General features: G+C 38.8%; 52 protein-coding genes (1 of these 52 running past the window's edge). 17 read left to right on the top strand and 35 right to left on the bottom strand.

Going from position 1 to position 57,671, the window contains the following annotated elements:
- The 3 genes in view from B4Z47_RS20810 to B4Z47_RS20800 are tightly spaced (at most 13 nt apart) and all read right to left on the bottom strand, a layout consistent with a single transcriptional unit that may run on beyond the window.
- Positions 1-277, bottom strand: the start of a protein-coding gene (locus B4Z47_RS20810) for a RagB/SusD family nutrient uptake outer membrane protein (RefSeq protein WP_115049389.1). It extends 1,259 nt beyond the left edge of the window; 277 of the gene's 1,536 nt are visible here — the first part of the coding sequence; its start codon is at positions 275-277; the stop codon falls past the left edge of the window.
- 13 nt (positions 278-290) lie between these two features.
- Positions 291-2,969 carry a SusC/RagA family TonB-linked outer membrane protein gene (locus B4Z47_RS20805; protein ID WP_286727842.1) on the bottom strand — a complete coding sequence of 893 codons (2,679 nt, stop codon included), beginning with the start codon at positions 2,967-2,969 and terminating at the stop codon, positions 291-293.
- Positions 2,970-2,981: 12 nt separating this feature from the next.
- Positions 2,982-3,320 carry a carboxypeptidase-like regulatory domain-containing protein gene (locus tag B4Z47_RS20800; RefSeq protein ID WP_254667621.1) on the bottom strand — a complete coding sequence of 113 codons (339 nt, stop codon included), beginning with the start codon at positions 3,318-3,320 and terminating at the stop codon, positions 2,982-2,984.
- 525 nt (positions 3,321-3,845) lie between these two features.
- Here B4Z47_RS20800 and B4Z47_RS20795 point away from each other — a divergent pair.
- A complete protein-coding gene (locus tag B4Z47_RS20795) occupies positions 3,846-4,325 on the top strand; it encodes a cation:proton antiporter regulatory subunit (protein WP_046672804.1) in 480 nt (159 codons plus the stop codon).
- A 3-nt stretch (positions 4,326-4,328) separates the two neighbouring features.
- Positions 4,329-5,570, top strand: a complete 1,242-nt coding sequence (locus tag B4Z47_RS20790) for a cation:proton antiporter (RefSeq protein WP_046672803.1) — start codon at positions 4,329-4,331, stop codon at positions 5,568-5,570.
- 119 nt (positions 5,571-5,689) lie between these two features.
- Here B4Z47_RS20790 and B4Z47_RS20785 read toward each other — a convergent pair whose 3' ends face one another.
- Positions 5,690-6,019, bottom strand: a complete 330-nt coding sequence (locus B4Z47_RS20785) for a metal-sulfur cluster assembly factor (protein WP_070560743.1) — start codon at positions 6,017-6,019, stop codon at positions 5,690-5,692.
- On the bottom strand, positions 6,016-7,185 hold the full coding sequence (locus B4Z47_RS20780; RefSeq protein WP_070560742.1) for a glycosyltransferase family 4 protein: 1,170 nt from the start codon (positions 7,183-7,185) through the stop codon (positions 6,016-6,018). The genes B4Z47_RS20785 and B4Z47_RS20780 overlap by 4 nt, the downstream gene beginning before the upstream one ends.
- 111 nt (positions 7,186-7,296) lie before the next feature.
- On the opposite strand from B4Z47_RS20780, the gene B4Z47_RS20775 reads away from it, so the two are divergent.
- From B4Z47_RS20775 to B4Z47_RS20765, 3 genes are all read left to right on the top strand, one after another.
- Positions 7,297-8,265 (top strand): polyprenyl synthetase family protein, encoded by a 969-nt coding sequence (locus B4Z47_RS20775; protein ID WP_112374896.1) that lies wholly within the window; start codon positions 7,297-7,299, stop codon positions 8,263-8,265.
- A gap of 84 nt (positions 8,266-8,349) precedes the next feature.
- A complete protein-coding gene (locus B4Z47_RS20770; protein WP_070560737.1) occupies positions 8,350-9,126 on the top strand; it encodes an amidohydrolase in 777 nt (258 codons plus the stop codon).
- A gap of 352 nt (positions 9,127-9,478) precedes the next feature.
- On the top strand, positions 9,479-9,922 hold the full coding sequence (locus tag B4Z47_RS20765) for a MarR family winged helix-turn-helix transcriptional regulator (protein WP_070560735.1): 444 nt from the start codon (positions 9,479-9,481) through the stop codon (positions 9,920-9,922).
- Positions 9,923-10,025: 103 nt separating this feature from the next.
- On the opposite strand, the gene B4Z47_RS20760 is transcribed toward B4Z47_RS20765, so the two are convergent.
- From B4Z47_RS20760 to B4Z47_RS20745, 4 genes are all read right to left on the bottom strand, one after another.
- Positions 10,026-11,582, bottom strand: coding sequence for an FMN-binding glutamate synthase family protein (locus B4Z47_RS20760; protein ID WP_286727841.1), 1,557 nt, complete (start codon positions 11,580-11,582; stop codon positions 10,026-10,028).
- A 186-nt stretch (positions 11,583-11,768) separates the two neighbouring features.
- The gene (locus tag B4Z47_RS20755; protein WP_286727840.1) at positions 11,769-12,530 is read right to left on the bottom strand and encodes a Rossmann-like and DUF2520 domain-containing protein; all 762 of its coding nucleotides are present in this window, start codon (positions 12,528-12,530) and stop codon (positions 11,769-11,771) included.
- Entirely contained in the window at positions 12,530-14,989 is a 2,460-nt protein-coding gene (locus B4Z47_RS20750) for a heme lyase CcmF/NrfE family subunit (RefSeq protein ID WP_286727839.1), read from the bottom strand. The genes B4Z47_RS20755 and B4Z47_RS20750 overlap by 1 nt, the downstream gene beginning before the upstream one ends.
- 19 nt (positions 14,990-15,008) lie before the next feature.
- Positions 15,009-15,416, bottom strand: coding sequence for a cytochrome c maturation protein CcmE (locus B4Z47_RS20745; protein WP_046672794.1), 408 nt, complete (start codon positions 15,414-15,416; stop codon positions 15,009-15,011).
- A gap of 382 nt (positions 15,417-15,798) precedes the next feature.
- On the opposite strand from B4Z47_RS20745, the gene B4Z47_RS20740 reads away from it, so the two are divergent.
- Positions 15,799-16,758: a lipid A deacylase LpxR family protein gene (locus B4Z47_RS20740; RefSeq protein ID WP_286727838.1), complete on the top strand. Its 960-nt coding sequence runs from the start codon at positions 15,799-15,801 to the stop codon at positions 16,756-16,758.
- Between the two features lie 159 nt (positions 16,759-16,917).
- Here the strand turns inward: B4Z47_RS20740 and B4Z47_RS20735 are convergent, their stop codons facing one another.
- Positions 16,918-18,168: a dicarboxylate/amino acid:cation symporter gene (locus tag B4Z47_RS20735; protein WP_286727837.1), complete on the bottom strand. Its 1,251-nt coding sequence runs from the start codon at positions 18,166-18,168 to the stop codon at positions 16,918-16,920.
- 574 nt (positions 18,169-18,742) lie between these two features.
- Between B4Z47_RS20735 and mnmD the strand changes: the two genes are divergently transcribed.
- The gene (mnmD, locus tag B4Z47_RS20730) at positions 18,743-19,408 is read left to right on the top strand and encodes a tRNA (5-methylaminomethyl-2-thiouridine)(34)-methyltransferase MnmD (RefSeq protein ID WP_070560722.1); all 666 of its coding nucleotides are present in this window, start codon (positions 18,743-18,745) and stop codon (positions 19,406-19,408) included.
- 309 nt (positions 19,409-19,717) lie between these two features.
- On the opposite strand, the gene B4Z47_RS20725 is transcribed toward mnmD, so the two are convergent.
- From B4Z47_RS20725 to B4Z47_RS20710, 4 genes are all read right to left on the bottom strand, one after another.
- Positions 19,718-20,269 carry a hypothetical protein gene (locus tag B4Z47_RS20725; protein ID WP_201640101.1) on the bottom strand — a complete coding sequence of 184 codons (552 nt, stop codon included), beginning with the start codon at positions 20,267-20,269 and terminating at the stop codon, positions 19,718-19,720.
- Between the two features lie 710 nt (positions 20,270-20,979).
- Positions 20,980-21,669, bottom strand: a complete 690-nt coding sequence (locus B4Z47_RS20720) for an SMUG2 DNA glycosylase family protein (RefSeq protein WP_070560718.1) — start codon at positions 21,667-21,669, stop codon at positions 20,980-20,982.
- Between the two features lie 102 nt (positions 21,670-21,771).
- Entirely contained in the window at positions 21,772-22,269 is a 498-nt protein-coding gene (locus B4Z47_RS20715; RefSeq protein WP_046672788.1) for an FKBP-type peptidyl-prolyl cis-trans isomerase, read from the bottom strand.
- Positions 22,270-22,305: 36 nt separating this feature from the next.
- Positions 22,306-24,306 carry a thioredoxin domain-containing protein gene (locus B4Z47_RS20710; protein ID WP_286727836.1) on the bottom strand — a complete coding sequence of 667 codons (2,001 nt, stop codon included), beginning with the start codon at positions 24,304-24,306 and terminating at the stop codon, positions 22,306-22,308.
- 44 nt (positions 24,307-24,350) lie between these two features.
- Here B4Z47_RS20710 and B4Z47_RS24765 point away from each other — a divergent pair, with 44 nt between their 5' ends.
- Positions 24,351-24,584, top strand: a complete 234-nt coding sequence (locus B4Z47_RS24765) for a phosphatidylglycerol lysyltransferase domain-containing protein (RefSeq protein WP_369012069.1) — start codon at positions 24,351-24,353, stop codon at positions 24,582-24,584.
- A gap of 97 nt (positions 24,585-24,681) precedes the next feature.
- On the opposite strand, the gene B4Z47_RS20705 is transcribed toward B4Z47_RS24765, so the two are convergent.
- Positions 24,682-25,173: a SixA phosphatase family protein gene (locus B4Z47_RS20705; protein ID WP_286727835.1), complete on the bottom strand. Its 492-nt coding sequence runs from the start codon at positions 25,171-25,173 to the stop codon at positions 24,682-24,684.
- A 395-nt stretch (positions 25,174-25,568) separates the two neighbouring features.
- Between B4Z47_RS20705 and B4Z47_RS20700 the strand changes: the two genes are divergently transcribed.
- From B4Z47_RS20700 to B4Z47_RS20685, 4 genes are read left to right on the top strand one after another with little or no spacing between them, the layout of a single operon-like run.
- Positions 25,569-26,798, top strand: a complete 1,230-nt coding sequence (locus B4Z47_RS20700; protein ID WP_286727834.1) for a hypothetical protein — start codon at positions 25,569-25,571, stop codon at positions 26,796-26,798.
- 52 nt (positions 26,799-26,850) lie between these two features.
- Positions 26,851-27,909 (top strand): glycosyltransferase family 2 protein, encoded by a 1,059-nt coding sequence (locus B4Z47_RS20695; protein ID WP_286727833.1) that lies wholly within the window; start codon positions 26,851-26,853, stop codon positions 27,907-27,909.
- The gene (locus B4Z47_RS20690; protein WP_286727832.1) at positions 27,906-29,162 is read left to right on the top strand and encodes a glycosyltransferase; all 1,257 of its coding nucleotides are present in this window, start codon (positions 27,906-27,908) and stop codon (positions 29,160-29,162) included. Before B4Z47_RS20695 ends, B4Z47_RS20690 begins: the two co-directional genes overlap by 4 nt.
- Complete coding sequence (locus B4Z47_RS20685) at positions 29,155-30,342, top strand: glycosyltransferase (protein ID WP_286727831.1); 1,188 nt, start codon at positions 29,155-29,157, stop codon at positions 30,340-30,342. The genes B4Z47_RS20690 and B4Z47_RS20685 overlap by 8 nt, the downstream gene beginning before the upstream one ends.
- A 67-nt stretch (positions 30,343-30,409) precedes the next feature.
- Here B4Z47_RS20685 and B4Z47_RS20680 read toward each other — a convergent pair whose 3' ends face one another.
- Both B4Z47_RS20680 and B4Z47_RS20675 read right to left on the bottom strand, forming a co-directional pair.
- Positions 30,410-31,705: a glycosyltransferase gene (locus tag B4Z47_RS20680; RefSeq protein WP_286727830.1), complete on the bottom strand. Its 1,296-nt coding sequence runs from the start codon at positions 31,703-31,705 to the stop codon at positions 30,410-30,412.
- 466 nt (positions 31,706-32,171) lie between these two features.
- On the bottom strand, positions 32,172-33,197 hold the full coding sequence (locus B4Z47_RS20675) for a hypothetical protein (protein ID WP_286727829.1): 1,026 nt from the start codon (positions 33,195-33,197) through the stop codon (positions 32,172-32,174).
- Between the two features lie 146 nt (positions 33,198-33,343).
- On the opposite strand from B4Z47_RS20675, the gene B4Z47_RS20670 reads away from it, so the two are divergent.
- Positions 33,344-34,342 (top strand): hypothetical protein, encoded by a 999-nt coding sequence (locus B4Z47_RS20670; RefSeq protein WP_286727828.1) that lies wholly within the window; start codon positions 33,344-33,346, stop codon positions 34,340-34,342.
- Between the two features lie 26 nt (positions 34,343-34,368).
- On the opposite strand, the gene B4Z47_RS20665 is transcribed toward B4Z47_RS20670, so the two are convergent.
- Both B4Z47_RS20665 and B4Z47_RS20660 read right to left on the bottom strand, forming a co-directional pair.
- Positions 34,369-35,382, bottom strand: coding sequence for a glycosyltransferase family protein (locus tag B4Z47_RS20665; protein WP_286727827.1), 1,014 nt, complete (start codon positions 35,380-35,382; stop codon positions 34,369-34,371).
- On the bottom strand, positions 35,379-36,134 hold the full coding sequence (locus B4Z47_RS20660; protein WP_286727826.1) for a glycosyltransferase family 2 protein: 756 nt from the start codon (positions 36,132-36,134) through the stop codon (positions 35,379-35,381). The genes B4Z47_RS20665 and B4Z47_RS20660 overlap by 4 nt, the downstream gene beginning before the upstream one ends.
- Before the next feature lie 357 nt (positions 36,135-36,491).
- On the opposite strand from B4Z47_RS20660, the gene B4Z47_RS20655 reads away from it, so the two are divergent.
- Positions 36,492-37,157 (top strand): glycosyltransferase family 32 protein, encoded by a 666-nt coding sequence (locus B4Z47_RS20655; protein ID WP_286727825.1) that lies wholly within the window; start codon positions 36,492-36,494, stop codon positions 37,155-37,157.
- Positions 37,158-37,188: 31 nt separating this feature from the next.
- Complete coding sequence (locus B4Z47_RS20650) at positions 37,189-38,148, top strand: glycosyl transferase family 90 (RefSeq protein ID WP_286727824.1); 960 nt, start codon at positions 37,189-37,191, stop codon at positions 38,146-38,148.
- Here the strand turns inward: B4Z47_RS20650 and B4Z47_RS20645 are convergent.
- From B4Z47_RS20645 to B4Z47_RS20580, 14 genes are all read right to left on the bottom strand, one after another.
- Positions 38,143-39,252, bottom strand: a complete 1,110-nt coding sequence (locus B4Z47_RS20645) for a glycosyltransferase family 4 protein (RefSeq protein ID WP_286727823.1) — start codon at positions 39,250-39,252, stop codon at positions 38,143-38,145. The genes B4Z47_RS20650 and B4Z47_RS20645 overlap by 6 nt on opposite strands.
- Positions 39,249-40,274 (bottom strand): glycosyltransferase family 9 protein, encoded by a 1,026-nt coding sequence (locus B4Z47_RS20640; RefSeq protein WP_286727822.1) that lies wholly within the window; start codon positions 40,272-40,274, stop codon positions 39,249-39,251. The genes B4Z47_RS20645 and B4Z47_RS20640 overlap by 4 nt, the downstream gene beginning before the upstream one ends.
- A 3-nt stretch (positions 40,275-40,277) precedes the next feature.
- Complete coding sequence (locus B4Z47_RS20635; protein ID WP_286709668.1) at positions 40,278-40,883, bottom strand: DUF4254 domain-containing protein; 606 nt, start codon at positions 40,881-40,883, stop codon at positions 40,278-40,280.
- 207 nt (positions 40,884-41,090) lie between these two features.
- Positions 41,091-42,569: an NADH-quinone oxidoreductase subunit N gene (locus B4Z47_RS20630; RefSeq protein WP_286727821.1), complete on the bottom strand. Its 1,479-nt coding sequence runs from the start codon at positions 42,567-42,569 to the stop codon at positions 41,091-41,093.
- Between the two features lie 6 nt (positions 42,570-42,575).
- Positions 42,576-44,177 (bottom strand): complex I subunit 4 family protein, encoded by a 1,602-nt coding sequence (locus B4Z47_RS20625; RefSeq protein WP_070561247.1) that lies wholly within the window; start codon positions 44,175-44,177, stop codon positions 42,576-42,578.
- 3 nt (positions 44,178-44,180) lie between these two features.
- Positions 44,181-46,235, bottom strand: coding sequence for an NADH-quinone oxidoreductase subunit L (locus B4Z47_RS20620; protein WP_286727820.1), 2,055 nt, complete (start codon positions 46,233-46,235; stop codon positions 44,181-44,183).
- A 3-nt stretch (positions 46,236-46,238) separates the two neighbouring features.
- The gene (gene nuoK / locus B4Z47_RS20615; RefSeq protein ID WP_046672767.1) at positions 46,239-46,547 is read right to left on the bottom strand and encodes an NADH-quinone oxidoreductase subunit NuoK; all 309 of its coding nucleotides are present in this window, start codon (positions 46,545-46,547) and stop codon (positions 46,239-46,241) included.
- Positions 46,544-47,086 (bottom strand): NADH-quinone oxidoreductase subunit J, encoded by a 543-nt coding sequence (locus B4Z47_RS20610; RefSeq protein WP_070561245.1) that lies wholly within the window; start codon positions 47,084-47,086, stop codon positions 46,544-46,546. Before B4Z47_RS20610 ends, nuoK begins: the two co-directional genes overlap by 4 nt.
- Positions 47,087-47,089: 3 nt before the next feature.
- The gene (locus B4Z47_RS20605) at positions 47,090-47,653 is read right to left on the bottom strand and encodes a NuoI/complex I 23 kDa subunit family protein (protein ID WP_046672765.1); all 564 of its coding nucleotides are present in this window, start codon (positions 47,651-47,653) and stop codon (positions 47,090-47,092) included.
- Between the two features lie 3 nt (positions 47,654-47,656).
- The gene (nuoH, locus tag B4Z47_RS20600; protein WP_046672764.1) at positions 47,657-48,730 is read right to left on the bottom strand and encodes an NADH-quinone oxidoreductase subunit NuoH; all 1,074 of its coding nucleotides are present in this window, start codon (positions 48,728-48,730) and stop codon (positions 47,657-47,659) included.
- Between the two features lie 252 nt (positions 48,731-48,982).
- Positions 48,983-50,269: a citrate synthase gene (locus B4Z47_RS20595; protein WP_046672763.1), complete on the bottom strand. Its 1,287-nt coding sequence runs from the start codon at positions 50,267-50,269 to the stop codon at positions 48,983-48,985.
- 189 nt (positions 50,270-50,458) lie between these two features.
- Positions 50,459-50,704: a hypothetical protein gene (locus B4Z47_RS20590; protein ID WP_286727819.1), complete on the bottom strand. Its 246-nt coding sequence runs from the start codon at positions 50,702-50,704 to the stop codon at positions 50,459-50,461.
- Positions 50,705-50,830: 126 nt separating this feature from the next.
- Positions 50,831-51,838 (bottom strand): SPFH domain-containing protein, encoded by a 1,008-nt coding sequence (locus B4Z47_RS20585; protein ID WP_112374865.1) that lies wholly within the window; start codon positions 51,836-51,838, stop codon positions 50,831-50,833.
- 5 nt (positions 51,839-51,843) lie between these two features.
- On the bottom strand, positions 51,844-53,214 hold the full coding sequence (locus tag B4Z47_RS20580) for a hypothetical protein (RefSeq protein ID WP_286727818.1): 1,371 nt from the start codon (positions 53,212-53,214) through the stop codon (positions 51,844-51,846).
- Positions 53,215-53,549: 335 nt separating this feature from the next.
- Here B4Z47_RS20580 and B4Z47_RS20575 point away from each other — a divergent pair, with 335 nt between their 5' ends.
- Positions 53,550-53,912: a BlaI/MecI/CopY family transcriptional regulator gene (locus tag B4Z47_RS20575; RefSeq protein WP_046672759.1), complete on the top strand. Its 363-nt coding sequence runs from the start codon at positions 53,550-53,552 to the stop codon at positions 53,910-53,912.
- Positions 53,913-53,916: 4 nt separating this feature from the next.
- Positions 53,917-56,127 carry a M56 family metallopeptidase gene (locus tag B4Z47_RS20570; RefSeq protein ID WP_286727817.1) on the top strand — a complete coding sequence of 737 codons (2,211 nt, stop codon included), beginning with the start codon at positions 53,917-53,919 and terminating at the stop codon, positions 56,125-56,127.
- Positions 56,128-56,195: 68 nt separating this feature from the next.
- On the opposite strand, the gene pth is transcribed toward B4Z47_RS20570, so the two are convergent.
- A complete protein-coding gene (gene pth / locus B4Z47_RS20565) occupies positions 56,196-56,759 on the bottom strand; it encodes an aminoacyl-tRNA hydrolase (protein WP_070561240.1) in 564 nt (187 codons plus the stop codon).
- 80 nt (positions 56,760-56,839) lie between these two features.
- Positions 56,840-57,436: a 50S ribosomal protein L25/general stress protein Ctc gene (locus B4Z47_RS20560; protein ID WP_046672756.1), complete on the bottom strand. Its 597-nt coding sequence runs from the start codon at positions 57,434-57,436 to the stop codon at positions 56,840-56,842.
- Between the last annotated feature and the right edge of the window lie 235 nt (positions 57,437-57,671).

Below are 57,671 nucleotides of genomic sequence, written 5' to 3'. Positions count from 1 at the left end.
CTGTGGTTTTGATAGCAACGATATCTGTTCCGACCTGTAACGCCTCCTGTGGAGTTGCTCCTTGGGAAAAGATACTACCGTTCCAGGTCAGGAATTCCATGCGGGCATAAGAGTATAAACCATTTAGTCCAGCTTCGAAGCCTTTCGTATTGATATAGGTATTATCAGGTGACTGAAAGCTGCTGGTGTCTTCATTTAAGAAGTTCTTGCTGCAGCCTGTAAAAAGTAAGCTTAGGCCAGCTAGCATTGTATATAAAGTTGTATTTCTTTTCTTCATGATCTTGATGTGTTTAGAATTGGACATTTATTCCCAATGAGAATGTTCTCGCAACAGGATAAGGACTGGCAATATTTGTCGTTGTTGGATTACCTGTGGTCGAACTCACGCTCAATGCCTCTACGTTGTAACCTTTGATTTTGGAGAATGTATAGAGGTTACGGGCGTTGATAAATGCTTTAATGGAAGAGAGATTCAATCTTTTTAGAAAATCGCCGTCAAAAGTATAGCCCAAGCTAAAGTCTCTAATTCGCCAATAGGATGAATTGATATAATAAGTATGGTTATTTACTGGCGTATATCCAGGCGATGGAATATCTGTATTGGTGCGCTCTGGCGTCCAGTAAGGCATGTCGGCAAGGTAATTGGCACCGTTGTTAGGTAAGAAACGTTCGATGTTTTTGAAATCATCTATTTTCGTTCCGCCAAAGGCTCCATTCATAAAGATTGACAGGGAGAAATTCTTGTAGGTGAAATCATTACCAATACCAAGTGTATAAGGCGATATCTTGTTCCCCATCATCGTACGGTCACTGGCGTCGATTTTACCGTCGTTGTTGAGATCTGCTAACTTGGCATCGCCAGGTTTCGCTTTAGGTTGGTATGCATTTGCGATGTCTTCGCCATCTTGCCAAACACCAATAACTTTATAGTCGTAGAAAATACGGATAGGCTTTCCGATTAACCAGGCATTGGTCAAATCATTTTTTCCATCAGCGCGCAGTTTGGTGATTTTATTGTTGTTATAGGCAAAGGTCGTATTGACGTTCCATTGGAAATTGTCATTTTTGACCGGTATGGCATTCAAGGTAACTTCGATCCCTTTGTTTGAGGTTTCACCGATATTGGTCAAAATAGTGTTATAACCGTTCATGACAGGAACCTGTTCACTTAATAAAAGATCCGATGTCTTAGAGGAGTAGTAGTCGACCGTTCCTGAAATTCTATTTTTGAGAATACCAAAATCCAAGCCAAGGTTTAATGAAGCTGTGGTTTCCCATGTTGGATTACTTCCACGGCCATTGAAATTCATCACAAGTCCTTTGACTGGATCAAGGCCATAGATGTAATCGACGTTGGTCAGACGGTCGTAAGTTTGATATGGCGATACGGCCTGATTTCCGTTTTTACCATAAGAAACACGAAGTTTTAATAAATCGAAATAATCCTGCACATTTCCTTCTTTAGAAATTACCCAGGCTCCTGCAACGGATGGGAAAAATGCATATCGGTTGTTAACAGAAAATGCGCTATAACCGTCCGAACGACCTGTTAAGGTTAATAGGTAGCGATCCTTAAAGGCATAGTTGATTCTTCCCATATAGGAAATCATCGCTGTATTTTGAAGGTTGGATTCGATCTTAAGATTTTTAGAGGCAGAAGCCATGTTGTTATATCCGGCATCTGATACAAAATCGTCTCCATTCATTTTTGAAGTTTTCAAATTTGTTTTCTGGGAAGAATAGAGGCCCACGACATTGATCTTATGGTCACCAAAGGTAGGGTCATAGGTCAAGAGATTTTCCCAGGTCCAGTCCCAGAAATGCTCATTGTAAATTGATCCGGTACCATTCACGCCACGTCCTGTAACTGTATTGGAACCGTAATAGGAGTTTTCATTAATATTTCGGTAGTTGGTTCCGAATGTGGTTTTGAAACTTAATCCTTCAATAGGGAGTTTCACATCAAGCCAAGTATTCGCATAGACTGTTCTTCTGGTCTGATCCCATTGGCCTTTTTCGTCTGCAAAAGGATGTGCCCATAGTGTTTGTGCATACATCGGGTACGTTACAGCAGTACCATCGGCATCGCGGTTTTTACTGTAAGGGGAAAGTTTTACAACACTCTCGAGGTTGGGCTGTACGCCGTCGCGGTTCCCTTGAGAAGCCTGCATGGTCATTCCTAGCTTTAACCAAGAGCTTAAACTTTGATTGAGGTTCAGATTGACATTGTATCTTTCGTATGGCGTATTTTTTACAACGCCATCTTGATTTAGGTAGCTCACAGATGCATAATAATCGGATTTATCCGTTCCGCCCGAAAAACTGAGTTGATGTTCCTGAACAGGAGCGCCGCTATTGAATACTTCATCCTGCCAATTGACTTCTTCCCCTTTTTTGTATTGTTCCAATACGTTGGCAAAAAGATAATTCTCTGGGTTAAGCTGATCGCCGGTTTTTCCTTTCGAAGCCTGGTAATCACGCATAAATTGGATGTATTGTGGGCCGTTCATCAATTTAAGACGACGTTCTACACTTTGTACCCCAAAATAACCGTTATAATTGATGCGTGCTTTTCCTGCCGCACCCTTTTTTGAGGTGATGAGGATAACGCCATTTGCAGCTCTTGAACCATAGATTGCAGTGGATGAGGCATCTTTCAATACCGAGATACTGGCAATTGTATTGGAAGAGATATCACCCAGGGAACCACTAAAAGGGATTCCATCCAAGATAATGAGGGGAGCATTGGACGCGGATATCGAGTTCTCACCGCGGATATTGATAGAAGCTGTTTCACCAGGTTTGGCTGAACCGGAATTGATCGCTAGACCAGAAATCTTACCTTGAAGTTTATCGACAACATTCGGTGAATTTATTCGTTCTAGGGATTTTGCTTCCACTGTAGCGATACTTCCTGTCAAATCGCTCTTTTTCTGTTTACCATAACCTACGACCACAACTTCATCCAAAACATCCTCGGATTATGTCAAGGTTATTTGTGCTGCTTGTGCCGCGGAGACTTCTTTCGCGGTAAATCCGATCGAGTTAAATGTTAGGATGGCACTTTTTGAACTGACGTTCAGTGAGAAGATTCCGTCTTGATTGGTTGTCGTTGCTGCCGCTTTACCTTTTTCAGAAACGGTAACCCCGCTTATTGGTTTCCCGGTTTCATCAATGACCTTTCCGGAGACGACCTGCTGAAAGGGTGAAAGACTGGTTATTGCAACTAAATTACGTGGGTTCGCTACCCCGTAAATAGGTGCCGCTAATGACAAGATTGATAATGGTGTCAGAAGGATGAGATGACTCTTTTTGACCATAGGTGTGTAATTTAGATTCAGTAAGTGTTTAATGCGGCAATTATAAAGAAATAAACCTTTGGCAATTCTATTGCTTCTTGGAACAAACGATTGCATGAACTACGAAAACGTTATAGAAATGGGTATTTGTAATGAAAATTGGAGCTAATAAAAGCTGATTTGTTCTGTTAGGAACTCGGATCGTTAATAGCCTATGTACCTCGAGCGTTTTTAGTGTTGTTCAGTTATGTCATCACGATGCCATACGTCGAAAAAAGGGATGAAATCGGTTAAAAGAGTCGTTTTTCTGCTCTTTTTTTAGTATTTTGGGGTAATTTGCTCTTTGTAGCCCATCCCGTTAGCTACCTGCGGATTCGTTTAAGATTGATTTTTTGGGTAAATTTGTGTTTTAGTAGCTAAGGGCTGATGCTGTTTTTCCTCAAAGTCTTTGTTTTTTTGCGAGAAAGAACCTTCAGCTTGCTTTTGTAATTGTGGTATACCACGTTATGAAGCTTATATTATTAGTATTTATTTAAATAGAAAATTATGTCTATTGTAAGAGAGTCCGATCTGATTGGAATTGGAAAAAAATTTCAAATTGAAACCGATGCGGGAGACAATATGGTTGTTGTTATCCATGACGATGGTAGACGGGAACTTTATCGCTATGATGACGAGGAGCATGAGTCACGTTGCGTCATGACACTCAATGACGATGAATCTCGGCAGATTGCGGGTATTATCGGTGGCTTGTCCTATAAGCCTAAAGCATTGGAGACAATTGAAGTTGCTTTGGACGATTTACGCATTGAATGGTACAAAGTGGAAGGCAAAAATGAGGGTGCTGGTAAGACAATTGGAGAGCTGGAAGTTCGTCAACGTACAGGCGCATCGATTATTGCTGGGATACGGGATGATGATACGGTTATAAATCCAGGACCGTCTTATTTGATTAGCCCAGGCACCACACTTGTCATCGCTGGAAAGAAGAATAATATTAAACTTTTGAAGGAAATTTTACTGTAATTTATGCTATCACATACCTTAATTCTGGAAATTGGAATCGCTGTAGGACTTGTTGCCATTGTTGGCCTAATAGCTAATAAGCTTAAGTTTTCTGTTATTCCATTTTTCATTATTATAGGAATGGTTTTGGGGCAGCACGCTCCGCAGGTTGGTCTGGTGGATTTAACATTTACAGAAAGTAAACCCTTTATTGATTTCATGGGACGGTTGGGCGTATTGTTCCTGCTGTTCTACCTTGGCCTTGAGTTTTCGGTCAATCGGCTGATTAAGTCCGGTAAAGCAATTGTCACCGGTGGGACAATTTACGTCTTATTGAACTTTACTTCAGGTTTGTTGATCGGATGGCTAATGGATATGCCATTTAAGGAGATGATGGTGTTATGCGGTATCATGACGAGTTCATCCACGGCCATTGTTGCAAAGGTGCTGACAGATCTCAAACGTACAGCCAACCCGGAGACGGAGGTGATCATGGGAATGATTATGTTCGATGACCTGTTTATAGCGATGCATATTTCTTTCCTTTCGGGCCTGATACTGACAGGAAGCAGTTCGTTTTGGACGGTAGCTGGAACTTCCTTACTGGCTTTGGGATTTATATTGGCCTTTTTGATTTTGGGCAGAAAACTGGTGCCTGCGATCGATCGCTTATTGAAGGAAAAAACTTCTGAATTATTTATATTGATCATCTTTGCCTTACTTTTTATTGTGGCAGGTTTCTCCGAAACCATCCATGTTGCGGAGGCTATCGGGGCATTGATGGCCGGCTTAGTGTTGGCGGATTCGCAATACATCAAAAAGATTGAATCGATGGTGCTGCCCTATAAGGACTTTTTTGGGGCCATGTTTTTCTTTAGTTTCGGATTGTCTATTGACATTATGTCCCTTGGAGGAGCTGTCTTTTGGGCTTCGATTGCAGCGCTGGTGACGGTGATGGGGAATCTTGCTTCGGGCTATTTTGCAGCTAAATTTTCGGGTATGAAACCTAAAACGTCCTTTGATATTGGTTTTACCTTGTCTGCACGGGGGGAGTTTTCCATTATCATGGCAAATATTGGTAAAGCAGGGGCTTTATTACCCGTTATTCAATCCTTTGTGGTCGTATATGTGCTCATTCTTTCCATTGTATCCCCACTATTGACCAAAGAGTCACGTAAGCTTTGGAAATTACTTTTCGGTGCGGATGCCAATAGTGCCAAGCCTTTGAAAAAGTTGAGCGATTTGGAAAACAATCAGGGCAGATAGACCTGCGGATAGGGTACAGCTCAAACGATGTTTTAGGAGAGGCATATAGCATATACAAACAAAACGGGGCTTTCCAATATTCTTGGATAGCCCTGTTTTGTTTGATTAGTCGGTGAATTTTACAAAAAACCCAGCTCCAGTTTTGCTTCTTCAGACATCATGTCTTTTGTCCAGGGTGGATCAAATGTCAATTCGACCAATGCTTCTTTGACACCTGCTACAGCAGCAACTTTTTCCTGAACTTCATTCATGATTTCGCCTGCCACGGGGCAGCCAGGAGCAGTCAGCGTCATTACAATCTTTGCAATACCCTCTTCCTTCGTAATGATTTCATATACAAGCCCCAAATCCACAATATTTGCGGGTTTCAGTTCAGGATCATAAATTGTTTCCAGTACAGCTTGGATTTGTGGCGCTAGACCCAGTTTATCTAATATAATGATACTCATTTATTTCGTTTTTTATCGTGAATAGCGTCCTGATAGATCGCTAATAATTTCGCTTCATTTATTTCAGGAGTAAAATTACTAAAATAGTAAGCAATACAGGTCTTTCTTATCTCATCTTTTTCATTTGTTGTTTTTGTGCTCCACTCCGTTAAGCATTGGATAATATCGTTTTTGTTGTGGGGATCGAACGTTTGTCCTGTTTTGCCGGGGATAATCAGTTCGGGGAGCGGGCCTAAATTGGAGCAAAGCACAGCTGTTCCGACTGAATAAGCCTCAAGAATCGTAATCGGCATCCCTTCAAAACAAATCGATGGTACAAGTAAAGCCTGTGCTTTGGCTATCAAGGGAAGTATTTCTGATCTCTTTTTAAAACCGAGGTAGGAAATATTCGCCTGGTGTTTAATGCTTCTCAAAACCTCATTTTCGAGCGGACCGCCGCCGATAATTGCTAGTTGAAAATCTGTGCCGATGAAAGCATCGATCAGCTGTAATATCCCCTTTTCATCTGAAAGACGACCGACATATACAAAGTGGGCCTGCGGACCCTCTGGTGCTATTGTCGTAGGAAAGACAAAATTCGGTTTGATCGCGAATTTAGTAGGCGGAAGATGCAAGGTCGATTCAACGAATATGTTCTTTGCAAAGGAGCTTAAATTGATGTAGCGATTTACTTTTGCCCAAGTTCCAATTTTGCGGTGAAACCAGTAATTCAGTGCGAGAAGAAATGTTTTTACTATCGAGTTGTTAAATGCTTTTTGTCGGACGGCTGTCCACGGAAACTCCTCTTGGAGTGAGTCCAGAAAGAGACGGTTGTGATGGTACAGTGTCGCCGAAGGGCATAGTAAACGAAAATTGTGCAGGGTCATGACCTGGGGGACGCCGAGTTTGGCAATGGTACGCACGATAATCGGGCCTGCTGCATAATGCGTGTTGTGAACGTGAACGATGTCTGGTTTAAACGCCCGAATTATTTTTTTGACACGTTGAGCAGCGCAAATATTCCAAAAAGATCCTATTGTCTGTAGTGCACCCTGCAACCCCTTTTTATTTTGAAACGTTAGCGTTTGGACCTCATGTCCTTGCGCGAGGAGGGAAGATTCCTGCTGAAATACAGTGTCTTCACCACCAGGATCTTGATAAAATGTATGGATAATCAGTATGCGCATAATAAAAGACTTATACAAATGTACAATTTTGAGGTGACTTCCTTTAAAGGGACAAAATTGCCATTTCTATATGATTATTGCTATATTCGCAAGATTCGATCGTAAAGATATATGCAACATTTACAACAACTCGTGATAGAGGCGATAGAGACAAGTCAATTTCCTGAAACACCATCAAATTTATATGATCCGATACGGTATATATTGACTTTGGGCGGAAAGAGGGTTCGACCTGTGCTGACATTGATGGCCGCCGAATTATTCGGCATGCAAGAGATGGAGGAAATTATCCCTGCTGCCAAAGCAGTGGAGTTTTTTCATAACTTTTCACTGATCCACGATGATCTGATGGATAAGGCTCCTTTAAGAAGAGGTAAAACGACAGTTCACGAAAAGTGGGATGCTAATATTGCCATATTGTCTGGAGACGGCTTGTTGGTCAAAGCGTATGAGGAAATTTCAAAGTGTAATCCTATTTACTTGCCTGCAACTTTGAAAATTTTGAGTAAAGTGGCTATGGAGGTATGTGAAGGCCAGCAATTAGATATGGATTATGAGAGCCGGGATTCGCTGACAATGCCTGAGTATCTTGAGATGATCCGTCTTAAAACTTCGGTGTTATTGGGCGGAGCATTACAGTTGGGGGCTATTCTGTCGGGAGCAGATGAACAGCAACAGCAGCTGATCTACGATTTTGGAGAGAACGTAGGCTTAGCATTTCAATTACAGGACGATATCTTGGATGCATATGGAGATCCAGATACCTTTGGAAAGATTGTTGGTGGTGATATCATGATCAATAAAAAAACTTTTTTATTGGTGAAGTTGATGGCAGTAATTTCGGATGATGATAAGACGGTTTTACAAGCCCTATTAAATGCCACTATAGAGACTGCTCCATCAAAAGTAGCGGATATGCTTGCCTTATACGACAAGTATGCGATTAAAACTGCGGCCGACGAGTTGAAAGATAGCTATACGCAACGGGCATTTGAAAAAATGGAAGCATTGAATGTACCAAATGATCGCAAAGAAGCGTTATTAGTGTTAGCAAATAACCTTTTGGTAAGACAGCAATAAGTATAAATTCTATTAAAATTCGTATCTTGCCATTAAATGTTTTTTTTGTAAGAAAATAATTAAATAAATTTTTAGATTACGTTCATGGAGCCTTTAAAAATCACCGTATTTCAAGCATATTTATTCTGGGAAAATATTGAGAAGAATCTAAATAATCTAGCCTTGAGACTTTCCTCATTGCGTGAGAAAACGGATGTTATTATTCTCCCCGAAATGTTTAATACAGGCTTCACGAATAATGTCGAGAAATGTGCAGAACCTGCAAATGGACCTACGACAAGATGGCTATTTGAAATGGCAAGCTCACTTAACTGTGTTGTTGCCGGTTCTTTGATTATCGAAGAAGGTGGGAAATACTATAATCGCTTTGTATGGATGTTTCCAGACGGTAAATATGTAAAATATGATAAACGTCATCTTTTCGGATTATCCAAAGAAAGCGAGTACTTTGAGCCAGGAAATGAACGTATCCTGGTTGATATCAAAGGATGGAAAATCTGCCCGATGATCTGTTATGACCTGAGATTCCCAGTCTGGTCTAAAAATCAAAACGGAGCATATGATATTTTAGTGTATACCGCCAGCTGGCCAGACAAGCGCTCAGCACATTGGAGAGCTCTTATTCCGGCACGTGCAATAGAAAACCAAGCTTATGTTGTTGGGGTAAACCGTGTTGGGCACGACGGTAATGATATTTACTATTCTGGTGGCTCTATGTGTATATCCCCTCTTGGTGACGTGGTGTATTATAAACCGGAAGATGAGGACTTGTATACCTTTACCTTAAATCCGAACGACCTGTTGGAAGCACGCGAGAAATTTCCTTTCTTAAAAGATTCCGATTCTTTTTCAATCGGATAACATCCTCTAAATTAGGTACAATTGCAAGCATTTATTTTTTCTGAGAGTGCCTGATCTTATTGGTCAGAAAGAACCTTCAGTTTGATTTAATTGCTGTTGGTGTTTGCAAAGTTGTGAAGGTTTTGTTTGTATCCTTTTTATTTATTAAATTCAGTCTAGTATAAATCAAATTGTTATGATTTATCAACATCTACTTATGACATGTTGATAAAATTTTGTTTGAGACAGCTATATTAAAGCGTAATTTAGGCTAACTATTAGCCAAAATACGTTTAGCTTTTTCTCATATTGGATTAAAGACGACGTTTTATTATTAAAATAAGTTGCGTAAACAACCATAACCATTATTCATATGTTAGACCAAGATTTAGTATCACAAGAGTATTTTTATAATTTCTTAACAGGGAAATACTCAATTGCAGTTATGCGGAGATTACAGCGTAATCTCAAGGAGGCCGGGTTAAACATTACTTCTGAACAATGGAGTATCATGTATAACCTGTGGGTAGAAGAGGGGCTCACCCAGCAGGAGCTTGCTGTTCGCACATTTCGAGATAAACCAAGTGTCACTCGATTAATTAATAACCTGGAAAGGGTAAATTTGGTTATCCGCGTTAATGATAAAAACGACAGACGGTCCAATCTGATCTATTTAACAAAAATAGGACGAAAGATGAAGGATGAAGGAATGAAGCAGGCAAAAAATACTATTGAACAGGCCTTAGGGGGCTTGGCCGACGATCAAATTGCCTTATCAAATACCATTCTGCATCGCGTACTGTTTAATCTGAAATAAAGATACTTAGTGAGGGGGTATTTTATTAGGGAACTATCAGCGTATAAAAAAGGTCCCCTATGTATTCAACATAGGGGACCTTTTTTATATGAATTTCTAGCAGTTAATCTTCGAAAAGTTTGCTTTCGAAATCTGTGTGGCTATTGACCAATTTACCTTCAGTTCCGAAATAGATTTCCTGAAAACTTAATGTCCGGATAGCATCTACCTTACGATAGAATTTATCTGCCGATACATCCGCAAGTGTTTTGAAGCCACAAGCTTCCATAATTTCGACTGTAGCACGTAATGTATTACGATGGAACTGAGCTACGCGTACATATTTGTCATTTACGTCGAGTCCTTTGTATAAATGCGGCTGTTGTGTGGCAACCCCAACCGGACAGACGTCTTCATTACATTTAAGTGCCTGAATACAACCTAAAGCGAACATCATACCGCGAGCACTATAACATGCATCTGCGCCTAAGGCAATGACTTTCAAGATATCGAAACCTGTTACGATACGGCTTGATACAATAACTTTAATGTGTTTTTTTAAACCAAAAGCAATCAAGGTTTTCGTTACAAATGCCAATGCATCGTATAGTGGCATCCCCAAGTTATCTGTAAACTCAAGTGGAGCAGCTCCCGTACCACCTTCTGATCCATCTACGGAGATAAAATCCGGGAAGATTTGCGTGTTTTGCATGGCATGACAGATGTCGATAAACTCATGTTTATCGCCGATACAAATTTTGAAGCCAATAGGCTTTCCACCGGATAGCTCGCGCAGCTGTTGTATGAATTGCATCATTTCAGTCGGTGAAGAGAAAGCACTATGTGCTGGTGGCGACATCACATCTGTTCCAGGAATGACGTGACGGATAGCAGCGACTTCAGGGGTGTTTTTTGCCGCCGGAAGTATCCCGCCATGACCAGGTTTAGCGCCTTGCGAAAGCTTCAATTCGACCATCTTCACGTTTTCACGGTTGGATTTTTCTCTGAAAAGTTCGGGATCAAATTTTCCCTCCTTATTGCGGCAGCCAAAATAACCTGTACCGACCTGCCAGATTAAATCACCTCCATTGTTGTGGTAATCGCTGATCCCCCCTTCGCCGGTATTGTGTGCAAAGTTTTGAAGGGCAGCACCTTTATTTAGTGCCGTTATCGCTGTTTTACTCAACGCACCATAACTCATAGCCGAGATGTTGAACACACTTAAGCTATAAGGTTTCTTACAGGCTGCATTTCCTACCGTGGTACGCAGATCGTGGTTTTCGATATGGCAAGGGAAAACAGAGTGCGCAGCCCATTCATTCCCGACAGCCTGTGGATCTGTCTGCATACCAAATGCCACAGTTTCCCGTTGATTTTTTGCACGTTGGTATACGATCGAACGTTGTCTTCTGTTGAAAGGACGTCCATCCATATCCGATTCCCAAAAATATTGTCTCAACTCGGGACGAATAGATTCGAAGATATAACGAAAATATCCAACTAAAGGATAGTTGCGCAGAATGGCATGTTTGGTCTGGAAACTATGATATAACGCGATCAATAGCAACGGAAATGGGATAATAAGCAGCCAAAACCAGCTTGATGTAAATATAAATCCAAATGATACAATGATTAAATTAATCACAATCATTATTGAAAGAATGAGTTTTCTAACTTCCATAGAAAATACGATTGTTTAGTTTTAATTCGCTATTTTAATGTTTAGCCCAACTGACTATTTTATTACTCAATTAGCATTCCAAAATGCGCTTTTGGACGAAGCAAATGTACTAAAGTTCCTGAAGTAAATGGATATATTTACCCCCTGGAAGTAAGTTTTGATAAGTTTATAACCGTTTCTAACAAACTATTTTCTTTTAGTAATCTCCTGCGACAAAAGTTGATAGATTTGCTGTAAATCTGGTTTATTGCTAATAAATTGCAAATGTTTTTGCATTGTCGATACATCCTGTCGGATCGCTGGTCCTGTCTGAACTGTTATTGGAATATGATTTTGCACCTTTTCTGCCGTCTCCAGGATAATTGGTTTGATTAAATCAAAGGATAAGTTGTTTTCTTCCAGTAACTCATAAGCCATCTGATAGAGGATATTGGAGAAATTATTGACCATGACCGAGGCCAGGTGAATGGCTAAGCGTTGCGGTGAGTTACAATAGATACTCTGCGGTGCAAATGTCTGTGCAAGCTGAAGTAGCGCGGCACTATTTTCATCTGTGTTACCTTCAATGCAAAGTGGAACCGTCGAGAAATCCACTGCTTTATTTTTGGATAACGATTGTGGTGGATAGATGACGCCCGTGTTTTTAAATCCAGCCAGGGCAGCAAGATCGGTTGCTCCTGAACAGTGGACGACAATACCTGTTAAATCCTTCGGTAGCGCTTCTACCAGCGGTAAAATAGCTTGATCCGAAACAGCAATAAGGTAGAGATCGGCATGGAGGTCGAGTTCAGACAGTAGGTCAGTTGCTGTGCAATGAAGCACAAAAGCCAATGCGTCTGCATTGGCTTTTGTTTTACTGTAGATCTGAACGATATGCTGTCCTGTTTTTTGAAACTGTTGTCCAAAATGCGTCGCGGCATTACCGCTTCCTAAGATCACAATGTTCATTATTTAAGTGCTTTTCGTTTTTCCTCTTTATTTCTTCTCACAATGGACATGATAAAACCGATGGTCATGACAATTGTTCCACACCAGAAAAAGTTGATGTATGGGAATTTAATGGCTTTAAATACCACCCATTTCTTTTCTGGAAGTGGCTTTTGATAAACCATGATTTCCAGTTTATCCTTGTCAGGTTTAATTCCCGTAAATCTGAATTTAAGTCCTTGCTCGGTAACATCCTTGTTGAAGTCGTAAACACCACCGTCTTTAATTAAGTAAATCGGTTGTACCTCATACTGTTTGTTGTCGGCCGAAAATACTTTTATTTTCAATCCAACCATGACATCACTGGGTCCCTTTGGAATTTTCTCTAGGTGGGCCTCTTTGTTTAAGCCTTCAATGACGTAATATCCATTGCGGTAGCGTAAGGTATCGCCAATATTTACCTGATATGTTGCCGGCTCCTCGTAGTCCTCAAAACCAGTTTTATCTTCAGCAGGAACTTTGGCGTGTGTTGCTTGACTTTCAGCTGCGGCCGCTGTAATCAGTGTATATACGTCATGCGTAACATAATGTTTGGTGGCTGGAGTACCAATCAACCCCCCCATTTTCGCGTTGTTTTGTGCAAAAGGTTGCAGCACAAAATGCTCCTTCACTTTGCCTGTTTCTTCGTCGATCCGCTCGTATTTGATTTTATAGAACGTATTTGGAGCAACAATGCTATCGCCGATATAGGTAATTTTGTATTCACCCATTTGTACAGGTTCACCCTCGGTCAGGAATAAGTTGTCGCCAGGCTTTTCTACTTTGTCGAATCCCGATACAGCGATGTAACCCGTGTTGTTGACAGAGATGACTTCGTTGGTTGCCGCGGCCACCATGGCACCGATAAGTAATAAACCAAAACCGATATGGGCTACCGAAGAACCAGCCAGTTTCCATTTACCTTTGACAGCGTCACCCAATACGCGGATATTTGCCAGAATACAGAAAATACTTGCGAAGGTGATCAAAATGTAGATCAAGTTGGTATACGTCTTCGTAAAATAGACTACAGCAGCCGTTAGGATTAAAGACACAACCAAGGATGCTACAGTGGAAGCCAAAAACTTGCGGCTATCGGTACGTTTGTATTTTAAGAATTGCGTAAATCCGGTTAAGATCATCACGATGACGGCAAAACCCGATTGCCATTTGTTATAATGTTGGATTGGATCCAAAGGTGGAGCTACCTTGGTGCCAAAGATCTTGTTGAACACTGGAATTGATGTTGAAGCAATGATCTGTGCACAGGCAACAGTCAATACCAAGGCGCCAATAAACATCCAGAATTCTCTTGAATAGATATCCTCATCCTTTTCTGTGATGGGCATCTCTTTCTTTTTGACGGTAAGAAAGACCACCATGATAACCAAAAAGACAACATTGAATAAGATCAATTGTCCGCTCATGCCCAGATCGGTAAAGGAGTGTACCGAAGTCTCTCCGAGGACGCCACTACGTGTCAGGTAAGATGCGTAGATCACAAGCACAAAGCTGATCATCGCCAAAAAAGTAGCGGTGAAGTAGGAGTGGCCTGAATTCTTGTAAGCAATCATGACGTGAACAGCAGCAATCAAGGTAAACCAAGGAATAATGGATGCATTTTCTACCGGATCCCATGCCCAGAATCCACCGAAGTTAAGTGCTTCGTAAGCCCAGAATGAGCCCATGATAATACCTGCGCCTAAAATCATCACGGCAAATAAAGCCCAAGGAAGTGCTGCATTGATCCATTCTTTGTAACGTTTGGTCCAAAGAGCACCTGTTGCATACGCAAAAGGAACAATCATCGACGCAAAGCCAAGGAATAGTGTTGGTGGGTGAATCACCATCCAGTAATTTTGAAGTAAAGGGTTCAAACCATTACCGTCGGTGATTAGTGAAAGATAATTTGCTTCTCTAAAGATTGGAATATCCATTGCTTCACGCAATAGGATAAACGGAGAGCTACCGATCCGCAGACCGAAGATTTCCACACCAATAATCATGGATGCTAAAAATGCTTGACATAACATGACGAAAGTCATAACAGACGATTCCCAGCTTTTTGCTTTAAAGAGCAAAACAGCGCCTAATACCGTTTGCCAGAACATCCAAAGCCAAAAACTACCCTCCTGACCTTCCCAAAAACTGGAAATGATGTAGTAGGTAGGGAGTGTCTTTGACGAGTGCGCCCAGGCATAATTATATTCAAAAAGGTGATTGTATATAATATAAAATAAAGTTGCACCAATCGCTACGACGGAGGCTGAATTAACCCAGAAGGCAATACGTGCAATTTTTTTCCATGAATGCTCTTCAGGGTATTTTGTTGCAAAAAAGTAACTGATACAAGATAGAAGTGCAGCACCAAAAGAAAGTACAATGAAAAATTGTCCGATCTGCCCTGGCAGCAGGTGCTCACCAACGTAATTAACGTCCATTGAAAATTGATTTTACGAATTAATTATTGAAAGCAGTAGCATTGATCTCGGTGACGACCGATTTATCGTTATATTTCGACGGACATTTCATCAATATCTTACTTGCCCTAAACACATTCCCGTCCATTTTTCCTGTCAATACAATCTGCTCTGAACGTTCAATATCTTGAGGTTTGGCACCTCTAAAAATCACTTCACATTCTGTACCATCGTTGTCACGCATGAAAAACGAAAATTTGTTGGCGTCAGTTTTGGGATCATAGTGAAGTGCTTTGTCTTTATTCAATTGACCTACCACATATAGTTCGGTTTTCTTTTCTTTAGCTTCGGTAAATGTCGAATACGTACTTGAATCAGTATAGATAACAAGTATCATGGCAATTGCGACAGCAATGATAGCGATTAGAATAATTGAACTTTTTTTCATTTGTATTTACTTATTTATAAGTGTCTGAACTCGTCGTATCAATGAGCTCGTTTCACTCGGTTTGTTTTTTTACCAGTTAATGGCTGTTCCGATCTGTCCGATATCTTTCTGTTTTTTTCGAAAGATTATTACCCAAACCTGACAACTTTATGCGCGCTAAAATCCCAAATTGTTTACATTTGACACCTAATCGAATGCAAAATTACAAATAGATTCGCTAAGAAAGGAATAATGCAACTTTTCCATATTATTTATATCTATTCTAAATAGTTTGAATTAATTGGAAAAATAAGCTAGATTCGAATGCTTTTGAATAATTTGAAGTGAAATTTGCTGTTTTGGTTCTAATGATATCGCATGAATTTTACAATTTCCTGTTAATATGAGTATTGCTTTGCGATTTTTAGGCCTCTTTTGGGCTGTTATAGTTCCCTGTTTTTTTGTTTTTGGACAGGTGAAATTCCGTAATCAGGAAATTGCTGTTCAAAATGACAATGACGTCTATCTCCTGACCGGTCAAGACCGCTATTATACAAACGGTATCAATATAAACTATAGGATTGCGTTGCCGGGGAAACTGGATAAACAGTCTTCAAATACGTTATTGGATTTTGAAATAGGCCAGCGTATTTATAACGGTATCAGTATTATTGACTATAGACGGCAGGAAAAAAAATACGATAGACCGTTTGCAGGTTACCTTTATTTTAGTGCTGGGGTAACGCGATTTTTACCGCAGGATCAGGTCATTGAGTTCAAGACCGAATTGGCGCAGATCGGTCCTAAATCCTACGGTGAAGAAGCCCAGAAGTTTATCCATCATCTATTTGGTATGTATGAGGCAACAGGTTGGGATACGCAGCTTGGAAATTCCTTCGGTATTGATTTAAGTGCAACCTATAAAAAAGGACTATATCGCAGTCAAAACCAGCAATTTGATGTGGGAATTATCGGTGAAGGGACTATTGGACTAAATAATACCAATCTGGGGATTGCGGCCCCGTTTCGGTTGGGGAAGCTGAAATCCTATCAGGCATCGACCCTTACACATGGGCATTTGACACAAGGAAGAGCAGACAATGATAAAGAATGGTATTTTATCTATCAACCAAGCATGTCCCGTATTTTTTACAGCGCAACCGTAGAGGGCGGGAGAGATCAAAATGATCCCATGGGTAAGCTATACATTATTGAGCCTTGGATGCTTAGTCATCGCATTGGTTTCAATTGGTCGAACCACAAGATCAATTACGGTATCAATTATATCTTCAATTCGAAAGAGCTCAAATCGGTGTTTCACCGGCATCAATATGGCGAGCTGTTTTTTGCGTACCGCTTTTGATCTGCGCGCCAATGGGTGTGATCCATATTGATCCGCCAGCCGTAGGTGTGCCTATATTGATCCGTGAGTCATTGGTGTGATCTATATTGATCCGCTGCGCATTGGTAGAGCCTCCGTTGATCACCTGTCCTGTGAAATGCTTGCCGCTTGTAGCTTGTTTTAGCCTGGATTTTCGGGAATAGGATCGGCCAGTTTTTGCCCGATCAATCTGCTGGTGAGCATAGCGGCTACGGTGTCTCCAGTAGCATTGAGCATTGTTGCAAGGGGATCGACCAGGGTTGCGATAATCATAATGGACGGGATCACCTCGGTTGGCATCTGATAAACCGATATAATCAGCATTTCTCCGATATAGCCACCATTAGGAATGCCACCGGCCACAATACTGACCAATAAGGTAATTCCTACCGCCATAATCAGGTTCGACGGATCAAAAAATTCCTTTCCACTTAATAAAAGCGCAATATAAATTTTAAAGATACAGGCGATTGCAGAACCATGCTTGTGCAATGTCGTGCCTAGGGGAATGACGACACTAGCGACGCTGTCGGGGATTCCAATTTGTTTGGCAGCAAGTAAGTTGGCCGGCATGGTAGCAAGGCTGCTGCAGCTGCTCAATGCAGTTAAGGAAGGTAATATGTTGTTTTGCCAATAGCGTTTGACCCCCTTAAGCCCGAATGCTAAAAAAGCGAATAAACTGAAAACCGTGAAAAAATAGAAGATTCCTAAAAAGTAATATAGCCCGATAGGTTTGGCATAAAAACCGAAGAGCTGAGGGCCTAATGTTCCAACCTGATAGGCAAAATATGCTCCCAAACCAATGGGAGCGAGGTTCATGACCATCACGAGCAGATTTCCCATCACTACATTGCCTGCGTTTATAAATTTGCGGAAAGTCTCTGCAGATGTTCCAGACTTGCGTGTAGCAATGCCAACGAGGAATGAAAAGATGACAAAGGCCAGCATATTTTGTCGTGATAATAAACTTGAAAATTCGCTAACGGTTAAAAAGCGGACCATTTTTTCACCCCAAGAATCATGAACAACTGTTTCCATGATCTTGTTTGTTTGTTCAATAGGCAGTGGAGCATCTACTGGAAAGAGGTAAAGGAAGCAGATGCTTGACAGTCCGGCGACGACAATACCCAGTACAAATACGAACGACATCATGCCGATGATCCTTCCAAGTACACTGTCGCCATTGATATTCGCAACAGATGAGGATATGGCAAAAAACACCAATGGTATGACGCTGACAAAGAGGAGGTTTAGGAAAATGTCACCGATCGGTTTAAGATTGTTGACGATATGCGGAAAGAAGATGCCGATCAAACTTCCAATACTGATCCCAAGGAGTAGAAGTAAGATACTGCCGTAATTCTGCACAAAAGTTTTTGTAGCGTATTTCATAGGTGTATGATTAGTTATTTCAAAAGGAGTTCATTCACATGGAAGAACTGCTTATATTGTCTTTGTATTTGGTCACATGGAGAATATCCAATGCTGTTGTATTGCTTGCGCTTGTTAGGTTTGGATATTTCATTAGGTTTTGTGAATGTTTCTTATTTAGATTGCTAAAATACTGTTTTTCTCGAATAGGTCTATTAAAACGAGCTGAATTTATGCGTGTTTGTTCATTTTTGTTTTACCTTGCTGAAAAAATCCGCTTTTGTCGACTGGACTTTTTTTATTGAAAGCATTTTTTTTATAGCGGTACCCATGCCTACTATACGCTCGGTATTGATATGCTTTTTCATTTGGAAGTCGATGTACTGGTCAATTGGTTGACATCACCTTTAGTCTACGCTGAAAGATGGTCGGGCTTGCTAAAACCGTGAGGATTTTGATACGGGCATTGGCTTTTTTATCTTTGGACAGTAGCAATGATATGCATCATGGGCAGGGAGTAGGCCATTCGTTTTGGCGTCGTTTCTTTGTTTGGACTCCATGTGTAAAAATTAGAACTTAACGTATTTGTATAAAAATGGAATTTGTAACGACAGGAGATGGTTCGAAAACTTTGTTTAATGCTGAAATAGGAGAATGTTATCATTCGAAACACGGTGCGGTACAGGAAAGTAGGCATGTTTTTATAAAAACGGGGCTTGACCACTATGTACAAACGACAGGAGCCGCCGACGTTGGTATCTTGGAGGTTGGCTTTGGTACCGGTTTGAATTTTCTACAAACAGCCGACTTTCTTAGGGATAAATCTTTTCAGGTGGAATACGTCGGAATTGAAGGATTTCCCCTGCCTTTGTCTACTATTGCTGCAACGGGCTATGATGCGACGGTACACCCAACTGTTTGGACAAGTTATTTGAATGCATACGAGCTGGCTTTGACGGGAAACGTGCAGATTAACGAACAATTAAAACTTCATATTGATCATACCTTGTTGATGAATTTTCAATCGGACCGCTTATTTGACGTCGTTTATTTTGATGCCTTTGCTGCTGTGCATCAGCCTGAGATGTGGAATGATGCTGCCTTGGGGCATATTGCACAGTTTCTTAAACCGGGTGGTGTTTTTGTGACTTATGCGATTACCGGGAACCTCAAACGCAGTATGAAAGCATTGGGATTTTCGATAGAAAAGGCTCCCGGAGCACCAGGGAAGCGAGAAATGCTTCGTGCCACAAAGTTGTAGCGGATGATTCTTTTATAATAGCATCGGAAAGAGTTAATCATACGGATCAACATACATGACGAAAGAAATAACTACATGACGATGCCACAGATTCATTGCTAAGCAGAGTGATACAAAGCTTACACAGGTTAAAAAGCTTACATTTAGGGAATTGGAAGAGTACGAATCTAAGGGAAATTTTGTTACCTAGTGGTAAGAAAAGGCCTGTTGCGAAAAAAAACGATCCATTTTCGTCCATGAGTAATGCTGTTAAATCCAATCGATTTTATTAGGCATTGTGATAACATCAGCTTTTGAGAGTTGCACATCTTAATTAATAAACGCACCGACTATTGCAGCTGGATGAAAGCTTTTGTTATTTAATAACAGATGTTTATGGCGATGAAATCCATAATATTCGATGTTCATACCAACAAGTACGGTTTTTGCATCTTTATAGTTTACATCAAATGATAGCTGTTCTAATTCAACCATTTTGGGTCCCGTATGCAGGTTGATGGGGATCTGGGGGCTATGGATATGAATATATTGTTGCTGCTCAAAGTTGAGCATGACAATAAAGAGGTTAAAGATGAGCAGGTCGCAATTTTTTGGCTGCCGTATGTCCTTTTGTTTATCAAATTTTGGAAACTGGATTGTAAGTTGCTTATTGTCCAATAATTGGATCTGTGGATCGAAATGCATAAAGTCCTGCATATGGCATTTTTCATTGAATTGAAAATTGACCAAACGGTTTATCTTATTGCTGCGTATAGATTTTTCTTTGGATATATGTCCGCTAGGGCCGTTCACTCGCTGCAACTGAGTTACTAAGCGATTGTGCATATTGCTATCATAAAAACCCATGTGTACTTCTGCCATCGTCCGTCGTATGTAAGCGCCAATCGCACTGCTCACTCCAAAGCTTACGGAGGCGGCTTTTGTTCATTTGGTTTGTTTTGGTTTCCGTCCTACTTTCGTCTGGACAATTGTTTTTTCATTCGATTGTCGAAAGACCACGTTCCCAACTAAGCCTTTCAGAGTTCTATTTTCTATCGTTGCCATATTGTAAATATATGTATTTAAATAACTGAAAAACAAATAGTTGTTTGTTTTTAATAGATTTAAAATTGGGCTTTGCCTCTGATTTTAATTATGGCAATCGTTGTCAAAGGCCAACTATTAAACTCATAATGAAAACGTATTTCATTCGCTACGGAATGATATGTTTGATTTGGAATTCATTCCAATCTTCTTTGGAAAACATTCGTCATAGCGTCGGATTGCTAGCATACTGCAAGCACCATGAGTCCGTGGTGAGTCCGAGTGAAACCCGGAAATGAGGAGGTAACAGTATGGTCGGGGCATGCATCTATCTGCTTCCTGGTACGAATAAGGGCGGAAATTGATTCGAAGTGACTCAAACGGATGGTCAAATCGGTTGATTAACTCGGACTTCGTTCTGTTAATATATGCATATATATCTTTTAATTTTCAAAATGTATATTATAATATTCAATTTGTTTGGAATATAGATACAAATTATTTTATGCTTTTCTAAATTTTTGTTTAGAGTTTACATGTGCGATAACCTATTCTGTGCTCAGCACGCTGATGTAATTATCGATGTAGTGCAGTTTGTCTTTGGATTTATATTGTTGTATATAGCGTGGGTGGTCTAGGACGGTCATTTTTCCAAACAACTTTTCTTCTTTGTTGATCTTAGCGAGAAAGGTTGCATTTTTCTTTCCGAGCACAAAGACCTCCTCCGTCGCTAAGCCCATAGCGATGTGTTGTTTCAATGAATCAAGCATAAAAGGGCTGACCATGTCGAAAAGTGTTTTATCATCATAGTAGTTTGCATTGATCCAATTGTTGGGTTTCGTTTCTCGGACAATCGCCAGGGGAAAGGGTGAATTGATATAAAATTGTTTATAGAAAATATCGGGGCCACCATAGGCTTCAATCATATCGTACATAAACACTGAAGATATTTCATGCGTATGCGCAGAAAGCATCTCTATGCCACATGCACTGGCTAATCTTTTGGTATCCGTAAAAGGAACTCCCGTTACTCCTGCACCGTGTCTGCTTGGATTGATACCGATAATGAATTTTCTTGTTAGATTATCATTATAATATTTATGGTAGAACTGTTCCATCACGACCAATGTTTCGGGGTTGTCAAGGTAGGGGTTAATTACATTGAATGCTGGGGGAAGACTTCCCTGATAATGAAGATGTTTATTGAATAAAACTACTTTTTCCGCAAATGTTAGCATCGTTCGTGTGTTTAAAAACAAGATACGGTTTTTAAATAAGCAAAAAACAAAGCCGGGTGTCATCTGACATCCGGCTTTGTTTTTTAGTATCTTGAGTCAGGATTAGTGACCTTGCGTACCGTCTACACCATGCGAGTGTCCGTGAGACAACTCTTCTTCAGTAGCAGGACGTACAGTTAAGATTTCAATATCGAAATTTAATGTTTTACCAGCCATTGGGTGGTTTAAGTCAGCAACAACTACTTCTGGAGTAACCTCAGCTACGACAGCGCGGAATTGGTTTCCTTGATTGTCTTGTAAAGGCAATACTTCTCCTACTGGAGGTAAACCTGTTTCTTTGAACATATCTACTGGCAATTGTGCGAATGCTCTGTCGTCTTTTTGACCGTAAGCATCATCCGGTGCCAATTCAAATGAAATCTTATCACCAACGTTTAAGTCTGCGATGTTTTCTTCAAATTTAGGTAACATCATACCTACACCATATAAGAAATCTAAAGGTTGTTCTGCAGTTGTTTCTTCAACGAAAACTTTTTCACCGTTTTCTACTGTGTGAAGTCTGTACGTCAATGCTACGACGTCGTTTGCTTTTATAGCCATCTGATTTTGATTTTTGGAAGCCGAGGCTACCGTTTATTAAATATAATTTATTAACGCTTGTATTGAATCCTGTGGTAGACTGCAGGTCTTGTTTTTACAAAGATATGCTTTTGTCTCCTTTCCGACTCTATGTTCTAGCAATGGAAGATTTTCTTCCGTACCGCCAAGAACAATTTTGTTAGGAATATAATATTTGCCGAGTTCATTTTTGAAAGCCATCGCTTTATCCCCCGTCAATGCAATTTCATTGATTCCATATATTTCTTCTAGCAATAATATTGCCCAATTTGAATAGGCCGAACCATAAGTCTTGATTTGCGGGAATACATTCGCTAGCAATTGGTCTGTAATGGCGATGTAATTTTCATTGTCAAAAAGTAAACCTAATCGTTTCAATTGGCGAACCATTGTCGAGGAAGAGGACGGGATTACGTTATCCAAAATTTCGCTTTTCCGTGCGATAAGTTCCTCCGCCGCTGTCGACGCATAGTAGAATGTTTTTTGTGATCCATCGTAAAACAATGCAATGGCCTCATCGGCAAGCTGTCTTGCTTTTGTGAGCCAATTGAGGTCAAATGTCGCTTCATATAAGGCTATAAAGGCTTCAATAGTGAATGCATAGTCATCCAGGAAGCCTGCGATCGCTCTGTTGTTATCTTTTGGTTGGTGCAATAACTGGAGGTCGTCTTGAATAAGGTGTGTACAGATAAACTGGGCATTGTTTAAAGCGAGTTCGAGAAAATGGCTGTTCCCAAGACTGTGATAAGCATCTATTAGTCCTTTTAGAAATAAAGCATTCCAGGTGGTCAGCTGCTTATGGTCGAGTCCCGGACGGATCCGTTGTTCACGATAGTTGTATAATTTTTTCTTTGAAATTTTTAGAAAATCTGCCCATTCGTCAGCTGACATATTGACCTTTGTTGCTAACTGGTCTGCATTAATGGCGCAAATAGGAATGTTGGTTTTCTGCTCCTCCCAGTTGCCGACTTCGGTTATGTTAAAATATTGCCCGAGTAGGGGGGCATCATCGCCCAATACCTCGTCAAATTCAGCTTTGGAGAAGGAATAGTATTTCCCTTCAATGCCCTCGCTATCGGCATCTAAAGCGCTATAGAAACCATGGTTTGGAGCAAGCATTTCACGCTCGGCCCAAGTAATCGTTTCTTCGATAATCCGTTTATAGAATGGATCCCGACTTTGTTGATAAGCTTCGGCATACAGGGACAGTAGCTGGCCATTGTCATAAAGCATTTTTTCGAAGTGGGGAATATGCCAATAATGGTCCACCGAATAGCGGGCAAAGCCACCTCCGATCTGGTCATATATACCACCAGATGCTATCTTTTTTAATGTAAAATGGACATGATCTAAGATCTCCCGATCGTCGGCAAGTACGCCATATTTTAGGAAGAATAACCAATTGTTTGGTAGCGGAAATTTGGGCGCTCTTTGATAACCACCTTCTTTTTTATCGAACATCTCGGTCCAAGGGGCAACAATTTCATTTAAATTTTCAATCGTGTATTGATCGGGGATGGGATGGATGGGGAGTTTCTCGGCCCGTTGAATGCCATTGTTTAGCTTTTCGGCATAGTCAAACGCGACTTCGGGTTTCTCCGCCCACATTTGTGCAATTTGCAATAAGATATTCTGCCAGTCGTGCGGTTTGAAATAGGTACCACCGTAAATAGGTCTCCCATCGGGCAGGCAGATACAATTCAATGGCCAGCCCCCGGCATTGGTCATCAGTTGCACCGCAAGCATATACACTTGATCAATATCGGGGCGTTCTTCGCGGTCAATTTTGATCGATACGAAAAACGTATTCATGGTTTGGGCGATGGCTGAGTTTTCAAAACTTTCACGCTCCATCACATGGCACCAATGGCAAGCCGAGTAGCCAATGCTTACGATGATCAGTTTATTTTCGTCTTTTGCTTTTTTTAAAGCTTCCGGCCCCCAGGGCATCCAATCTACTGGATTGTGTGCGTGCTGTTTAAGGTAGGGTGAATTTTCAAATTGCAATTGATTCGCCATAGGACGAAGGTAGTGAAAAAGTAATTATTAACGAAGCTGTTGTATTGATTATCCGTTTTTTAGCGTATTGTAAAGAGGAAGGTTATTCTTTTTTTAATAGGGGACTGACTCCTTTTTCAGGATTTGACAAGAAGAAAGGGCTAATTGAACGTTTGATCAGTTTTCTTTATGAAAGTAATCCTTACTTCCGTGAACCAAAGGGACTGAAAGAATTTAAGGGAAAATTTGATCCTGCAGGGTTGAGAAATTTGTGGTGTATTCACATGATTTGGATTTGATTTCAGTGCCTTTGGTGATTGATAGGGCACTGAAATCAAATGTGGGCAAGTGATAAGCTGATCTTATCTGAAGATAAGTTTGTTCTTTGATCGGATTTTAATCAATTATTTGCACAAGATCGGCACAATTGCCGCTGAGCATCTGAAAGGTGAAACCGGTATCGAGCTTGATCTCTGCGCAGGATGAGGTGCGTAAATAGGCCGCTTTTCGGGTCAGGTATTCCACTAGATCAGTCAGCGTTGGATTGTGTCCAAAGAGTAGTACATGATTGATATGATCCGGAATAGCATTTATAATGGATAGCAAATGCTTGTACGTACATTCATAAATTGTTTCTTCAATTTGGATATCAAAAGAAGAAGAGCCCATGACATCTAGAAAAATACGTGTTGTCTGGAGTGCGCGATTGGCTGGCGAACTGATCACGATACTGTTTTCATCTAAAGTCAATTTTGCCGATAGCTTAGCCGCTACTTGTTTGGCGTGTTGTATACCGTCGGATGTGAGTGCGCGATCAAAATCGTTTATGCCCGGAATAGTTTCAGCTTTGGCATGTCGGATGATATAAAGTTTTTTACTGTTGTCCATGATTAAAATTTTTGATTCTTATACAATATAAATAATAACGTTTGTTGTACCGGTTCATTGTGTTTGGGTAATGAGCAGGCTTGCGTATGAATACAAATAATAATACAGGAAGTTTTGAAAAGTATATACTCTATGAATAGTTTTTTACTTCAAGTGATACGTTCACTATCGTGTCAAAGCTAAACCATTGTGTTTTTTTAATGCTTAGAATGGCAAAGCGAAAGTCTTGATTAAAAAGCGAAAATCGTTGTTTTACTTTGATAAAATTATGCTAATTTCGCAGCGAAAAACAATAACTTGTTTTATATAGCTATTTGCCGTAAGCTTATTTTATTTATTGAAAAACATCGTTAGCCAAGTCGCGTTTTTTTGTTTCTACCGTTTGATTTTTACTTATGATTCGTAATTTTTTGATGCTTCTTTATGGAAGTATTTTCCTAGTGGCTTGCAGTCGTTCGGAGGATTTTTTTGCGGGGGACGTTGAGTCTCCTATTTGGACTGTTGATCCCATTGATTCGGTTACTTTTGATAGTGATGAAGGTTTGGTCAATATTCATACTGTTGCTGATGCTAATTTTAAGGGGCTAAAAAATGCCACTGATTTTATAGATATTTCGGGAATAAATGCCAGTTATTGTCATCCAGATGTTCTTTATTTTCCAAATAAACTGAACGGATACAAATATTGGATGGTTTTTACACCTTATTTTGGCGCAGTTGGAACTAACCAGAATTCAAAGAAATTTGAAAATCCAAGTGTTGTTGTATCAAATGATGGCCTTGATTGGGTAAATCCGCCGGGCTTGAACAATCCAATTATCAATGCACCCTTTCCGACAGAAAGTTTCGGAGAAAACAAGGTTGACCCGATTCAGGGATTTTGGTCTGATGTCGATTGGATCTATTTAAATAATCAGTTTTATCTTTATTATAGGGGTAGTTTTATCACGGCTCAATCTTTGAAAGGCAAATGTGTGTTAAGTAATACCAATTTTGATCGACTGAAACAAAATGCACATCGCACTATTGTACAACAAACATCTACAGATGGTATAAAGTGGTCGAATCTGAACGTCGCTTTTACCAGCAATCCACCTTTCACCCCCAAGGATGACCATTTATTGTCTCCCTCTTTTATCCATGATGGGGGTGAGTTTTTGAGTTATGAAATCGAACTCAATCTTAATCCCAAGAATTTTAAAGGTAAAGACCCCTCTTATGTTGTTCGTAGAACGTCGACTGATGGGATTAATTTTACAGGGTTTCGCGACAGCAAAATAGTTAATTTCTTTAATAAACCCTGGCTGAAGGAAGGTAATGGTAATTCCCCATGGCATATTCAGGCAACATATGCTGACGGTTATTACTTTTTATGTATTGCTGTTGGTGAAGTGAAAAGATACACGGCAGAGTTATTATATGTGGCTTATTCGAAAGATGGATTAAATTTCAAAGTATTCCCGAAGCCCTTATTAAAAAATAATGCCTATCGAAGTTCTATTTTTCCAATGGGCAGCAATGAATCTTTAATCAAAATGGGGGCAATGATCGGGAATAAATCAGGGGAATTCCGATACCGGGAATTTACGTTAAACAAAGATAGGATCGAAAAATCTTTAAAATGATTTCGGTATTTGATATATAATTCGTCTTGCTATTTTTGTATATTGAATGTCAATGATGGAAAAAAATGGTAGTACGAAGGGGACTTTTCGCGTTGCTGTGTCGGTAGTGATTCCGGTATACAATGTCGAAAAATATTTAGATGAGACAATTCAAAGTGTGCTTAATCAAGAATTGCAGGATTTTGAAATTATTCTTGTCAATGATGGTAGTCTAGATTCTTCTGCAGCAATATGCCAAAAATATGCATCCTTAGATCCGAGAATTTACTTTTTTGATCAGGACAATGCTGGTGTTTCCGTTGCGAGAAACAATGGTCTGAGTCATGCGCGAGGAGAGTATGTCTATTTTTTGGATTCTGATGATACGATTGATTCCGAATTCTTGACTGGAGCTTATACATTAGCAAAACAAGATGATCTTGATCTAGTCGTTGTAGGAGAGATATATTGTTACAGAGCAAAACGATTGACTGCTGTACCTACTTGTGGATTGTTTATAAAAAAGTCATTATTGGACAGCTATCCTGATATTCGCTTTCCCGTGGGAATCCAACCTTGCGAGGACGGTTTGTTTTCACATTGCCTTTTTTTAATGACTGATAAAATAGGATTCAATCCGAATGCAAAATATTTTTATAGACAACACGAGAATCAAAATCATGTACGCATCAATAAAGAAACAGCTCGCATCTTAAAACAGATACCTAATTGGTTGGAACTTTTAAAAATATTCTACGATCAACATGATATTTTTACCTCGAGAGCACTCAAACTAGCTTTGTTTATTGAACATGAACCGTTTGAGTTGCGTTACATAAAAATGCCTTTTGATGAGAATGAAAAAGAAGTACTTTTCAGATTATTGCAAAATTTTATGCGACAATATGTCGAGCCATATTTATCCAAAACAGATATAGAAGTATTATCGGTTCCATTTAGGTATTTCATGACAACGGAAAATCATGTGAATTTTGATAATTTTTATAAAAGCTATCGAACGAATAGAGCCCAGCAGTTTAAACATGCATTGTTTTGGGTTAAGTTTATTCCAATTTCTAAATTAAGGAGGAAACTTCGCAATAATATCAGAAATAAATATATTGATATATGAAGATTCTATTAATACAACATTTGTATTTTTTAAATGGAATAGGAGGAACAGAAAAAATCTGCTCGATATTGGCTAACATTTTATCCGCCAATGGTTATGAAGTCGAAATAGCCACTAATGAAAATGTAGTTGGTAAGCCAGTGTTTACTTTGGATAAAAGCGTACGTGTTACAAACATATATGACGTAAATCTGGAACAAAAAGAGGAGATCCCCTTATATAATTATAAAGGCAGAAATGCTTTTCTTTGGATAAAATATAAGATAGAAAAGAAGTATGCTAAATGGTATAATCGCCGTTTAATAAAGCGTATGGAAGGGGAGGATAAACTATTTCAGTATAATTTGAGAAACCGGGCGACTGCTTGGAAAAGTTACATTGATCTAGTTAAGCCAAATTTGATTATTACAATGTCTATTGGTTCATTGTTGGAAATTACCTATGGAAACACGCTGACAATACCAATTTTAGATTCGGTGAACGGTCGGCCAGATTATGATTACTCCAATATTCTGGGCGGAAGGAAATCGTATATGGTTGATTTATTGACGTCAAGTTTTAGTAAGCTTGATGGCATCCAAATTCTTTTTGATAGTTATAGAAAATTTTTGCCCGATAATTTTGCCGGCGAATGCCGTGTTATTACGAATCCTATCGACGAGGTAAGCGACACCGATTTGGTTCGACATAGTAATGAAAAATCGAGATTTAAGATAATTCATATTGGACGCTTGGATACTGCGTGTAAACAGCAACATATAGCTATAGATATTTTCTCTAATTTGGCAGAAAAATACCCGACATGGGATTTGGAATTTTGGGGTATAGGTAATGACTTTGAGCGATTGAAATTACAGATTATTGAACTGGGCCTATCCAAAAGAATTTTCCTTCGCGGATTTACTGACGATCCCATCGCAAAGATGAAGGATGCAGATATCTTTATTTTTCCAAGCAAATATGAAGGGTTTGGGCTTGCTTTGGCCGAAGCAATGTCCGTTGGTTTACCTAGTATAGGTTTTGCTACATGTTCTGGTGTGAACGAATTAATAAAGCACGGTGAGAATGGGTTTTTGGCGAACGATCGAGAGGGTATGGAGCTTCATCTTGAGCAATTAATAAATAATCCACTTCTTCGTGAACAAATGGGGATAAAAGGGAAAATTTTTATAAAAGATTTTAATCTTGATAAAATGACGAGGGGATGGTTGGAGTTGGTTAATGCTGTAATAAATAAATATGACAATGTCTAAAAGGAAACGAGTACTATATTTTATGCCGGTTAATCCGATGAATGATCGCGCAGGAAATATCACGAGATGTATACAATTGCTAGAATATTTTGAACGAAATAGCTCTTATGTAGAAACAGCTTTTGTTTCATTTGATCATTGGGCGCAGGCGGACAAAATGTCTTTTGAGCAGAAATTTCCAAATATTCGTTTAATACTTATACAGCATAGGGAAAATAAGGGAAATTATCTAAAATATTTCTTTCGGGATAAGCTTTCGAGATTATTCTTAAAAAAAGGATTAGATCAGGTAACGCCTTTCCATTTGAAACAAATAAGAAAGCACCTTAGCGGCAATTTTGATATTACATTGATAAGTTACGTTGAATGGGGGAGATTTGTTGAGGCAGTTCCATCTAAACGTACCATAATAGATACACATGATTTAATTACATCTCAATATTTAACGCGGAGTGGAGATAGAAAGTCGATAGGGCAGGTTTTCCAAGAAGAACTTGAGATTCTTAATTGTGCTGATGAGGTATGGACTTATTCAATTGAAGAACAATATATCTTTGAGCAGTTTCTCACAAATAAAGTGAGATTGCTTCCAGTTTCATCAAGTATTCGCAAAAAAGAGAAAGTAGAAAATAGGATAGATCATGAAATTCTATATGTTGCTAGTGATAATGGCCATAACCAAAGAAGTATTGAGTGGTTTATTCAAGAAGTTCTACCTTTGGTTAATGAACGTTTTTCATTGACAGTTGTAGGTAAGATTTGTGATAAAATCGAGAATAACAGTCGAATCGAGAAAGTGGGTGTGGTAGATGATTTATCCGATATATATAATACTAGCAAGATTACTATTTGTCCAATGCTATCTGGGACAGGAATTAAAATAAAAGTGTTGGAATCGCTTGGTTACGGTCTACCCGTTGTGACGAATAGACGAGGTGTTGATGGCCTAGTCAACAAAGTTTCAAATGGTTGTTTAATTGCGGATGACCCTAATCAATTTGCTTTTTATATCAACAAGTTATTGAGTGATTCTCAGTTTTATAATCAATTACAAACCCGGGGGGTGCAGTTTTATGAAAGCTATTATGCCCCAAATAATGAAATCAGGATACTCGATGAATGCTTTTTAGGAAAAGAAAATATAGATATAGAGGGGTCTAATTTGAGAGATATCAAGTAGAATTTAATATTTTATTGCTAAATATCTGTTTCATAAAATACTGAACCGCTTTATGAAACAGGTATTTTTATTCCTCCCAGATATAGGTCTTGTTTTTACCGAAGACTTTATTTGTAAAGTTTTTAAGCCTTAACTTCCATTTAACAACCTTTGTTCTTTTTAAAGCATCTAATTTACTTGTAAGAATCGTGTTTTCTTGCTGAAGGTTAAAAACCGTTTGGTTTATATCCATCTTAATTTTGGGTACGCAAAATTGATAAATATAATCTAATCTGTTTTTGATAGCTAGTCCTATATTTTCCGGATCTAATCGGTTTTTTACTTCATTTTTGGCTCTTTCTCCTATGCAAGTCCTAAAGTCTTTTTCATTAAACAACTTTAACATCAGTTTACTTGCATATTCAACATCAGGATCTGCCCAATGTGTCTCGGCATTTTCAGTATAGACATAATTATTTTTAGTTGATATTAGTTGATACGGGACAAGACAACTATTTTCAAAATTCATAAAATCTAAATTACCAGAATAGGCGGTCGCAATAACAGGCTTACCTAGAGACATTGCTTCGGCTAAAGTCAAACCAAAACCTTCGGATCGATGTAAAGAAACGAAAACATCACAATTATTAATCAACGCGTCCAAGCTTTCTCTTGGTAGAATTTCTTCGATTAAGATGATGGCCGGATTTGTTCTTATCCGATTCTTTAATTTTTCTCTCATTTCCTTGAACTTATCTCCAACAGATGTTTTTATGATTAAAACAGCTTGTGTATTGTTTTCACCAAAGGCCTTTTCGAAGGCTGAAATAGTGGAGTAAGGATTTTTTCGCTCTAATATACTGTGATAATCGAACATTGAAAGAAAAATGAATTTTTCTTTTGGAAGATTAAGTTCTTCGCGAGAAAGTTGTGTAGTCGGGATTTTAATGGAGTGCATAAACCGAAGTACCGGCTTGTTTGAAACTTGGGCAATGGCATTTTGACAGAAATTACTTGGTACCCAGATTTCGTCTAAGATTTCAATATAATCCTGAAAGTCTGTCGGGAAATAATCTAACTCCCATGCCCAAAAACCAATGTTATATTTCCCCTTCAAATAGGATTTATTATTTGATGAAATTACTTTTGAAAAATTGTCAAAATTTATCTGTATCAGATTGACCGAATATGGATTTTCATCGATAATCTCAATAGAGTTATTACGTTCTTCTTTGATATCAGGAGATATCTCAAATTTGACATCATTGATAACATAAGGGATATTGGCACTTTTGATAGAACGGATATTGCTCCGAACGGCCTCACCTAGTCCAAATTGTTTGTGAATATAACCAAGAATATTAATTCCTTTTGCCTCTGACATGTATGATTTTTTTGTTTTATGAACATATAAATATGTCATAGTTTGTATTTACTAATGAATATTTATATGTTGTACAATTTTTAAATGAATTAACAAGCTCGCTAAGAACTAAAAAAGTAGTATTTCTACACGATAAAACTATCAATATATAGAAATGCTAAAAATAAAAAGACATTGTGTAATAAATGTAAACGTTTTTAATCAGATTTTGCCACATATATAATGAAAATCATTTAGAGGTAGATTAGTATATATGTTAATTTTTAACTTTTATACATCGATTTTCTAAGCTTATGCAGCCCGTTTTACTACTGAATCTAGCCTTCCTGTTGAGACGAATCTAGTATTTTAACCTGCTGCTTTAATTTTTTAAAAAGTTGAAACAATAGTACGGGATAGTCAAAAAAAAAGCATTTGCTAATATGTATATTAAAATTATTGATTGATATATGTATGTTATGCCAGACTATTTTTTTGGCAATGAAATGGGATCGAAATCCTTGGACTTTAAAACAAATTTTATCCAATTATCTAATGCATACTTTTCTTTAATCCTTTTTGGTAATTTCTTGTAGGGAGTATGATAAAATTTTAAAAATTCTTGAGGAGATTGATTGTTCCAAATGAGAATGTTATTAGGGTCATAAAATTCATAATTTTCTATATCTTTATTAGTCGTAATCAGCTTTTTTTCATAACCAATGGATTCAAAGATACGGAACGATAAACCAGATTGGCTTTGTATTTGCACATCGATTAATAATGACGAGGCCAAAACATTTCGCAGATTTTCTTGATAATTAGTCATTGATGATGTTGTTTTAAACCCTAAGTTATAGGCCTCTTTTATTTCGTTTTTGTTTTTCGAATAAATAATAAAATTGAATGGAAACAAAGCAGATTCCAATGTGTTTTTAATTTCAGTTAGAGGTATAATTTTATCTTTTTGATAAGAATTGATGGAGTATGCGCTTACTGTTTCTATATAATTTAAAGACGAAACAGTGTGGGGAAGATAAAAATTTGTACAACCAAAAACATTAAGTTTAGATTTTAGATCTATTGGGTCGAAAACATAAAAATCGGTGAAATAAGGAATATAATCGGTGACACCCGCATAACGATCAATGCCATCCCAATGGTAACCGACTATTTTATTGAATTTATTTTTGACTTTTTTAAAGAAATCCAACGGAAACAGATCTGGACGAATGAATAATGCATAATTTAAATTAGGATATTTATCGAGTTCTTCGATTAAATTTTCTGATATTACCTTGGAACGAATTGTCGATTTATATTTTTTATCCTTCAGAAAAGTTTTACGTACTAGGTTCACAATCCTAGTTGAAAGATTAGGGTATTTAAAATTATTATTTATTTTAGAGAGATCTACCACATGATATCCAATCTTGGTAAGCTCATCCTTTATTGCATCTGAAAAACCAAAATCCTCAGGAGCACCAAAGACTAATGTTGTTCGTTCTTGCATTCTTTTAACTTTGAAAACGGACTTGAATGGGTAAAATACGATAACATCTTATATAAAATATCTAGACGTTGACAAAGTTACGATTTTATTTTATTCTGTTTGATTCAAACGGTAATTTTGGAATTCCATCAGCTAAAAAGAATAGGATGAGCGATCGAAAAAAAAGAATTATTCTTGGAATGCCAAGAACGTTCAGTATTTATAAGGTATTGATAAGTAGGCTTGACCAGCTCGGATTTGAGGTGATTGATATTAGCTATGATGATGATGTTTTCAAGTACCGAAATCTTTGGGATAGACTTGTTAACCTGTATCGGAAAACAGTCCTGAAAGACAAAGGGTACAAAAATAGATTGAAGTTTAAGGCATTGGGAGAAAATGTGATGCGGTGCTTGCAGACGATGAAACATCCGACAGATTATTGCTTATTGATTCGACCTGATATTTATCCCGAGGAAATTATTGATCAAATAAAGTCGAAGACAAATAAATTGATCGCTTATCAATGGGATGGCATTGATCGATATCCGGCAGTAAAGCGACTTGTCTCAAAGTTTGATCGCTTTTTTGTATTTGACCATAAAGACGCCAATCGGGAGGATGATAGATTCATTCCAACTACCAATTTTTATTTTGGGCATTTCAATAGGCGTGAAGTAATACCAAAAAAATCTTCTTTCTTTTTTGTCGGAACTTTTATGAAGGTAAGGTGGTCGCAAACTAAAGATGCTGTTGACCTTATTGTGCAAAACAATGGTACACCTAATTTCTATTTATATACTGGAGAGCGGGATTTGCCGGGCGAGTACCAGTTAGCGGGTATCACATATATTAGTTCTCCTTTGGCCTATGAAGAAAATATTCATTTAGCGTTGCAGAATGAAATCCTTGTCGACTTTTTAGTGGATGCTCATAGTGGATTGTCTTTTCGTGTATTCGAAGCAATTGGATACAGTAGAAAGCTGATAACAAATAATAATGAAGTTAAGAGTTATGATTTTTATCACCCGAATAATATCTATGTTTTGGATAATGATGAGCGCACTTTAGGTGAATTTTTGAATGCTCCTTATGCTGAAATTCATCCAGAAATAGTGGATAGATATAATTTTGATAATTGGATATTTCGGATTTTGGAGAATTAAAACAGTATTTTAATCTGGTATACTCCCTAATAGCTGGAGATCATATTTTTAGATTCAAACGTCGAAGAAATTCCAAAAATATGATCTACCCAATGATTAAGGGAATATTTTTGATATAAGCTTGTCGGTATTCTCTGATATGACAAGGTGAAAAATTGATTTTCAATATTGGAAAGATCGTCATTAACAATCAAAAAGTTTTCTGGTTTATAAAAGTCATAGGTCTGAATAGATTGATTATCAGTTATAATCTTTTTTCCGAGAGCCATCGCTTCAAAAATCCGAAAACTTAATCCAGCCTGTCCTTCGCGCATTAAATCGATGATAACTTTGGATTTTTTATACTCTTCTAGTATTTTTTCATTATTTATTGGCTTTTTCCGGAATTCTATGAGCGTTGAACCAACCGGTCTTAATATAAAGTTACGTAGTTTCTCTTTCCATACTTGTTTTCCAACTACAATAATCTTACTCCGTACTTCCAATGCAGATAGACGAACCGTGAGTTTGCGAAGGAGCTTAATACGTCGTTTATCATAGGAAGTAATGTAGAATAAATCATTTTCGATTTCTTCGGCCTGAATGGGTTGTTCTGAAAGATAGTTGTAGTTTGTTATCTTTTCAAAGCCATATTTTTTTACATCTTTGTCCTCAAATGAGTAGATCTTATCAAATAACTTAAGACGGTCCTCTACAGGAAAACGCTCCAGGTTGTCATAGAGATAAGAAATTAAGTAAGGTGTATATGATTTGATCTCTTTGATGGTCTGATAATCTAATGTATGGGGATTTAGAACGAGTATCTGATCTTGGGGACCTAGTTTTTTCAGTGTATTTACTACGTACTCCTGACGTTTTACATGTTTGATGTTTTTATTCAGAAAAATTTTGCTGATTGCATTAGAAGCCCGCTCACCGAAGTTTTTGTATTTATAGGCACCCATATTGATATGTGATGCATCAATACCCTTCTCTTGTAATTTCTTAACAATGTGGTGGTCGTAATTCCAGTAATCAAAGCTTATAATGCAAATCTTCATTTTTTTTCTTCTCTTTTCAATGACTTAAAAGTTTCATGTACACTGAGACTCTGTAAGTAGCAAAGTTGGTATCCTCGTCGCCCATCTAATATTCCTAGTTTCAAAAAGTATGCCTTAAAAAATTTAAAGGACACTTTCGCCAGATGACTTAAGAGTGAGTACCGCTTATTTTTAGCGTATAGTTCTTTCCCTTTAAGCTGACCATAATGGACCATTTTTTCCTTGTAACTCGCGTAGTCTGCGAAGGAATAATGCCATATCTTGTTTTTTAAGCTACCAATCGTGCCATTAACCAGTAATGTCTCGTGCACCTTTTTTTTGGTGTCGTATGTTGCTTTACTTTTTTTGAACAGACGGAAATTCTTATCATTTTGTGTTCCCGAAAAATTAATGCGTTCGCCACAAAAGAAAAATAAACGATACATGTAATACGCGTCTTTTGCTTGCGGATCGTTTATTGTCGATAATATCTCCGTTTGGCATGCTGAAGTCAAACGCTCATCGGCATCCAAAAAAAGCACCCAATCGTTATTCGCATAAGTCAGGGCCAAATTGCGCTGTTTGGTGAAATCCTCAAATTTGTTCTGATAAATTTTCACTTTGGGGTGCAGACCGGATAGCTCAACCGTTCGATCAGTACTGAATGAATCCAAAACGATGATCTCATCTGCAAACTCCATGCTTTTGAGGACTTCTACTATATTATCCTCTTCATTGTATGTAATGATTAAAGCGCTTATTTTTTGACTCAAGGTATACGATATAATTGAAAAATTGGACCATACGCTATTGTAACGTGAAAGCTCACTTATTCGTTACAATTTAGTTGAAAAAATGACATTTAATGTTTTCACAATGTAGATCACCGAGGTGGGCTTTATTGCTTTGTGACAAATATATTACATATTTTTTGTAATAAAATATAAAAAAAATGAAATGTTTGTGAAGTGAATAGGTATTGTTCTGATTAACACTAGACGATTAACTAAATATTAGAAAATACGTGTTTGTAAGGGATATATCGTTATTTTTGCATGTTTTATAGTTTTGAATTTATTTTTACATCACTATACACGCTGTTTATTACCATAATTTAATTTTTATTCCAAGTGGCGATTCCAAAAGTTATCTATCAGACTTTTAAGACCAATAAGATACCCTTGTTGACAAAGTTTTATATTTGGCGATTTCTAAAACGAAATAAAGGCTATACTAGACAGTTTTTTGATGATGCACAAATCGATACGCTCATTAGAGAAAATTTTGATCAACGTACTTACGAGGCCTTCGCGCGGTTGCAGATCGGTGCCGCTAAAGCGGATTTTTTTAGATATGCGGTTTTGTATGTTCATGGCGGTATCTATTTAGATTTAGATAGTGATATTATTGGCGTTTTGGATGAAGTGATTAAACCAGAAGATACGGCGGTTATTACGCATGAGAAGAATAGAAGTCTTTATGCACAATGGGCATTGATCTACGATAAAGGACACCCATTCCTGAAAAAGACGATTGAATTGATCGTACGAAATATCGAGGAAAATAGATATCCACGTGATGTCCATCAGATGACAGGACCAACGGTCTATACGGAAGCAATAAATCGGGTTTTAGAAGAAGATCCTCAGGTTGCCTATCGTCGTATTACCGACGATTATCAAGGACTTTTGAAGTTCAAGTATAAACTAAGTAAGATTCTGATTTATGGCGATCGCTCACTACATTGGAAAAAAATGCAGCTTCGTGTACCTGTGGTCAAACCTAAGGACGATTAGATAGCGACAGCTCTTATTTCTTATATATGCTATGAAGTTGAATTTCAAGAAGATCTTTTTAAAAAATAAGAATGTTAAATTCTTTTATTATTTAAGTGTATTCGGACGACAGCTGAGACCAAAGTTTCTGCTACGGAAAAAGGCCTCGGTGTTGCTGAACAGAGATTTGACCCAGCAGCCTGAATGGGTTCGGTTCCGGATAAACTATTATAATAAACTAGCTCCGCAGCGGTCTTTGTCAATCGATGCAATTCCGATCAAAGATTATAAGATGCCCGAGAATATTCGTGTTTATTATTTTGATAGTAAACAATTTCTTGATTATTTTAATCAGCAACTGAAATTTCAGATCCTTCCAGGTGATATTATTGCTATTCCGGATAAACCTGCCTTAGTGAAAAGTAGGCCAATCGCAGGTGACAATGCCAACTCGGTATTGTTGAACCTGGATAAGAGCCGGCACTTTAACTTTATTACCGACCATATTGCTTTTCGGAAGAAGAAAAATAGACTTGTTGGGAGGAGTGAGTTTGCACAGGCACATCGGGAACTATTTTTTCAACAATACCATAATCATCCATTATGTGATTTAAAAAGAGCGTTCAAGTCATCTGATCCGGATTATCTTTCTATCACAGGGCATTTGTCTTACAAATTTATTCTTGCCCTGGAAGGGAATGATGTTGCAACCAACTTAAAATGGATCATGTCGTCAAATTCCATCGCTGTCATGCCGATGCCGACATATGAAACCTGGTTTATGGAGGGAACTCTACTGCCAGACCATCATTTTATCTGTATTAAAAGTGATTATTCGGATTTGGAAGAAAAGCTACAGTTTTACATCGATCATCCTGAGGCGGCCGAAAAAATAGTAAGACAGGCTAACGCTTATGTGAAATTATTTTTGAATCAGGCACAAGAAAAGTTTGTTTCTCTTCATGTATTGAAGAAGTATTTTATTTCAACGGGCCAATCGATCAACTTATAAGCTGGCGTAAATGTTAGCCATTTGTTTGGCAACATGTTCATCATTAAACTTCTGCACAAAGTCCAGTCCCTTTTCGATCATTTCATTGCGCTTGGATGAATCGACAAGCAGCGTCGCTATGGCATGCTTTATCTCTGCAATATTTGTAGGGTCAATATAGCAAGATGCCGGCCCCCCAGCTTCTGGGAAGACGCCCATTTTACTGGTGATCACAGGTGTACCAGAGTAAAGCGCCTCTATAATAGGAATGCCAAAGCCTTCATAAATTGAGGGATAAATGAAAATCGTTGCCGATGCATAGAGAATGGCCAATTCTTCCATCGCTAACCCTTGGAAAAAGAAGATCCTATTCTCCATGTTGTTATGTCGGATATAATCCATGATCTCTCGGTGATAGCGAGTTGGTTTTCCTACAATAACAAGGGGAATATCGATGTCTTTAATCGCTTTCACTGTTGGTAAGATATTCTTTCTCGGTTCAATCGTTCCAACATTTAATAGAAAATCCTTTGGTAATTTTAACTTGTTTCTAAGTTCCGTCTTCTGCTCTTCAGTTTTGATAGTTTTGAATGATTCATGACATCCCTGATAAACGACATCAATTTTTTCTTCGGGTATATGAAAGAGTTCGACAATATCGTTTTTAGTACATTCGCTTATGGCAACGATACGATCAGATGCCTCGCAGGCATGCTTGAATTTCTTCTTATAAATCCAACGATCAATTGGATGATAAAGTTCAGGATGTCTCAAAAAAATTAAATCATGAATGGTAACAATAGATTTAATATGTGCCTTTGCTAAACCTAATGGAATTTCACCAGACAGTCCATGGTAAATATCAACTTTATCTTTTTTCAAATCCCGAACAATACGTTGATTACGCCAGAGATTAGGCCAAGTAGTGTTGATAAAACCCTGTGGCAACCGGATATTTTTTTGAGATGCTGGTTGATTGATATATTGATCACCAGTTTTTGGTGTATATTTCAGATACTCATTTTCGGGAGCATACTTTTCGAGTATACGAATGAGGTCGCGACTATAATTTCCCAGACCGGTTTTGTTTAAGAAATAGCGTTTTGCATCGAATCCTATTTTCATTCTATTGCTCTTATTTTTTCAATCACCATTTCTGATGTAATTAAATCGATCGCCTCTATACCATCACAGTTACACGGCTTATTGCCGTACACCGAACTCGGTCTATTGGGGTGCTCAACTTGGATGCAATCTGTTAGCTGCTGCCCATAACCTGTGAATCCAGCATAAGGATGCGTTGCTCCCCACAAAGAAAGACACCTTACGCCCATTAACGATGCCATATGAAGTCCGGAAGAGTCCATACTGATTATGAGATCTAGGTTCGAAATCAAATCCAGTTCCTCCCGCAGCGAGAATTTGCCTATGGTATTATAGGTGTTGGGAAATCGCTCGGTCCAGTTTTGGGCAATTAGGAACTCTTGTTCGCCACCGCCGAACAACAAAACATCGTAGCCATTGTGCGTGAGTTCGTCTATCACATTTTCCATTTTGGTTTGAGGGAAAATCTTATAATGATGTTGTGCAAATGGGGCAATGCCAATTTTCTTTCGATCGAAATTCGCGAACATATTAAATGCAGCTTTGGGTACATCCTGCAAATTAGGCGCCAAGTTGTTACTGAGCTCAAATTTGAAGCCTAATGCACGAAATACATCTGCATAGCGCTCTACGGTTAGTTTCAGTGGAACTTTAATCTTGTTGTTTTCCCGGGTTAAGGCTTTTTTTTCTTCCCGCCCTTTGTCAAGCTGCTTTACTTTTACGCCCGATAAGGAAAATAATAGATCAATTACACGCGAACGCAAATTGAAATGTAAGTCCGCAATAGCATCTGCGCCGTACTGTGCTAGCTCTTTCTTTAGCCTGACCAAACCAAAAAAACCTTTATGAATTGTTTTGGGCTCAATGGCGTGAAACCGTATGTTTTTTATTCCATCAAAAAATGGTGCAAAGAATTGCCTGCTGACCATAATAATTTCTACATCAGGGTACTGAATGCAGAATTCTTTCAATACGGAGGCAACCATGGCAACATCACCCATAGCTGAAAATCGCGTTACTATGATCCGTTGCGGTAAGGACATGTTTTATTTTCCTGAAGAATATAGGACAGGGTTCAATGAAGGGTCGTTATACATTTTCATCTGTTTATAAACCTTCATGTATTTGTCGCCAGATGCGATTGCGGTCATCAATTCATCAATACTTTTGGACAAATCTTTCCGTTGTTCCAATAAAACGTTCAGCTTTTCTTGGCAGGAAATGATATGTGCTTCGGAAGCATCTGTGCGCAATGTTTCCTGCTCCATGTGGTAGATTTTTAACGCCAGAATGGAAAGTCTATCAATAGCCCAGGCCGGACTTTCAGTATTGATTGTTGCTGTAGGGCTCGCCTCTATATCTTGAAATTTTTGTAGAAAATAACTATCAATATACTCTACGGTATCTGTGCGGTACTGATTGGATTCATCAATACGTCTTTTCCAGTATAAGCCTTCTTGGGGTTCAATTGAGGGATTACGTACCACATCTTCCATATGCCATTGCACCGTGTCAATCCAGCATTTTAAATAGAGGAGATGTTCCAGGGATTGTTTGTCATACGGATTTTGGATTGGATGATCAATCTGGTCGTATACGTGGTAATCCTGGATAGCACGCTGAAAAATTGGATTTGCTATTGCACTAATCATGGTACAAACTTAGATAAATTGCTTTTTATATGCAATTTAATTGCGCTTTACATAAAAAACAATTTATTGGTCTCTCCTCAACCGTAGATAATACTTTTATTGAGGAAATATAAAATATATTATGGAGTTATTCTTACTATTCAACGCAGACATTAAGGGAATGAATTAGACGATAGACTTATTAAAATGAAAGAAGTTTCCTGTTTTCTAGAATGCCGAAAGTAATAAATCAGGAAAGATACCTAAGATCAATACGGCTACGGTACATAAGATTCCAATACACAAGAGTACCATATTGAACTTAACTCCTGGAGATCCCGTATTTTCTCTTAAAAATGCATTCAGTGGTATTTTAAAATAATAAAATAGGGAAATGACAGATGTCAATGCACCAACTAGGAGCAATGCCAATAAACCAAAGGATTGGAAGTTTTGGTATTGTTCGAACACTTTGGAAAAGACCAAAAGTTTTCCAACAAAACCTGCAGTAGGGGGTAGCCCCACCAAAGCGATTAAAACAATTGAAAAGGAGGTGAACAGCAGTGGGTACTGCTTTCCTAAGCCGCGATACGATTCAATTGAAGTATTTTCTAAACTAGCTTCCAAAGCATCAATAAAGATGAATACCGCAATATTCATCAAAGCGTATATGGATAGATAAAATAACAGCACATTTGATTCATTATTTTGATAAACCAATACAGCCATAAGAAGTATCCCCGTATGACCAATAGAAGAATAGGCCATCATCCTTTTGGCATCGTGTTGGCGTAAAGCGGCTAAATTACCAATCAGCATCGTTGCAATGGCGATCGCAATAATCACATAAGTCAAGAAATCACTAAAATAAAAGGACACGTTAAGCCAGGCTGAAAGTATCTTGGATAATAGCACAACAACAGCAATTTTGGGTACTGTAGCGAGATAGGTTGTAATCACTGTTGGGGCACCCTGGTAAACATCCGGACTCCAGACATGAAAAGGGAAAAAACTCAGTTTGAAACCAATACCTGTCAACAAAAATAGTAAAGCAATGCTGATCATGATCTGGGGTGCTTCCATCAAGCCGGCAATGTGGCTTGGTGCATCAAAATTCAGGTTTCCCGTGAAACCGTATAATAAAGACAAACCATAGAGCATAACCGCAGCACAGATGGATCCGAACAGTACATATTTTAAAGCAGCTTCCGATTGAACTTTTGTTGAAGAGAAATAGCCAACCATAATATAGGAGCTGATCGAAACTGTTTCCACTGCAATAAAGATCATCAACCAGTTACTCGACATAGTCAGCAGGTTCAAGCCAAGGGTTGCGGTCAGTAGTACGGCGTATAGGTCACCTAAGGGGCGGTCTTGATGGCGTTGTTGAATGAATATACAAATGAGAATTGTTGACAACAGGATAATCAAACGTGCGGCTACAGCAAATGCATCAATATGGATCATATCAAAGAAGCCTGTTGCCTCTACCTTACTGAGTCCCTGGCCCACAAGGTAACAACCACTGAGCAATAGCCCAATGAGGGTGATGACAAAAGAGGTATGCTTCCAGTGTTTGTCAATAAAAAGACTAGCGAGGATAGTACCAATAAAAGTGACGATCAATGTCAGTTCGGGCTTAAAATAAGGAACGCTTACGATAATCTGATCGATGAAAGAACTGATATATGGACTAAATGCAAGCATGCTGAATTAGATAAATTGTTGGATAAAACTCACGAGATTCAGAACACTGGCATTTAGGTTGTTAAATACTAATGCCGGCATAATTCCAAGTAATAGCGCAAGCGCTAGGGTAGGAAATAAGATCACTTGTTCCCGTAAATTGACGTCTGTAAGTGCATTACTCCAGGAGTCTCCGCCTTTTAAGCGAATTTGTCCAAAGAACATGCGTTGCAGTGTCCAAAGTAAATAGGCTGCACTTAATAGGATACCTATGGATCCCGCTAGTGCCATCCAGCGCGGTAATCCAGTTCCTATACTCGCGGCATTGAAGGAACCGATAATGACAAAGGCTTCGCCAATAAAAGCTGAAAAGCCGGGCAGGCCTAGGGACGCAAAAAATGCGACAGCGACATAACCTGTGTATTTGGGCATAATTTGAGCTAGGCCACGGAAACTATAGATATTTCTGTCGTGTACACGGTCATAGACCACGCCGACAAGGAAAAAGAGTGCCGCAGATAAGAATCCATGCGAAATCATCTGAAACATGGCGCCAGAAATACCTTCTGCAGTCAGCGATGCAACACCAAGCAGCACAAAGCCCATATGTGAAACCGATGAATAGGCAATCATTCGTTTCAGGTCTTTTTGTGATAAGGCATTCAAAGCCCCATAAATAATGGAAACAACACCGATTAACCCAAGCCACCAATTGGATAAGGCTGCCATATCGGGAAAGATGCTGTAACAGATACGGATGATACCGTAACCACCAATTTTGAGGAGAATACCGGCAAGAATAATAGATACTGGTGTTGGCGCTTCAACGTGCGCATCCGGTAGCCAAGTATGTAGCGGAACAATGGGTACTTTAATGGCAAAGGCAAAGAAGAGCACAATGAAACCGACCAGACGAGCGGAAATGCCCAAAATCTCCTGATAACCTTCCCAGCCGAAAATAGAACCCTCAAGATAATTCTGTGGATTCATCATATAGATCATGTTGAAGGTATGTGCTCCAGTCAAGGGGTTGATTACTGAAAAATACAATCCGACGATAATCAACAACATAAATACAGACCCGAATAGGGTATATAAAAAGAATTTTATAGCTGCATATTCGCGTCTTGCACCCCCCCAGATACCGATCAAGAAGTAGAGTGGCAGTAACATGACTTCATAAAACAAATAGAATAGGAAGAAATCCAATGCGCAGAAAATCCCCATAACGGCCATATTAAGTACCATGAGCAAGGCAAAATATCCCTTCGGACTTTTCTGAATATTCCAGGAGGCACCTATAGCCATCAGCATAACGAATGCACTCAGCAATAACAAGGGCATGGAGATCCCGTCAATACCAATAAGATAATCAATTTCTAGTTTTCCTATTGATCCTAAATCTAACCGGATCCAGGAAAGCTGTTCAACAAATTGATAGCCCGCTAGATCTTGGACTCCTGTTTTGCTTGCATCAAATTGTGCATAACATATTCCGGCCAGTACAAATTGTATTGCTGTGAATGCTAAAGCAATATATTTGTAACTCGATTTATAGCGTGTTGGTAAGGCGAGAATGAGCGCCGTAGCCAATAGCGGTAAAAATATCAATAAGGATAGAATAGGCATTTCCTAAAAAAATATAAGATAAATTAAACCAAGTAAAACTAATAAAAAGACGGAATACAATGCTGTCTGTATCTTTCCATTTTGGACCAAGCGAACTTGATTGCCTGTCCAATAGGCTACAGTAGCAACCGTATTAACAAAACCATCTACAATATATTTATCTATCCACACACTTAGCTGTGAGAGGGATAAGACGATAAACTGAATCAAAGAAACGAAAGCGTCAACGATGTGACGATCAAACCAATAACAGAACTGCGCTAATTTTAATATGCCATTCACAAAGACTGCTTGGTAAAATTCGTTGATATAACCCTGGTTGAAAGCGGCTTTTAATGCCTGGCTAGCGGGGTTTAACGGGTATTTATTTTGTACATACCATTTCCAGCCGATGATCCAGCCAATAACCGAACCAAGGAGCAGTATTGCAGGGATAATAAGGTGTGCACTATGGCTTGGTGCAAAAGCATATTCATCCAATAAAAGGCCGTCCATCAACCAGGAATCATGATAAGAAAACGGATTGAATGAGAATACCGGGAATAGACAGAATAGTCCCAAAACAAACATGGGGATCAACATGGTCTTTGGGGCTTCATGTAGTGGATGATCCAGTAGTTTGCCCTGAAGCTGTTTCAACAGTCTGAACTCTCCAAAAAAGGCTTTAAAGAGCAGACGACCGATGTAGAAAGCCGTTAAAATACTTACTAGAATTAAAATCGCGGGTATGATAAGGTATAAGTTACCTTTTGAAAGAGCCCATTCAAAGGAAGAGATGACGATACTGTCTTTGGATAGATAACCTGAAGTCAAAGGGAATCCTGCAAGTGCTAGCGAAGCTATACACATCAGCACGAAGGTTTTTGGCAAATATTGACGTAGCCCGCCCATATTCCGTAAATCCTGCGGATCAAAGTCCAATTGGCTATGTGCTTTGAGATGGGCCATTTCATGAATGACAGCTCCTGCAGAAAGAAACAACAGGCACTTAAAGAAGGCATGCGTAGTCAGATGAAATAAAGCAGCATCCCATGTTCCAATGCCAATGCCAACCATCATAAAACCAAGCTGCGATATGGTCGAAAAAGCAAGAATACGTTTGATGTCGTATTGGCCAAGTGCGAAGTATGCGGCCAAAGCAGCGGTTATTGTACCGATGATGGCAATAAATAATAAGGCAGATTCATTAAATAATGGAAATACAGTAGCCAAAAGGAATACACCTGCAGCAACCATGGTCGCGGCGTGAATCAATGAGGATACGGATGTAGGACCTTCCATGGCGTCAGGAAGCCATACATGTAATGGAAATTGTGCAGATTTAGCCATCGCTGCCAAGAAAAAGGCTAATCCTGCAATGGTAAGCCAAATCTGAGGTAAGCTATTGACTGGAGATATCCATAATCCTTGGGCGATTGTGGATTGATAAATTAAGCCATTGTCTCCAAAGAGATCGATTAAATTGAGGGTTTTGAACTGTGTAAATAGGATCGCAAGCCCAATTAGAAAACCGAGGTCGCCGATGCGATTGACCAAAAATGCTTTTTTATTGGCTTGTACAGCTGTTTCACGTGTGAACCAGAAGCCGATGAGGAGATACGATGCAAAACCGACTAATTCCCAAAAAACATACATCAATAGGAGGCTGTCCATAATAACCAATCCCAACATCGCAAAACAGAATAAGCTGAGATACATCCAATAGCGGTGAATACCTGAATCGCCATGCATATAGGCCCTGGAGTATATATGTACGGGTAGGGCAATGGTCGGTACCAAAAAAAGCATCAACGTGCTCAAATTGTTCAGCAGGATACCAACTTTAAATGCTGTTTCACCAATAGTGAACCAGCTTACTTGCATTGATACTGCCGGATTATTCCATATAGAGAACCAGGTCAATCCACCAGCGATAAAACTGAGGATAATAGCCGTGAGAGAAACTAGGCCCGACTGATCGCGTTTGCCTGCTATTGCTTGATATAGGAATGCCACAAATGGCGCTGCCAAGGTAAACAGTGCGGTCAGAAGGGGCGATATGTGAACAAATTGATCCAATGCTTATTTGTCTTTTAATTGGTTTATCTCATCCGGATTAATGGTTTTGTAATGCCGATAGACATTTAATACAATAGCCAATCCAACAGCGACTGCAGCCGCTGCGAGAACAATGGCAAATAATGCGAAAATTTGCCCACCATAACTGACCTTGTCGTATTTTCCAAAAGCAACAAAGTTCAGGATGGCGGCATTGATCATCAATTCAATACCCACCAGAATCATGATCGCATTTTTCTTGGAAAGTACAGTATAAAGACCAATGCAAAAGATGCAGGCACTGACAACTAAGAAATGCGTCAGCGTAATCATATTGTACGCTCCTTTCTGGATAGATGTGAGGCTCCGATCAAGGCCATCATCAAAAACACGGATATAATTTCAAATGGTAAAACGTAAAAGGTCATAAAACGTAAACCAATCTGATGAATGTTATTATCTGTTGCGACAATCTCGGTGTTATTTTCCCTAGCTTGTAAAATCCACGCAGATGGTGCTTGTTGCCATTCAACAATGCCGTATAGCATAAGCAATAGAAAGCCAAGTACGATGGGAACCGTCTGCCACTTAGGCATGGTTAAGAATGAACCGCTGCTATCCTGAAGGTCTTTCAGGAGTTCTTTGTTGGAGAGCATAAAGGCAAATAACATCAATATGAGCACGCCTCCGACATACACCATAATTTGCGTGATAGCTACAAAATCGGCTAAAGCAAATAAGTAGAGTCCTGCCATAGCAAATAACACAATAAAAAACAGGAACAATGCACGCGCGATATTTTTAAGATTGACCAGTAAAAGTGCTGAACCGATTGCTAGGGTAGCAAAGGCGTAGAATAAAATACTTTCCATCTTTTATTTTTGCTTTGCTGCCTCCTTTTCAGCTTGAAACTTGGTCCACTCTGCTTTGCGCTGTGCGACCTCACTATCGGTCATATCTGAAAAACCATAGATAAGATCGGTCAGTTTTTGAGAACTGCGGTCATATTCATTGGTCATGGTAATACATTCCGTCGGACATACCACAGTACAAAGGCCACAGTACATACATTTGGCCATATCAATATTGAATTTGGCCGGATATAGTCTTTTAACGCTGCCATCGGAAGTTTTTCCAATCGCTTCCGGTGATTTGATGGCTTCGATTTCGATGCAGTCGACAGGACAAGCCTTTGCGCATAGATCACATACAATACAGTCCTCGATATCGACTTGCAATTGATAGCGGGCAACTTCGGGGATTGGCATTTTTTCACGCGGGTATTGTACGGTGACAATACCTTCTTGTTGATCAAAGTAATTGTCTTTCTTGATATTCAATTCTGTTCGCGAACGTCGGGCACCAAACAAGTGCTTAACAGTCAAAGATAAACCCTTGATTGCCGTACGAAATGCATGCGAAGCTGTTTTAAATATCATATCCTATGCTATAACTAAAATTCGCCAAATTGCAGAGATGGCCATACAAAGAAAAGCCAGCGGTGTCAATACTTTCCAACATAAACTCATCAGCTGGTCTGCACGTAACCGTGGTAATGTCCATCGAATCCACATTTGGATACCAACAATAAATAATGATTTGGCTAATGTCCAAAATATTCCCCACACTAAACCTGTGGTCCAATCGGCCAAGCGTATTGCACCTATGTTTGGTAATGGTGTATTCCAAGCGCCTAAGAAGAGAACAACTCCCAACATCGATACCAAAAACATCATGGCATACTCGGCCAAAAAGATAAAGGCAAATTGTATGCCCCCATATTCTGTATGGAAACCACCAACTAATTCAGATTCGGCTTCCGGGATATCAAAGGGTGCACGATTACACTCGGCAAGGGTAGCAATAAAGAATATGATGTAGGTAATAATCAAATGTGGGGCCTGAAAGATGTTCCAGGCGAAAAGGCCTCCGATCTCATTGACTTCCCAAAAACCAAAGAATTTAATGCTTCCATGAGTTAGAATTCCTTGTCCAATAGCAATTTCATTCAAATTTAGGGTCTGGGTTAGCATCACTACAGCAATCAGCGAAAGGCCTACCGGTATTTCATAGGATACCATCTGTGCAATGGCACGCATGGAACCCAATAAAGAATATTTGTTGTTAGATCCCCAACCTGCCATTAAAATGCCCAAAGCATCAATGGAGATGATGGCCATAATAAAGAACAAGCCTGTATGTGTATCCGCTGGGATAAAATCTTTGGCCCAGGGAATAACGGCAAAACCTGTAAATACAGCAACGAAAATAACGATAGGAGCAACTCTAAAGAGTATTTTATCGGCCGATGAGGGGGTAATTAATTCTTTTTGTAATAATTTGAGAATGTCGGCAATCGTTTGGAGACTGCCATACTTTCCTGTTTCCATCGGTCCTAGACGATCTTGTACAAATCCCGCGATCTTACGCTCGGCATATACTGCAAATAAGGTAAAGGCTGCTATAAAAGTGAAAATAGCAATGGGAACCAAGATATGTAGTATTGTTTCTAACAAGTCTTATTTATAATGATTTTTAATAAGAGACCAATGAATACGCAAACTTAACGAAAAACAGGGAATTTAGATAAGGAAAAATTAAAATATACTTAACAAGTAGATTATCGTGACAATAACGTAACGACGGTGCATCCTATAGTGTTCGAGTGGGTGGTTTCGGACAGCTGTAAAGTTCTCCATGTTGGTTGGGGTAGAAATAAAAAAAGCATCCCCGAGGGATGCTTTTTAAGGATATAAATCGAAATCGGATTAGCGATTTGAAAATTCAACGTAGTCGCGTTCTGTGTGGCCAACGTATACTTGTCTAGGACGACCGATAGGCTCTTTGTTTTCACGCATTTCTTTCCATTGTGCAATCCATCCTGGTAGACGGCCTAAAGCAAATAATACGGTAAACATATCTGCTTTGAAACCTAATGCGCGGTAGATGATACCTGAATAGAAGTCAACATTCGGATAAAGTTTTCTGTCGATGAAGTATTGGTCATTCAATGCTGCTTCTTCGAGTCTTTTAGCGATATCCAATACCGGATCTTGAACGCCTAATTTTTCCAAGATGTCATCACATGCTTTTTTGATGATCTTAGCACGAGGGTCGAAGTTTTTGTAAACACGGTGACCGAATCCCATCAGACGGAAAGGGTCGTTTTTGTCTTTTGCTTTAGCAAGATATTTTTCAGCATCACCACCATCATTTTTAATGGCCTCCAACATCTCGATTACAGCTTGGTTTGCACCACCATGTAATGGTCCCCATAATGCATTGATACCCGATGCAACAGATGCATAAAGGTTTGCATTGGATGAACCAACGATGCGAACAGTAGATGTTGAACAGTTTTGCTCATGATCAGCATGTAAAATCAACAATTTGTGCATGGCGTCAATCACCACAGGATCGAATGTTTTTTCATCATTCACTTCTCCAAACAGCATGTTTAGGAAGTTGTCAATGTAACCAAGGTTGTTTTTTGGATAAACGACAGGATGACCCAATGATTTCTTTTGAATCCAGGAAACGATCGTTGGCATTTTTGCCAAAAGATTGATGATCGTTTGATCCTCTTCTTCGTCAGTTAAGTTAGGATTTAAAGATTCTGGGTAAAATGCCGATAATGCGCCTACTAAACACGAAAGTTGGCCCATTGGGTGAGATTTGGATGGGAATCCAGCGAAGAAGTTTTTCATGTCTTCGTGAATCATCATTTGCTTTTTGATGTCAGCTCTGAATTTTTCCAATACCTCTTTTTTGGGAAGTTCTCCATAAATCAACAAATAAGCAACTTCCAAGAAAGTCGATTTCTCTGCCAATTGTTCAATTGGATATCCTCTATATCTCAATATGCCTTTTTCACCGTCAAGGAAAGTAATCGCACTTTTCGTTGCACCTGTATTTTTGTATCCTGGGTCTAACGTAATAAATCCGCTTAGATCTCTTAATTTCGAAATATCAACTGCTTTTTCATTTTCAGTACCGACAATGACCGGAAGGTCATACGAAGTGCCGTCTAAATTTATAGATGCTTTATCTGACATGTTTATATATATCTTATATCTGATTTGTTATGCTAATCTCACAAATTTAACTATTTGATATTTAAAATTGAAAGTTCTTTTGGAATTAAAATGACATGACTGCGTCATTTTGGATAATATTCACGAATTATTTACTTAAATAAGCAAATAATTTATTCAAATTTAACATTATCTTATTCTGCAAAAATATCAATCTATTTTTCGTTGCGCAACCTTTCCTTTGTCTTCGTAGTTGCCCTGTTTGCCCGATCCGAAAAAAGGTAGTATGACAAAACAAACCAGAATAATGGACGTTAGTGTCAAAATTCCTGTAGTCCACAATATTTTGCTGAAGTTTTCCGCCTCCAATAGCTTAATACCCCAAAGTCCCAAAAGGAAATAGGTGGCAACGAAAAGGATCACCAGGGTGAATAATATGCCGAATATATATTTCATAGCTGAATTAATTTATGGGTTGTGAATGGATTGACCTCAGTATATTGAGCTGAATCGTACCGATTTACATTTTAAAAGGTCTCATGGGATAGCTATCACTTTTAAGGTTGAATCTCCCGTAATACACTAGATTTTATTGAGAATCTGTTTTTTTAATGTGTCGAATTCTTCTTGGGTAATGATATTCTCACGAAGCAGCAGCTGTAGCTTTTGGAGTTTCTCGACAAAGTCACCCTCTTGCTGAATATGATCTTTGATCTCCTCTTTTTGAAGGTCGAATTGCTTTCCGAGTTCCATACCGACTCCCAGTTGTGCACCTACACCAGCAATTCCGCCTTCATTTTTAGCTGCGTCGCGTAGTGCCCGTAATTTTTCTAATTCAACATAGCTCAGACCTGCCTGTAGCGCTGCTTGATTTTGTGTGCTTAAATCGGCGATTTCTCCAATTCTTCGTTGTGTATTGGCATCAAATTGAGTTCCTAGGATTTTGAAATCCGTAATGTCGAGACCAAGGTCATTAAAGTCTTGTGTAACCGCGGTCTTGATGTCGTTGGAAAGTAATCCCAGTTGACTGTCAATCTCATTGTAACCCAGTTTCTTTTGTGCAATCTGCGCGATAATTTGTTGGGGGATCCGATTATTGATGATGTCTTGAATAACAGCTGTGTTAACCGTATTTTGATTCGCCACAATGTTTTTATAGAAATGTACAGGTTCCTTGATGAGGTAAGAGAACGTACCATTCAAGCCGATTTCTATCGGTAAATTGTAATGGGGGTCGATATATTTAATAGGTGTTCCCGTTCCCCAAGATTGATTGACAATAGCGGCTGTACGGAAAAAGTAAATGTAGAGCTTATGTTCTGATTCAAAATTTTGCCGCAAACGTGCTAAAGTAGTAAAGAATGGATGGTTGTCCGTTTTCAGATTGTATGTGCCTGCCTCGGTCAGCAAGTTTTCACCTTTTCCTTCGTAGACGAGGATGCAGCCCTGCCCTGGAGCAAGGATCAGCTTACTGGAATTTTTGATCTCATTCCTTTCAGATGGAAATTTATACCATAATATTCGGGGATCCTGGTTTTTCCACTCAATGACCTCAGAAAGCTGGTTGTTAAAAAGATTAAATAGTCCCATAGTGTTTAATTTAGTGTGTCGAATTTGGGGTTATACCCTTCAAACTTGTTGATTTGTTTGCCATTATTATCAAAATAATAATAGTTGCTCCCGTCTTTTACAATAAAACCATCCTTTAACAGGCATCCATTTCCATAAATGGACTTTAGGTCTGTGCTGATCGTTTTTTGTATGGCCCCCGTTGTTATATCCAGCAACTGGATCTGTAGGGGGTCGTCCTCAGCAGGTGTCGGCTTATACGCAATGAGAAGTGTTTTGTCATTTTGAGCAACCACTACGGGCTGGAAGTAAAGTCTGCCCGGTGTAAAGTCTTTGAAACTGATCAGACGGGCTCCTTTAAATTGCCATGGATTTATCAAGACCTTTTTGTATGGATCGCGGTCGGTAAAAATACCTGATCCGCCGTAATCCTTATCCCAGGAAAAGCGTGGGCTATCTTTGGGAAATCCATATTGATATTGGTAGCTGTACTGGATTAACTGAATTTTTTCTTCTGGGTAATAACTTGATTTACTTGAAAAGGTGAATTCCGTTTTTGTTGTTGGGTTGGGCAGCTTTTTCCTTCTTTCATCGTACAGTTGTTTATCGGGAATAGATTTGTTAATTAAGGGGTAATAAGCTAGGTTTTGTCCTTCATTGTTGACAATCTGATAGGCAGAGCCATAGTCTTCGTATTTAAATTCAACTTTAGCGATGCCCGTGCTTAAAGATGGAGCAACTTTTACATAGTTCTCTAGGACACTTTTATAAGTGAGTGTATTTCTGTCCAGCTGATAAATATATTTGGATTTGACGATGATATAAAGATGCTGATCTTCAAATACCTGAAGTTTGACGTCGCTGCTCGACAGTTCGACGGGAGTTTCCATCAAAGTCTTAACCCATTCTTTCTTACCAGTTTTTGGGTCGAAGAGCCCAATATACACCTTATTGTCCTTGCCTTCGTCCATTCGACCCCTGAAGGTTCCGACATTACCGACGACGACGATATGTGGCGTATTATCTTTATCCAAAAATAGCATGTTACTTGCGTAATTCCATTCCAGCGGTTGGGCTTCTTCTTTTTTCTCTGCTGTATTGGAAGTGCTGTAAGTTGAATAATTAGACGCTGGCTTTTTGGAAAATAGAGCACTTAAGGTTCCAATGACAAACATCAGCGCAATAAAGCCCACAACAGCAAATAATACAATCCGTATGGCTTTATATTGATCTTGGTTGTTGCGTGGGTAGTTATAGTTGTGGTTGATATTGATGTCATCACTATCCAGAAAAAATTCTGTTCCACAACTATCGCATTTGTAATAATCGGGGCGTAGTGTGGTGATTTTTATACTACCACAATGCGGACATTTGATCGCTTTGATATTTTTGGCCATTTATCTTTCTTGTATTTGTTTAAACCATCTCCTTTTGGAGTGAACGGTGCGACTGATTGCTATCAATTTCACACAGCGAAAACTCCTGTTTTTTCCATTGATGAAGCGATTTATGAATGAATTTAGAATTAAAATAAACGTATAACAAATTTTTTGCCAGCTAACTTATATTCGTCGGATTTGAGTTTAAATGCGCAGGAAATGAGCTATTTCTTTTTTTTAAGGGGTTACAAAGTCCCTATTTGCGTGAAGATCACAAAGGCAATAAAAAATATTTTTTGTATTTACGAATTATTCGTAGATTAGTAGTAGATTAGAAAAAGGAAGATAAAGATATGGAAAAATTAACAGCACAGGAAGAGCAGGCAATGCAATCGATTTGGAGCCTCAATGGAGGTTTTATAAAAGAGATCTTGGATAATGTAAAAGGTGAGAAGATGCCTTATACGACTTTGGCTTCGACAGTAAAGAATCTGGAGCGCAAGGCTTTTGTGAAGGCAGTACGCTATGCCAATGCCAAACGCTATGAGCCGATGGTGAGTGAGGAAGATTATAAAGCTAAGTTTATGAATTCCTTTGTGGGAGATTATTTCAAAAATTCCTATAAGGAAATGGTTTCCTTTTTTGTACAGGAAGAAAAACTGACCGCCGATGAGTTAAAGGAGATTATGGACATGATTAAGCATAATAAATCTTAATGGCATGGAAAGTCTACTAACCTATGTTATACAAGTCAATCTGTTGTTGGGTATTATCTATCTGGGATATATTGGACTGTTGAAAGGCTTGACATTCTATTTTTTAAATAGAGCCTACTTTTTAGTGGGAGGACTATTTGCTTTTCTGTATCCATTTTTGGATTTAAAGTCTTTGTTTGTACAGCGTGGATTGAATATAGGGGTGGTAGGCGAGCAGATTTCGCTTTATATGATGGAACCGGAGGTTCAACGGCAGCTGACGTTAGGAAGGTTGGTGGAAATCGTTTTTGTGGCCGGTGCCGTTTTATTGTTCTTAAAATTTGTATTTCAATTATTGAGTTTATTGCGAATTCATCTGAATTCGAGGTCCGATCAATGGCGGACGTATCTATTTCGGAATGTACTGATTCCTATTGTTCCGTTTTCGTTTTTGAATAAAATCTATGTCAACAAAGACCAGCATCTGGATGCTGAGCTAAAAGATATTTTTAAGCATGAGGATATTCATGTGAAAGGCCTTCACAGCTTGGATATTTTATTGTTTGAAATGATATTGGTGTGTTGTTGGTACAATCCTTTCGTCTGGCTCATGCGCAGGGCCATTCGCCAAAATTTGGAGTTCCTGACTGATCAACAGGTCCTCGATAAAGGAATTGACAAGCAGACGTACCAATACAGCCTATTGAATGTGTCCAAAAAGGGCACTTCAGTAGGATTGAGCAATCAATTTAATTTTAAACTTTTAAAACGTCGTATTATGATGATGAACAAGAAGCGATCATCGAAAATAGAGCTTAGTAAATACGCCTTTCTTTTACCCATATTTTTGTTGGCGGGAGCAGCATTTACAGTAAGTAAAGCGGAGGGTAGTATTGAGGGGGTCGTTGAGAAGGCAAATGAAACTGTATTACCTATTCCGTTGCCAACAGTTGATTTAAGATCTCAGACAGATCAATCAAATATGAAGGCTACTTCGTTAACGGATACTTTGGCTAAAGCACATCAAGTGGAGACAAAAGATTTTACGGAAATCAAGAGATCCGCTATTGATTTCTCTAAAGATCAAAAGTATTTTGTGGATAATAAATTGGTCTCTAAAGCAGAGTTTTTGGCTATTCCTGAAGGAAAACTGGCAAAGTACTGGTTTTCGAATGATAGTGATCTGATCAAGTATCGGACGAAGTCTTCAATTGATATTGCTGGCGGAGCAGTTTTGGCCAATACTGTCGAGATGCAACAACATTCGGATATAGCGCAAAAGAAATTGCGCTGTGTTATGAATGGTATTGTGCAGGAAAAAACGTTTACTGTAGATGATATCGATCCAAATGCTATAGCGTCAGTCTCGGTATTACAGGGTAAGGCTGCTATTGATAAGTATGGTGAAGATGTTGGGAAAGATGGCATCCTTGAAGTGGAATTGAAAGAAGGAGCTCATATTGGTAAAGACGCGACTAGATTGAAAGGAAATACTATTGGGATAGAGGTTCGTGCCAATGCAGACCCTAGAAGTGAACCGCTTTATATTGTGGAAGGAAAGGAAGTTAATTCAACCATTATGTCTGCCATTCCGGGGACGGAAATCCAATCGATTGATGTGATTAAAAATAATGCTGCATCAATATATGGTGAAAAAGGGAAGAACGGAGTTATTCTTGTTAAGTTGAAGAAAAATGGTTCACCAAAGATCACAAATCAGACCCTTACTTTTACTTATGATAAAAAAGAAGATGCAGGTAACGTTGACAAGATGAAGGTGAATGGAAACCTCTCGGAAGTTGTTGTAATGGGTTATAAAAAAGAAGATGCGAACGAACCCGAGCTCAAGGGCCGAGCGCAGGGAATCCCTGGAAATATCATCCGATTGACAGATGATGGATCTGGAAAAGTCGCTGCCCGTAATATTAAATTTCGCAGAGTTCATGGAGCTAAGGGCAATCCACTATTTGTTGTCGACGGAGAAATTGCCGCAGACAAAAAAATCAAAGATTTGGATCCGAATACAATTGATAACATTACGATCTTAAAAGATCAAAATGCTACTGCACTATATGGTGATCAGGCGGATAATGGCGTCATCATTGTGAACACCAAGTCTTATGTAAAGGAACACCCTGAAATATCTTCTGATGTAAAGGACCGTCTATCGGGAAAAGTGAGAAAAGTAATTAAGACTGAGTTGGGGAAGGAACAAGGTGAAGCGATTAAGAAATAGACAAGGTCGATACAATAAAAGCACAAGAGTTACACAGGAAAAAGCCGATATATTCGGCTTTTTCTGACTTATTTTGTATTCAGATTTGTCATCGTCAGCTCGATGCCGATATTGATAAAACTCTGGATCATTTTAACAGAATGGTCAATTAAAGCCGGTAGTTCAGCTTGTTCCTCTTTGTCAAAAGGACCTAGTACATAATCGACTTGTCTACCTTTTGGGTAATTATCGCCAATACCGAAACGTAAGCGCGGATAAACCTGTCCGCCACAAAGCTGTTCTATGGATTTAAGTCCGTTATGACCGGCGCTGCTTCCTTTGGGTTTCATGCGTAGCGAGCCAAATGGAATGGCCAGATCATCTACAATCACCAATACATTCTGAATTGGAACTTTGCATTGTTGCATGTAGTAGTTGACGGCCTTGCCACTTAAGTTCATGTAAGTTGTAGGTTTAATCACAGTAACATTGTGCCCCCGTTGCTTAAATTCGCTATAGTAGGCCAACTTGAGCAAGGAGAAACTGGCGCCAGCCTGTTTAACCAGCTCGTCGGCAACCATAAAACCAATATTATGTCGTGTATCGGCATATTCACTGCCAATGTTGCCTAATCCAACGATAAGATAATTCATGCTGCAAAAATAGAAATTTAATAAACAAAAAAAGCACCGAATTTCGGTGCTTTCTGTAGTATTTTAAAATCTTGCTCAGATTATTTTTTACCACCTTTAGATGCTTTAGCAGCTTCTTGTTCAGCTTGACGCAATGCACGAGACATGATTACTGATACGATTGTATCATCAGCATTGTTCAATACTTTTGCGTTTTCCAATTGAATTTGACCTACACGAACTGATTTACCAACTTCTAAAGATTCCATTGGTACGGCAATTTCTTGTGGCAAGTTTGCTGGTAATGCTTTTACGCGTAAATTACGTAATTTTTGAACTAATTTACCCCCCATTTTAACACCTGGAGAAGTTCCTGTTAATTTGATAGGGATATTCAATGATACTTCTTTATCATCAAATAATTCTAAAAAGTCAACGTGTGTAACTAAATCAGTTAATGGGTGGAATTGTGCGTCTTGAACGATAGCTCTTTTAGTTTGACCGTCAATGTTTAATTCAACAATGATTACGTCTGCAGTGTAAAGAACTGGTTTCAAATCAGCTGCGGATACAGAAAGAGCTGTTTGCTCTGTACCACCGTAAAGTACTGCTGGTACTAAACCTTGGTAACGCAATTCTTTTGCATCTCTTTTCCCTACGTTCTGTCTTACAGAACCGCTAATAGCAATTGATTTCATCTTTTAATTTTTTATAAATTTGAGGTGCAAAGATAATCTAATTTCTGATATTATCAAAAAAATACGATTGTTATTGGTTCGAGAACAGGCACTTATTCAAGGTCCTTAATCTTTCCATGTCTATGAACAGACCTATTCAACGCTACTTGGTTTAGCCTAATATATGATCAAATTAATATCAACCCTTATATTAAAACCGGTATAGAGCTCGTTTAACAGGGAAATAACAGGGGGT

The organism is Sphingobacterium sp. UBA2610 (genome assembly GCF_002339225.1).
Lineage (GTDB): Bacteria > Bacteroidota > Bacteroidia > Sphingobacteriales > Sphingobacteriaceae > Sphingobacterium > Sphingobacterium multivorum.
Note: the sequence above shows the minus strand (reverse complement) of the source record. Positions and strands in the feature narration are given on the sequence as shown.

Bases quoted from the DNA above. Each gene is read 5' to 3' on its own strand.
- B4Z47_RS20650 (WP_286727824.1), top strand. From the start codon at position 37,189: ATGAAGTTGAATTTCAAGAAGATCTTTTTAAAAAATAAGAATGTTAAA.
- B4Z47_RS20720 (WP_070560718.1), bottom strand. From the start codon at position 21,669: ATGCTAACATTTGCGGAAAAAGTAGTTTTATTCAATAAACATCTTCAT.
- B4Z47_RS20640 (WP_286727822.1), bottom strand. From the start codon at position 40,274: ATGTCCTTACCGCAACGGATCATAGTAACGCGATTTTCAGCTATGGGT.
- B4Z47_RS20755 (WP_286727840.1), bottom strand. From the start codon at position 12,530: ATGAACATTGTGATCTTAGGAAGCGGTAATGCCGCGACGCATTTTGGA.
- B4Z47_RS20675 (WP_286727829.1), bottom strand. From the start codon at position 33,197: ATGCAAGAACGAACAACATTAGTCTTTGGTGCTCCTGAGGATTTTGGT.
- B4Z47_RS20790 (WP_046672803.1), top strand. From the start codon at position 4,329: ATGCTATCACATACCTTAATTCTGGAAATTGGAATCGCTGTAGGACTT.
- B4Z47_RS20560 (WP_046672756.1), bottom strand. From the start codon at position 57,436: ATGAAATCAATTGCTATTAGCGGTTCTGTAAGACAGAACGTAGGGAAA.
- B4Z47_RS20715 (WP_046672788.1), bottom strand. From the start codon at position 22,269: ATGGCTATAAAAGCAAACGACGTCGTAGCATTGACGTACAGACTTCAC.
- B4Z47_RS20700 (WP_286727834.1), top strand. From the start codon at position 25,569: ATGATTCGTAATTTTTTGATGCTTCTTTATGGAAGTATTTTCCTAGTG.
- B4Z47_RS20690 (WP_286727832.1), top strand. From the start codon at position 27,906: ATGAAGATTCTATTAATACAACATTTGTATTTTTTAAATGGAATAGGA.
- B4Z47_RS20795 (WP_046672804.1), top strand. From the start codon at position 3,846: ATGTCTATTGTAAGAGAGTCCGATCTGATTGGAATTGGAAAAAAATTT.
- B4Z47_RS20665 (WP_286727827.1), bottom strand. From the start codon at position 35,382: ATGAAGATTTGCATTATAAGCTTTGATTACTGGAATTACGACCACCAC.
- B4Z47_RS20575 (WP_046672759.1), top strand. From the start codon at position 53,550: ATGGAAAAATTAACAGCACAGGAAGAGCAGGCAATGCAATCGATTTGG.
- B4Z47_RS20695 (WP_286727833.1), top strand. From the start codon at position 26,851: ATGATGGAAAAAAATGGTAGTACGAAGGGGACTTTTCGCGTTGCTGTG.
- B4Z47_RS20780 (WP_070560742.1), bottom strand. From the start codon at position 7,185: ATGCGCATACTGATTATCCATACATTTTATCAAGATCCTGGTGGTGAA.
- B4Z47_RS20740 (WP_286727838.1), top strand. From the start codon at position 15,799: ATGAGTATTGCTTTGCGATTTTTAGGCCTCTTTTGGGCTGTTATAGTT.
- B4Z47_RS20635 (WP_286709668.1), bottom strand. From the start codon at position 40,883: ATGATTAGTGCAATAGCAAATCCAATTTTTCAGCGTGCTATCCAGGAT.
- B4Z47_RS20685 (WP_286727831.1), top strand. From the start codon at position 29,155: ATGTCTAAAAGGAAACGAGTACTATATTTTATGCCGGTTAATCCGATG.
- B4Z47_RS20680 (WP_286727830.1), bottom strand. From the start codon at position 31,705: ATGTCAGAGGCAAAAGGAATTAATATTCTTGGTTATATTCACAAACAA.
- B4Z47_RS20595 (WP_046672763.1), bottom strand. From the start codon at position 50,269: ATGTCAGATAAAGCATCTATAAATTTAGACGGCACTTCGTATGACCTT.
- B4Z47_RS20785 (WP_070560743.1), bottom strand. From the start codon at position 6,019: ATGAGTATCATTATATTAGATAAACTGGGTCTAGCGCCACAAATCCAA.
- B4Z47_RS20770 (WP_070560737.1), top strand. From the start codon at position 8,350: ATGGAGCCTTTAAAAATCACCGTATTTCAAGCATATTTATTCTGGGAA.
- B4Z47_RS20610 (WP_070561245.1), bottom strand. From the start codon at position 47,086: ATGGAAAGTATTTTATTCTACGCCTTTGCTACCCTAGCAATCGGTTCA.
- nuoK (WP_046672767.1), bottom strand. From the start codon at position 46,547: ATGATTACGCTGACGCATTTCTTAGTTGTCAGTGCCTGCATCTTTTGC.
- B4Z47_RS20710 (WP_286727836.1), bottom strand. From the start codon at position 24,306: ATGGCGAATCAATTGCAATTTGAAAATTCACCCTACCTTAAACAGCAC.
- B4Z47_RS20735 (WP_286727837.1), bottom strand. From the start codon at position 18,168: ATGAAATACGCTACAAAAACTTTTGTGCAGAATTACGGCAGTATCTTA.
- B4Z47_RS20775 (WP_112374896.1), top strand. From the start codon at position 7,297: ATGCAACATTTACAACAACTCGTGATAGAGGCGATAGAGACAAGTCAA.
- B4Z47_RS20630 (WP_286727821.1), bottom strand. From the start codon at position 42,569: ATGCTTGCATTTAGTCCATATATCAGTTCTTTCATCGATCAGATTATC.
- B4Z47_RS20760 (WP_286727841.1), bottom strand. From the start codon at position 11,582: ATGGAAGTTAGAAAACTCATTCTTTCAATAATGATTGTGATTAATTTA.
- B4Z47_RS20645 (WP_286727823.1), bottom strand. From the start codon at position 39,252: ATGAAAATAGGATTCGATGCAAAACGCTATTTCTTAAACAAAACCGGT.
- B4Z47_RS20625 (WP_070561247.1), bottom strand. From the start codon at position 44,177: ATGCCTATTCTATCCTTATTGATATTTTTACCGCTATTGGCTACGGCG.
- B4Z47_RS20765 (WP_070560735.1), top strand. From the start codon at position 9,479: ATGTTAGACCAAGATTTAGTATCACAAGAGTATTTTTATAATTTCTTA.
- B4Z47_RS20580 (WP_286727818.1), bottom strand. From the start codon at position 53,214: ATGGCCAAAAATATCAAAGCGATCAAATGTCCGCATTGTGGTAGTATA.
- B4Z47_RS20605 (WP_046672765.1), bottom strand. From the start codon at position 47,653: ATGATATTTAAAACAGCTTCGCATGCATTTCGTACGGCAATCAAGGGT.
- B4Z47_RS20670 (WP_286727828.1), top strand. From the start codon at position 33,344: ATGAGCGATCGAAAAAAAAGAATTATTCTTGGAATGCCAAGAACGTTC.
- B4Z47_RS20590 (WP_286727819.1), bottom strand. From the start codon at position 50,704: ATGAAATATATATTCGGCATATTATTCACCCTGGTGATCCTTTTCGTT.
- B4Z47_RS20725 (WP_201640101.1), bottom strand. From the start codon at position 20,269: ATGGCAGAAGTACACATGGGTTTTTATGATAGCAATATGCACAATCGC.
- B4Z47_RS20705 (WP_286727835.1), bottom strand. From the start codon at position 25,173: ATGGACAACAGTAAAAAACTTTATATCATCCGACATGCCAAAGCTGAA.
- B4Z47_RS20745 (WP_046672794.1), bottom strand. From the start codon at position 15,416: ATGAAAAAAAGTTCAATTATTCTAATCGCTATCATTGCTGTCGCAATT.
- B4Z47_RS20800 (WP_254667621.1), bottom strand. From the start codon at position 3,320: ATGGTCAAAAAGAGTCATCTCATCCTTCTGACACCATTATCAATCTTG.
- B4Z47_RS20750 (WP_286727839.1), bottom strand. From the start codon at position 14,989: ATGGACGTTAATTACGTTGGTGAGCACCTGCTGCCAGGGCAGATCGGA.
- B4Z47_RS20585 (WP_112374865.1), bottom strand. From the start codon at position 51,838: ATGGGACTATTTAATCTTTTTAACAACCAGCTTTCTGAGGTCATTGAG.
- mnmD (WP_070560722.1), top strand. From the start codon at position 18,743: ATGGAATTTGTAACGACAGGAGATGGTTCGAAAACTTTGTTTAATGCT.
- B4Z47_RS20570 (WP_286727817.1), top strand. From the start codon at position 53,917: ATGGAAAGTCTACTAACCTATGTTATACAAGTCAATCTGTTGTTGGGT.
- pth (WP_070561240.1), bottom strand. From the start codon at position 56,759: ATGAATTATCTTATCGTTGGATTAGGCAACATTGGCAGTGAATATGCC.